General features: G+C 58.1%; 54 protein-coding genes and 1 riboswitch (1 of these 55 cut by a window edge). Of the genes, 32 read left to right on the top strand and 22 right to left on the bottom strand.

Annotated features, from left to right (window positions below; genetic code table 11):
* Positions 1–74 precede the first annotated feature (74 nt).
* The 4 genes from glnH (at position 75) to ybiO (ending at position 4684) form a co-directional block, all read left to right on the top strand.
* A complete protein-coding gene (gene glnH, locus ROR01S_RS18385; RefSeq protein WP_004859818.1) occupies positions 75–821 on the top strand; it encodes a glutamine ABC transporter substrate-binding protein GlnH in 747 nt (248 codons plus the stop codon).
* 150 nt (positions 822–971) lie between these two features.
* Positions 972–1631, top strand: a complete 660-nt coding sequence (glnP, locus tag ROR01S_RS18380; protein WP_004859816.1) for a glutamine ABC transporter permease GlnP — start codon at positions 972–974, stop codon at positions 1629–1631.
* Complete coding sequence (gene glnQ, locus ROR01S_RS18375) at positions 1628–2350, top strand: glutamine ABC transporter ATP-binding protein GlnQ (protein WP_004859814.1); 723 nt, start codon at positions 1628–1630, stop codon at positions 2348–2350. The genes glnP and glnQ overlap by 4 nt, the downstream gene beginning before the upstream one ends.
* A gap of 117 nt (positions 2351–2467) precedes the next feature.
* Positions 2468–4684 carry a mechanosensitive channel protein gene (gene ybiO / locus ROR01S_RS18370; protein WP_044023621.1) on the top strand — a complete coding sequence of 739 codons (2217 nt, stop codon included), beginning with the start codon at positions 2468–2470 and terminating at the stop codon, positions 4682–4684.
* A gap of 52 nt (positions 4685–4736) precedes the next feature.
* Here the strand turns inward: ybiO and rlmF are convergent, their stop codons facing one another.
* Entirely contained in the window at positions 4737–5657 is a 921-nt protein-coding gene (rlmF, locus tag ROR01S_RS18365) for a 23S rRNA (adenine(1618)-N(6))-methyltransferase RlmF (RefSeq protein WP_015584842.1), read from the bottom strand.
* Between the two features lie 95 nt (positions 5658–5752).
* Between rlmF and ROR01S_RS18360 the strand changes: the two genes are divergently transcribed.
* From ROR01S_RS18360 to ybiJ, 6 genes are all read left to right on the top strand, one after another.
* Entirely contained in the window at positions 5753–6367 is a 615-nt protein-coding gene (locus ROR01S_RS18360; protein WP_004859806.1) for a flavin reductase family protein, read from the top strand.
* Between the two features lie 155 nt (positions 6368–6522).
* Complete coding sequence (locus ROR01S_RS18355) at positions 6523–6789, top strand: YdgH/BhsA/McbA-like domain containing protein (RefSeq protein WP_004859805.1); 267 nt, start codon at positions 6523–6525, stop codon at positions 6787–6789.
* A 271-nt stretch (positions 6790–7060) separates the two neighbouring features.
* On the top strand, positions 7061–9349 hold the full coding sequence (locus ROR01S_RS18350) for a catecholate siderophore receptor Fiu (RefSeq protein WP_004859802.1): 2289 nt from the start codon (positions 7061–7063) through the stop codon (positions 9347–9349).
* Between the two features lie 45 nt (positions 9350–9394).
* Complete coding sequence (ybiX, locus tag ROR01S_RS18345) at positions 9395–10072, top strand: PKHD-type hydroxylase YbiX (protein WP_004859801.1); 678 nt, start codon at positions 9395–9397, stop codon at positions 10070–10072.
* A gap of 266 nt (positions 10073–10338) precedes the next feature.
* Positions 10339–10605 (top strand): DksA/TraR family C4-type zinc finger protein, encoded by a 267-nt coding sequence (locus tag ROR01S_RS18335; protein WP_004859799.1) that lies wholly within the window; start codon positions 10339–10341, stop codon positions 10603–10605.
* 285 nt (positions 10606–10890) lie between these two features.
* Positions 10891–11151 carry a DUF1471 family protein YbiJ gene (ybiJ, locus tag ROR01S_RS18330; RefSeq protein ID WP_004859796.1) on the top strand — a complete coding sequence of 87 codons (261 nt, stop codon included), beginning with the start codon at positions 10891–10893 and terminating at the stop codon, positions 11149–11151.
* 129 nt (positions 11152–11280) lie between these two features.
* Here the strand turns inward: ybiJ and ybiB are convergent, their stop codons facing one another.
* From ybiB to rhlE, 3 genes are all read right to left on the bottom strand, one after another.
* On the bottom strand, positions 11281–12249 hold the full coding sequence (gene ybiB / locus ROR01S_RS18325) for a DNA-binding protein YbiB (RefSeq protein WP_064359752.1): 969 nt from the start codon (positions 12247–12249) through the stop codon (positions 11281–11283).
* Positions 12250–12291: 42 nt separating this feature from the next.
* Positions 12292–14436, bottom strand: coding sequence for an ATP-dependent DNA helicase DinG (gene dinG, locus ROR01S_RS18320; RefSeq protein ID WP_064359751.1), 2145 nt, complete (start codon positions 14434–14436; stop codon positions 12292–12294).
* A gap of 233 nt (positions 14437–14669) precedes the next feature.
* Positions 14670–16070, bottom strand: a complete 1401-nt coding sequence (gene rhlE / locus ROR01S_RS18315) for an ATP-dependent RNA helicase RhlE (RefSeq protein WP_015584846.1) — start codon at positions 16068–16070, stop codon at positions 14670–14672.
* Positions 16071–16352: 282 nt separating this feature from the next.
* Here rhlE and cecR point away from each other — a divergent pair, with 282 nt between their 5' ends.
* The 5 genes from cecR to ROR01S_RS18290 all read left to right on the top strand — a co-directional run bounded on the left by cecR (position 16353) and on the right by ROR01S_RS18290 (position 22083).
* Positions 16353–17030, top strand: coding sequence for a transcriptional regulator CecR (gene cecR, locus ROR01S_RS18310; RefSeq protein ID WP_015584847.1), 678 nt, complete (start codon positions 16353–16355; stop codon positions 17028–17030).
* The gene (hlyD, locus tag ROR01S_RS18305; RefSeq protein ID WP_004859785.1) at positions 17027–18022 is read left to right on the top strand and encodes a secretion protein HlyD; all 996 of its coding nucleotides are present in this window, start codon (positions 17027–17029) and stop codon (positions 18020–18022) included. Before cecR ends, hlyD begins: the two co-directional genes overlap by 4 nt.
* Positions 18015–19754 carry an ATP-binding cassette domain-containing protein gene (locus tag ROR01S_RS18300; RefSeq protein ID WP_004859783.1) on the top strand — a complete coding sequence of 580 codons (1740 nt, stop codon included), beginning with the start codon at positions 18015–18017 and terminating at the stop codon, positions 19752–19754. The genes hlyD and ROR01S_RS18300 overlap by 8 nt, the downstream gene beginning before the upstream one ends.
* Positions 19744–20877, top strand: a complete 1134-nt coding sequence (locus tag ROR01S_RS18295; RefSeq protein WP_004859782.1) for an ABC transporter permease — start codon at positions 19744–19746, stop codon at positions 20875–20877. The genes ROR01S_RS18300 and ROR01S_RS18295 overlap by 11 nt, the downstream gene beginning before the upstream one ends.
* 99 nt (positions 20878–20976) lie before the next feature.
* Positions 20977–22083, top strand: a complete 1107-nt coding sequence (locus ROR01S_RS18290) for an ABC transporter permease (RefSeq protein WP_004859781.1) — start codon at positions 20977–20979, stop codon at positions 22081–22083.
* Positions 22084–22289: 206 nt separating this feature from the next.
* Here ROR01S_RS18290 and ROR01S_RS18285 read toward each other — a convergent pair whose 3' ends face one another.
* Entirely contained in the window at positions 22290–22727 is a 438-nt protein-coding gene (locus ROR01S_RS18285; protein WP_015584848.1) for a YbhQ family protein, read from the bottom strand.
* 131 nt (positions 22728–22858) lie between these two features.
* Here ROR01S_RS18285 and ROR01S_RS18280 point away from each other — a divergent pair, with 131 nt between their 5' ends.
* From ROR01S_RS18280 to ROR01S_RS18270, 3 genes are read left to right on the top strand one after another with little or no spacing between them, the layout of a single operon-like run.
* Positions 22859–23617 carry an endonuclease/exonuclease/phosphatase family protein gene (locus ROR01S_RS18280; RefSeq protein ID WP_004859779.1) on the top strand — a complete coding sequence of 253 codons (759 nt, stop codon included), beginning with the start codon at positions 22859–22861 and terminating at the stop codon, positions 23615–23617.
* Positions 23614–24858, top strand: coding sequence for a cardiolipin synthase ClsB (gene clsB, locus ROR01S_RS18275; RefSeq protein ID WP_004859778.1), 1245 nt, complete (start codon positions 23614–23616; stop codon positions 24856–24858). Before ROR01S_RS18280 ends, clsB begins: the two co-directional genes overlap by 4 nt.
* A complete protein-coding gene (locus ROR01S_RS18270) occupies positions 24858–25823 on the top strand; it encodes a lysylphosphatidylglycerol synthase domain-containing protein (protein WP_004859777.1) in 966 nt (321 codons plus the stop codon). Before clsB ends, ROR01S_RS18270 begins: the two co-directional genes overlap by 1 nt.
* A gap of 60 nt (positions 25824–25883) precedes the next feature.
* Here the strand turns inward: ROR01S_RS18270 and ROR01S_RS18265 are convergent, their stop codons facing one another.
* From ROR01S_RS18265 to moaA, 6 genes are all read right to left on the bottom strand, one after another.
* Positions 25884–26588, bottom strand: a complete 705-nt coding sequence (locus tag ROR01S_RS18265; RefSeq protein ID WP_004859776.1) for a Bax inhibitor-1/YccA family protein — start codon at positions 26586–26588, stop codon at positions 25884–25886.
* A gap of 45 nt (positions 26589–26633) precedes the next feature.
* Complete coding sequence (moaE, locus tag ROR01S_RS18260) at positions 26634–27086, bottom strand: molybdopterin synthase catalytic subunit MoaE (RefSeq protein ID WP_004859775.1); 453 nt, start codon at positions 27084–27086, stop codon at positions 26634–26636.
* Positions 27087–27335 (bottom strand): molybdopterin synthase sulfur carrier subunit, encoded by a 249-nt coding sequence (moaD, locus tag ROR01S_RS18255; RefSeq protein ID WP_004859774.1) that lies wholly within the window; start codon positions 27333–27335, stop codon positions 27087–27089.
* Complete coding sequence (gene moaC / locus ROR01S_RS18250) at positions 27328–27816, bottom strand: cyclic pyranopterin monophosphate synthase MoaC (RefSeq protein ID WP_015584850.1); 489 nt, start codon at positions 27814–27816, stop codon at positions 27328–27330. Before moaC ends, moaD begins: the two co-directional genes overlap by 8 nt.
* Positions 27817–27819: 3 nt before the next feature.
* The gene (moaB, locus tag ROR01S_RS18245; RefSeq protein WP_004859772.1) at positions 27820–28332 is read right to left on the bottom strand and encodes a molybdenum cofactor biosynthesis protein B; all 513 of its coding nucleotides are present in this window, start codon (positions 28330–28332) and stop codon (positions 27820–27822) included.
* Between the two features lie 22 nt (positions 28333–28354).
* Positions 28355–29344 carry a GTP 3',8-cyclase MoaA gene (gene moaA, locus ROR01S_RS18240; protein ID WP_004859771.1) on the bottom strand — a complete coding sequence of 330 codons (990 nt, stop codon included), beginning with the start codon at positions 29342–29344 and terminating at the stop codon, positions 28355–28357.
* Positions 29332–29470: riboswitch (molybdenum cofactor riboswitch) on the bottom strand. (Overlaps the previous gene by 13 nt.)
* 209 nt (positions 29471–29679) lie before the next feature.
* Here moaA and yvcK point away from each other — a divergent pair.
* The 4 genes from yvcK (at position 29680) to pmrB (ending at position 34114) form a co-directional block, all read left to right on the top strand.
* Complete coding sequence (yvcK, locus tag ROR01S_RS18235) at positions 29680–30585, top strand: uridine diphosphate-N-acetylglucosamine-binding protein YvcK (RefSeq protein ID WP_004859770.1); 906 nt, start codon at positions 29680–29682, stop codon at positions 30583–30585.
* A gap of 118 nt (positions 30586–30703) precedes the next feature.
* Positions 30704–32350 carry a phosphoethanolamine transferase EptA gene (gene eptA / locus ROR01S_RS18230; RefSeq protein ID WP_015584851.1) on the top strand — a complete coding sequence of 549 codons (1647 nt, stop codon included), beginning with the start codon at positions 30704–30706 and terminating at the stop codon, positions 32348–32350.
* Positions 32347–33018: a two-component system response regulator PmrA gene (gene pmrA / locus ROR01S_RS18225; protein WP_004859768.1), complete on the top strand. Its 672-nt coding sequence runs from the start codon at positions 32347–32349 to the stop codon at positions 33016–33018. Before eptA ends, pmrA begins: the two co-directional genes overlap by 4 nt.
* 4 nt (positions 33019–33022) lie before the next feature.
* Complete coding sequence (pmrB, locus tag ROR01S_RS18220; protein ID WP_004859767.1) at positions 33023–34114, top strand: two-component system sensor histidine kinase PmrB; 1092 nt, start codon at positions 33023–33025, stop codon at positions 34112–34114.
* A 235-nt stretch (positions 34115–34349) separates the two neighbouring features.
* Here pmrB and uvrB read toward each other — a convergent pair whose 3' ends face one another.
* The gene (gene uvrB / locus ROR01S_RS18215) at positions 34350–36371 is read right to left on the bottom strand and encodes an excinuclease ABC subunit UvrB (RefSeq protein ID WP_064359750.1); all 2022 of its coding nucleotides are present in this window, start codon (positions 36369–36371) and stop codon (positions 34350–34352) included.
* A gap of 737 nt (positions 36372–37108) precedes the next feature.
* Between uvrB and ROR01S_RS18210 the strand changes: the two genes are divergently transcribed.
* A complete protein-coding gene (locus ROR01S_RS18210) occupies positions 37109–37831 on the top strand; it encodes an ABC transporter ATP-binding protein (RefSeq protein WP_004859764.1) in 723 nt (240 codons plus the stop codon).
* On the opposite strand, the gene bioD is transcribed toward ROR01S_RS18210, so the two are convergent.
* From bioD to bioB, 4 genes are read right to left on the bottom strand one after another with little or no spacing between them, the layout of a single operon-like run.
* On the bottom strand, positions 37773–38495 hold the full coding sequence (gene bioD, locus ROR01S_RS18205; protein WP_004859763.1) for a dethiobiotin synthase: 723 nt from the start codon (positions 38493–38495) through the stop codon (positions 37773–37775). The two genes, ROR01S_RS18210 and bioD, sit on opposite strands and share 59 nt — an antisense overlap.
* On the bottom strand, positions 38488–39243 hold the full coding sequence (gene bioC / locus ROR01S_RS18200; RefSeq protein ID WP_004859762.1) for a malonyl-ACP O-methyltransferase BioC: 756 nt from the start codon (positions 39241–39243) through the stop codon (positions 38488–38490). Before bioC ends, bioD begins: the two co-directional genes overlap by 8 nt.
* The gene (bioF, locus tag ROR01S_RS18195; protein ID WP_015584852.1) at positions 39227–40384 is read right to left on the bottom strand and encodes an 8-amino-7-oxononanoate synthase; all 1158 of its coding nucleotides are present in this window, start codon (positions 40382–40384) and stop codon (positions 39227–39229) included. Before bioF ends, bioC begins: the two co-directional genes overlap by 17 nt.
* Positions 40381–41421, bottom strand: a complete 1041-nt coding sequence (gene bioB, locus ROR01S_RS18190) for a biotin synthase BioB (protein WP_004859760.1) — start codon at positions 41419–41421, stop codon at positions 40381–40383. The genes bioF and bioB overlap by 4 nt, the downstream gene beginning before the upstream one ends.
* An 85-nt stretch (positions 41422–41506) precedes the next feature.
* Between bioB and bioA the strand changes: the two genes are divergently transcribed.
* Positions 41507–42796, top strand: a complete 1290-nt coding sequence (bioA, locus tag ROR01S_RS18185) for an adenosylmethionine--8-amino-7-oxononanoate transaminase (protein WP_064359749.1) — start codon at positions 41507–41509, stop codon at positions 42794–42796.
* Positions 42797–42871: 75 nt separating this feature from the next.
* Positions 42872–43348: a kinase inhibitor gene (locus ROR01S_RS18180; protein WP_004859758.1), complete on the top strand. Its 477-nt coding sequence runs from the start codon at positions 42872–42874 to the stop codon at positions 43346–43348.
* A 165-nt stretch (positions 43349–43513) separates the two neighbouring features.
* Here the strand turns inward: ROR01S_RS18180 and ROR01S_RS18175 are convergent, their stop codons facing one another.
* From ROR01S_RS18175 to hutI, 6 genes are all read right to left on the bottom strand, one after another.
* On the bottom strand, positions 43514–44920 hold the full coding sequence (locus ROR01S_RS18175) for an amino acid permease (RefSeq protein WP_004859757.1): 1407 nt from the start codon (positions 44918–44920) through the stop codon (positions 43514–43516).
* Positions 44921–45019: 99 nt separating this feature from the next.
* Positions 45020–46552 (bottom strand): histidine ammonia-lyase, encoded by a 1533-nt coding sequence (hutH, locus tag ROR01S_RS18170; protein ID WP_004859756.1) that lies wholly within the window; start codon positions 46550–46552, stop codon positions 45020–45022.
* A 1-nt stretch (position 46553) separates the two neighbouring features.
* On the bottom strand, positions 46554–48239 hold the full coding sequence (hutU, locus tag ROR01S_RS18165) for a urocanate hydratase (protein ID WP_032716926.1): 1686 nt from the start codon (positions 48237–48239) through the stop codon (positions 46554–46556).
* 143 nt (positions 48240–48382) lie between these two features.
* Positions 48383–49108: a histidine utilization repressor gene (locus tag ROR01S_RS18160; RefSeq protein WP_004859754.1), complete on the bottom strand. Its 726-nt coding sequence runs from the start codon at positions 49106–49108 to the stop codon at positions 48383–48385.
* A gap of 56 nt (positions 49109–49164) precedes the next feature.
* Positions 49165–50121 carry a formimidoylglutamase gene (hutG, locus tag ROR01S_RS18155; RefSeq protein WP_064359748.1) on the bottom strand — a complete coding sequence of 319 codons (957 nt, stop codon included), beginning with the start codon at positions 50119–50121 and terminating at the stop codon, positions 49165–49167.
* Complete coding sequence (gene hutI / locus ROR01S_RS18150; RefSeq protein WP_162098162.1) at positions 50118–51452, bottom strand: imidazolonepropionase; 1335 nt, start codon at positions 51450–51452, stop codon at positions 50118–50120. The genes hutG and hutI overlap by 4 nt, the downstream gene beginning before the upstream one ends.
* Before the next feature lie 250 nt (positions 51453–51702).
* Between hutI and ROR01S_RS18145 the strand changes: the two genes are divergently transcribed.
* The 7 genes from ROR01S_RS18145 to ROR01S_RS18115 form a co-directional block, all read left to right on the top strand.
* A complete protein-coding gene (locus ROR01S_RS18145; RefSeq protein WP_004859750.1) occupies positions 51703–52986 on the top strand; it encodes a putative acyl-CoA thioester hydrolase in 1284 nt (427 codons plus the stop codon).
* Between the two features lie 293 nt (positions 52987–53279).
* Complete coding sequence (locus ROR01S_RS18140; RefSeq protein ID WP_004859748.1) at positions 53280–53831, top strand: tetratricopeptide repeat protein; 552 nt, start codon at positions 53280–53282, stop codon at positions 53829–53831.
* Positions 53818–54369 carry a sigma-70 family RNA polymerase sigma factor gene (locus ROR01S_RS18135; RefSeq protein ID WP_071824637.1) on the top strand — a complete coding sequence of 184 codons (552 nt, stop codon included), beginning with the start codon at positions 53818–53820 and terminating at the stop codon, positions 54367–54369. The genes ROR01S_RS18140 and ROR01S_RS18135 overlap by 14 nt, the downstream gene beginning before the upstream one ends.
* Complete coding sequence (locus tag ROR01S_RS18130; RefSeq protein WP_064359747.1) at positions 54366–55169, top strand: anti-sigma factor family protein; 804 nt, start codon at positions 54366–54368, stop codon at positions 55167–55169. The genes ROR01S_RS18135 and ROR01S_RS18130 overlap by 4 nt, the downstream gene beginning before the upstream one ends.
* 190 nt (positions 55170–55359) lie before the next feature.
* Positions 55360–55932, top strand: coding sequence for a peroxiredoxin (locus ROR01S_RS18125; protein ID WP_032716916.1), 573 nt, complete (start codon positions 55360–55362; stop codon positions 55930–55932).
* Between the two features lie 15 nt (positions 55933–55947).
* Positions 55948–57186 carry a protein-disulfide reductase DsbD family protein gene (locus tag ROR01S_RS18120; protein WP_064359746.1) on the top strand — a complete coding sequence of 413 codons (1239 nt, stop codon included), beginning with the start codon at positions 55948–55950 and terminating at the stop codon, positions 57184–57186.
* A gap of 17 nt (positions 57187–57203) precedes the next feature.
* Positions 57204–57671, top strand: partial view of a sigma-70 family RNA polymerase sigma factor gene (locus tag ROR01S_RS18115; RefSeq protein WP_064359745.1) — the 5' portion only. 84 nt of this gene lie beyond the right edge of the window; 468 of the gene's 552 nt are visible here — the first part of the coding sequence; it begins with the start codon at positions 57204–57206; its stop codon lies off the right edge, out of view.

Genomic DNA, 57671 nt, shown 5'->3' with positions numbered 1-57671 from the left:
AAAACTGGCACGATTTTTTCATATGGTTACGCGTTCTCGCAGGGGATCGTCCCGTGGATAAAAAAGGAAATGCTATGAAGTCTGTATTTAAAGTTTCACTGGCTGCACTGACCCTGGCTTTTGCGGTTTCTTCTCAGGCCGCTGAAAAACAACTGATTGTTGCGACCGATACGGCGTTTGTTCCGTTTGAATTTAAGCAAGGTGATAAGTATGTCGGTTTTGATGTCGACCTGTGGGACGCCATCGCGAAAGAGCTGAAACTGAACTATACCCTGAAGCCGATGGATTTCAGCGGCATCATTCCTGCGCTGCAAACCAAAAACATCGACCTCGCGCTGGCGGGGATTACCATTACTGAAGAACGCAAGAAAGCGATCGAGTTCTCCGATGGCTACTATAAGAGCGGTCTGCTGGTGATGGTGAAAGCCAATAACAACGACATCAAAGATGTGAAGGACCTGAACGGTAAAGTTGTGGCCGTGAAAGGCGGTACCGGCTCCGTTGACTACGCGAAAGCCAATATCAAAACCAAAGACCTGCGTCAGTTCCCGAATATCGATAACGCCTATATGGAGCTGGGTACCGGCCGCGCCGATGCCGTTCTGCATGACACGCCAAACATCCTGTACTTCATCAAAACGGCCGGCAACGGTCAGTTCAAAGCGGTAGGGGAATCGCTGGAAGCGCAAAACTACGGTATCGCCTTCCCGAAAGGCAGCGACGAGCTGCGCGAGAAAGTGAACGGCGCGCTGAAAACGCTGCGTGAAAACGGCACCTACAACGAAATTTATAAAAAATGGTTCGGTACTGAGCCAAAATAATAATCAGCATTGATCGCTTACAGGTCTGCTGAATTCCGATCACCCGGACAGGGCTACTGGCCACCGTCCGGGTATCGCTTTGCCGCAGGCCTGAGTCATTTTTTCTCAGAGGCACGCCTCTGTTTTTCGACACGGTAACAGGAACGAACTATGCAGTTTGACTGGAGTGCCATCTGGCCTGCCATTCCAATTTTGCTGGAAGGCGCCAAAATGACGCTGTGGATTTCCGTCCTCGGCCTGGCTGGCGGCCTGATAATCGGCCTCGTCGCCGGTTTCGCCCGCTGCTTTGGCGGCTGGATTGCTAACCACATTGCGTTAGTCTTTATCGAGATCATTCGCGGAACCCCGATTGTGGTTCAGGTCATGTTTATCTACTTCGCCCTACCGATGGCGTTCAATGATCTTCGCATTGACCCCTTCTCGGCGGCAGTCGTGACCATCATGATCAACTCCGGCGCCTATATCGCAGAAATTACCCGCGGGGCGGTACTCTCAATTCACAAGGGCTTCCGTGAAGCCGGCCTGGCGCTTGGCCTGTCCCGTCGCGAAACCATCCGCCACGTGATTCTGCCGCTGGCGCTGCGTCGCATGCTGCCGCCGCTGGGTAATCAGTGGATCATTAGCATCAAAGATACCTCGCTCTTTATCGTCATCGGCGTCGCCGAACTGACCCGTCAGGGTCAGGAGATTATTGCCGGTAACTTCCGCGCGCTGGAAATCTGGAGCGCCGTGGCCGTGATTTATCTGATCATCACCCTGGTGTTGAGCTTTGTTCTGCGTCGTCTTGAAAGAAGGATGAAAATCCTGTGATTGAATTTAAAAATGTTTCCAAGCACTTTGGCCCGACCAAGGTGCTGCACGATATCGATCTGAAGATCAATAAAGGCGAAGTTGTGGTGATTATCGGGCCGTCCGGCTCCGGGAAATCGACGTTGCTGCGCTGTATTAACAAACTGGAAGAGATCACCAGCGGCGAGCTGATCGTCGATGGCCTGAAGGTTAATGACCCGAAAGTCGACGAGCGCCTGATCCGTCAGGAAGCCGGGATGGTGTTCCAACAGTTCTATCTGTTCCCGCACCTGACGGCGCTGGAGAACGTCATGTTCGGGCCGCTACGCGTGCGTGGTGCTAAAAAAGAGGCTGCCGAAAAACTGGCTAAAGATCTGCTGGAAAAAGTGGGACTCGCCGAACGCGCGCACCACTACCCTTCCGAGCTCTCCGGCGGCCAGCAGCAGCGCGTCGCAATCGCTCGCGCCCTGGCGGTAAAACCCAAAATGATGCTGTTTGACGAACCGACCTCGGCACTGGATCCGGAACTGCGCCACGAAGTGCTGAAAGTGATGCAGGATCTGGCGGAAGAAGGGATGACGATGGTCATCGTTACTCACGAGATCGGCTTTGCTGAGAAAGTGGCATCGCGACTGATCTTTATCGATAAAGGGCGTATCGCCGAAGATGGCGATCCGCAGGTACTGGTGAAAAACCCACCGAGCCCGCGTCTGCGCGAATTCCTGCAGCACGTCGCCTGATATTCCCCTGGCTCCCCGTATGCGGGGAGCCGCTTTCGCTTTCCAGACACATCCCACGCCGCTTCTCCCGCTATCAACTTCTATACTTAATGGTTTTGGAATGAGATGGAGGCGCCCGTGCCGTGGATCCTGTTACTGCTTGCTACGCTGTTTACCGCCCCGCTTTCGGCAGCCACACTGCCCGGTGTCCCGGCCGCGAGCGCTGAACAACCCGCCAGCAGTGAACCAGACCTCGAGAAAAAAAAGGCCGCCTATGCGGCGCTGGCCGATGTGCTGGAAAACGATGCCGCCCGCAGAGAATTAATCGACCAGCTGCGCTCTGCCGCCGCCACGCCGCCGCCGGCCAGCACGCCAAAACTGACGCCGCCGGAAGAGAAAGATGAACGGACGGTACTGGAAAACGTCACCCAGGTGAGCCGCGAGTACGGTGAACGCTTTGCTTCACGTTTTTCTCAGCTGTGGCGCAATATCACTGCCTCTGCACATAAGCCGTTTCATGCCGAAACCTTTCGCAACGCCGCCGGCCATTTCCTGCTGCTGGCCGTGCTGGTATTCGCCTTCTGGTGGCTGGTCCGCCTCGCCGCGCTGCCGCTGTATCGCAAAATGGGTCAGTGGGGGCGACGCAAAAACCACGATCGCGGTAACTGGCTACAGCTCCCGGCCACCATCGCCGGCGCGTTTATCTTCGATCTCCTCCTGCTGGCGTTGACGCTGTTTGTTGGCCAGATGCTCAGCGATCGGTTTAATGGCGGCAACCGGACTATCGCCTTTCAGCAAAGCCTGTTTCTGAATGCCTTCGCCTTGATTGAGTTTTTTAAAGCGATTCTGCGGCTGATTTTCTGTCCGCGGGTGACGGAGCTGCGGCCGTTTAACCTAAGCGATGAGAGCGCGAAGTACTGGAACCTGCGCCTGAGCGCGCTGAGCAGCCTGATTGGCTACGGCCTGATCGTCGCGGTGCCGATTATCTCCAATCAGGTCAACGTTCAGGTCGGCGCGCTGGCGAATGTGGTCATTATGCTGTGTATCACCCTCTGGGCGCTGTATCTGATCTTCCGTAATAAAACGCGGATTACCCAGGGGCTGCTGCACCTGGCGGACCGCTCGCTGGCCTTCTTCAGTCTGTTTATCCGCGCCTTTGCGCTTATCTGGCACTGGCTGGCCTGCCTCTACTTTATCGTGCTGTTTTTCTTTTCACTTTTCGACCCCGGCAACAGCCTGAAATTTATGATGGGAGCCACGGTACGCAGCCTGGCGATTATCGGCGCCGCCGCGCTGCTCTCCGGCATCTTGTCACGCTGGATAGCGAAAACCATTACCCTGTCGCCGCAGACCCAGCGCAACTATCCCGAGCTGCAGAAGCGGCTGAACGGCTGGATCTCCGTCGCACTCAAAGTGGCGCGAATTTTAGTGGTCTGCGTGGCGATTATGCTGCTGCTAAGCGCCTGGGGACTGTTTGATTTCTGGAACTGGATGCAACACGGCGCCGGGCAAAAAGCGGTGGATGTGCTGATTCGCATCGCGCTGATTCTGTTCTTCTCCGCCATCGGCTGGACGCTGCTCGCCAGCCTGATAGAAAACCGCCTGGCCTCAGATATTCACGGCCGCCCGCTACCGGGCGCTCGTGCCCGTACGCTGCTGACGTTATTCCGTAACGCGCTGGCGGTCATTATCAGCACCATCACGGCGATGATCCTGCTCTCCGAAGTGGGGGTGAATATCGCGCCGCTGCTGGCCGGCGCCGGTGCGCTGGGGCTGGCCATTTCGTTCGGTGCCCAGACGCTGGTAAAAGATATTATCACCGGCATTTTTATCCAGTTTGAGAACGGGATGAATACCGGTGACCTGGTAACCATCGGGCCGTTAACCGGCACAGTGGAACGGATGTCGATCCGTTCCGTCGGCGTGCGCCAGGATACCGGCGCTTACCATATTATCCCGTGGTCCTCGATTACCACCTTCGCGAACTTCGTGCGCGGCATCGGTTCAGTGGTTGCCAACTACGATGTCGACAGACAGGAAGATCTGGATAAAGCCGGCCAGGCGCTGAAAAACGCGGTTGCAGACGTGATGGATCAGGAGGAGATTCGCGGGCTGGTGATTGGCGAGCCGTCATTTGCCGGGCTTGTCGGCCTGAGCAATACGGCATTTACCCTGCGGGTCACCTTCACCACTCTGCCGCTGAAGCAGTGGACGGTACGCTTTGCGCTCGATACGCAGGTGAAGAAACATTTCGATCTCGCCGGAGTCCGGGCGCCCGTGCAAACCTACCAGGTTCTGCCGGCACCTGCGCCCATCTCCGCGCCACCTGCGGCGCCCGCAGAGCCGACGCTCTAGCCACGGAGCAGAGCACATTCCGGGCGAACCTGGCCGCCCGGAGGCATCATCCTTAACGTGCCAGCGGACGGCGGCGTTTAGCCTCATCCATGAAGGTCCAGGCGATAAAGCGACTCTGCTTCTGCCCCTGAGCCATCTCTTTTTTCACCACCTTCACCGCGCCGGCTTCGGTCAACGCACGGTAAAGCGGCGGCAGATTATCGCCGCGCGACACCAGCGAGGTGAACCATTTCACCTGGCGACCAAACTGCTGGCTTTCGCGGATCATCTGCGTAATGAACGCCACTTCACCGCCTTCGCACCACAGCTCCTGCTGTTGGCCGCCGAAGTTCATCACGCTGTCCGCCCCCAGCCCCAGATTGCGACGCTTACGCTCGCCGCCTGCCTGCGCGCTGGCAGCAGAATCGTGGAACGGCGGATTGCACAACGTCGCATCAAAACACTCATTTTTATGAATAATGCCGCTAAAGATAGCCCCGCTCTCTTTCTGTCGACGCAGACGAATCTGGCGACTGAGTCCCGGGTTAGCATTGATAATCGCCTGCGCGCTGGCGATCGCTTCCGCGCTAATTTCGCTGCCGGTAAAACGCCAGCCGTACTCATGCGCACCAATCAGCGGATAGATTAAGTTTGCCCCTGTGCCGACATCGAGGATGCTGGCATTTTCAGGAATGGTGCCGGTATCCAGCGCCAGCAGGTCGGCCAGGTGGTGAATATAATCCGCTCTTCCCGGTACCGGCGGGCATAAGAAGCCGTCTGGAATATCCCAGTGTTTCACCGCGTAAAAATGCGCCAGCAGCGCCTTATTCAGCGCCTTCACCGCCAGCGGGTTAGCAAAATCGATGGTCTGCTCGCCCACCGGATTAAGGGTGATAAAGCCTTGCAGCTCAGGGTGAGCCTGGCATAGCGCGGGCAAATCATAACGTTGATGATGACGGTTACGCGGGTGTAACCCCGGTTTCTGGGCTTTCATGGCAATCTCCTTTGAACAGCCGCGTAAGATACCCGTTGACGGCGGCGCGGTAAATAAGGGAGTCTGGATATCTCTTATTCGGTTACGGGTGCTCTATGTATTTCTATCAACCTTCACAGGGACATGGCCTGCCGCACGACCCGCTTAACGCGATTATCGGCCCACGCCCTATCGGCTGGATCGCCTCTCTGGACGCCGCAGGTCATCGCAATCTTGCCCCCTACAGCTTCTTTAACTGTTTTAACTATCGGCCCCCGATTATCGGTTTTGCCAGCAGCGGCTGGAAAGACAGTGTACAGAATATTGTCGAAACCAAAGAGTTTGTCTGGAATCTGGCCACCCGCCCTCTGGCTGAAGCGATGAACGAAACCTCCGCCAGCATTCCCCGCAACGAAGATGAATTTGCCCGTGCCGGGCTGACTCCCGCCGCCAGCCGTCTCGTTGCGGCCCCTCGGGTCGCGGAAAGCCCGGTGAACTTCGAGTGTCGGCTCTCCCAATGTATTCGCCTGACCCGTGCCGATGGTGAGCCTGTCGATAGCTGGCTGGTGCTCGGCGAAGTCGTCGCGGTACATATCGATGAGTCGTTACTGGAAAATGGCGTCTATCAGACCGCTAAGGCCAGGCCGATTCTCCGTGCCGGCGGGCCGAGCGCCTATTACACTATCGATGAAAATCTGCGTTTCGACCTGATCCGCCCGGACGCCCGTTAAGCCGTTTGTTCTTCCGCCCGACCCACGGCGCGCGCCCGGTCGGGCCGCCGTTTATGCAAAAAAGATGTTGTTTGTCTTCAATTTTTTACCCTGTCTATCCTGCCGTAAAGGCCTAAACTTATAGTATGTCCCATGCAGTTAATGAGGATATGCTCATGAAAAGAAATCTGCTGTTACTCACCGCAATCGCGATTGCCCTCACCTCTTTTATTGCCCAGGCCGGGATCTCACCTCCTCCGTCTACCGCCGAGAGCGGTCCGCTACGCCCTGCTGGCACCGTTTCTGCCTCCGGCGCCAGCAATCTGGATGATCTGCAGGCGAAACTGGCGGAAAAAGCCCATCAAAAAGGGGCTATCGCCTGGCGAATCAACTCCGCCAGCAGCGCGAATAAAATGTCCGGTACCGCCATTATCTATAAATAATCCGCCGGTCTGAACGGGTCTGAACCCATCGCGGTCCCGCCTCGCGTGGCCCGACCGCTGCCGTTTATGTAGAAAAAATGCAGTTCACGTAAAGAAATGTATTTATTTTTTTATCAACGAGTGATAAAAATTCGCCGTCATTTGATAATAGTTATCAAAATCATTATCAAACGCATTGCTATTTTAACAAATCACCTGCAGCGGTCGGGGCCGGCATCGCTGTGCCTGCGGTTGTGATGGCTTTAATTAAAACTATAAGTTGCTTATTGAAATGGACAAAAAACAAAACTTACCGTTCAGCAGTTTTAGCTCGCTGACGATCTTTACCGGCATGTGTCTGAGTCTGTCACCGACAGGCCTGGCTCTGGCCGCAGACAACACCGAAAAAAATGGCGGTGAAACGCTGGTGGTGGAAGCGCAGGCTCCCTCTCTGTATGCCCCGACGCAATCCGCCGACCCCAAATTTTCCCGCCCGATTGCCGATACCACCCGTACGGTCACCGTGGTCTCCGAGCAGGTGATGAAAGATCAGGGCGTGACTAACCTGACCGATGCGCTGAAGAACGTTCCCGGCGTCGGAGCCTTCTACGCCGGTGAAAACGGCAGCTCGTCGACCGGCGACACCATTTATATGCGCGGAGCCGATACCTCTAACAGCATCTATGTCGATGGTGTCCGCGATATCGGTAGCGTGACCCGCGATACCTTTAACACCGAACAAGTGGAAGTGATTAAAGGCCCGTCGGGCTCTGACTACGGTCGTAGCGCTCCGACCGGCTCAATCAACATGATCAGCAAACAGCCGCGTCTGGATTCCGGTATCGATGCCTCCGTCAGTGCCGGCAGCGCCTGGTTCCGTCGCGGTACGCTCGATATCAATGAAGCCATCGGCGAAACCAGCGCCGTACGGCTGAACCTGATGGGCGAAAAAACCCATGATGCCGGCCGCGATAAGGTCAAAAATGAGCGTTACGGCATCGCGCCATCGGCCGCGTTTGGTCTCGGCACTGAGAACCGTCTGTACCTGAACTATCTGCATGTCACCCAGCACAACACGCCGGACGGCGGTATTCCGACCATCGGTCTGCCGGGGTACTCCGCGCCAACCCCAGGCACCGCGGCGCTCAATCACTCGGGTAGGGTGGCTACCAGCAACTTCTACGGGACGGATTCCGACTACGACGACTCCACCACCGATACGGTGACCATGCGCTTCGAGCATGACCTGAGCGATAACACCACCATTCGCAACACCACCCGCTGGTCGCGCGTAAAACAGGATTATCTGCTAACTGCAGTCATGGGCGGCGCGACCAACATCACCCAGCCGGATCCGAACGATGTCGGCACCTGGACCTGGTCGCGTCTGGCGAACACCAAAGACGTCAGCAATAAAATTTTGACCAACCAGACCAACCTGACCTCAAAGTTCTATACCGGTTCGATCGGGCATGATATCAGCGCCGGTTTCGAGCTGACCCGGGAAACACAGACCAACTACGGCGTTTATCCCATTACGCCTCCGGCGGTCAATATTTACCATCCCAATAGCAACATCTCTATTGGCGGTCTGGACCGCAGCGGCGCCAACGCCAACGGGCAGACGGATACCTTCGGCGTTTATGCCTTCGATACCCTGCAGATTACCCGTGATTTCGAGCTGAACGGCGGCATCCGTCTGGATAACTACCAGACCAAATATGACAGCGCCAGCCTGTGCGGCGGCACCGGCCGCGGTGCGGTTGCCTGTCCGGCCGGCGTGGCGAAAAACAGCCCGGTCACCACGGTTGATACCTCCACCAGCGGCAATCTGGTGAACTGGAAAGCCGGTGCGCTGTACCACCTGACCGACAGCGGCAACATTTACGTCAACTATGCGATCTCCCAGCAGCCTCCGGGCGGCAATAACTTTGCCCTGGCCCAGAGCGGCACCGGGAACAGCGCCAACCGTACCGATTTTAAACCGCAGAAAGCGAAAACCAGCGAAGTCGGTACCAAGTGGGAGCTGATGGATAAACGTCTGCTGCTGACGGCAGCGCTTTTCCGTACCGATATTGAGAACGAAGTCGAGCAAAACGACGACGGCACCTATTCGCAGTACGGTAAAAAACGCGTTGAAGGTTATGAGCTGTCGTTGGCCGGGAATATCACCCCGGAGTGGCAGGTTATCGGCGGATATACCCAGCAGCACGCCAGCGTTCGTGAAGGCAACAACATCGCCCAGGACGGCACCAGCGCGCTGCCGTACACGCCGGAGCACGCCTTTACCCTCTGGAGCCAGTACCAGGCAACCGATGCCATCGCCCTTGGCGCAGGCGCTCGCTATATCGGCAGCATGCACCGCGGCAGCGACGGCGCCGTCGGTACGCCGTCCTACACCGAAGGCTACTGGGTGGCTGATGCGAAAGTGGGCTATCGTATCAACCGTAACGTCGATCTACAGCTGAACGTCTATAACCTGTTCGATACCCATTACGTCGCCTCAATCAACAAGAGCGGCTACCGTTATCATCCAGGCGAACCGCGTACTTTCCTGCTGACCGCCAACGTGCATTTCTAATCCACGACGGGGCGGCGACGCCCCGTTTCTTGAGGAGAAACAACGATGATGTACCATATCCCCGCCGTTCTCAGCCCACAGGAAGTTGACGATTTTCGCGCGCAGCTGCAGCAGGCCGACTGGGTTGACGGGCGAGCCACGACCGGCGATCAGGGCGCGCTGGTGAAAAAAAATCAGCAGGTCGATACCCGCAGCCCGCTGTACGGCGAACTGCAGAACCGGGTCCTCGCGGCGCTCAACCGCAGTTCGCTGTTCTTCGCCGCCGCCCTGCCCAAAACTCTCTCCAGCCCGCTGTTTAACCGCTATCAGCAGAGTGAAACCTACGGTTTTCACGTTGACGGCGCGGTGCGCAGTCAGGCTCAGGGCGGCTGGATGCGTACCGATCTTTCCGCCACCCTGTTCCTCAGCGCGCCGGAGAGTTATGACGGCGGTGAGCTGGTGGTAAACGACACCTATGGTCAGCATACGGTCAAGCTGCCGGCGGGCGACCTGGTGCTCTACCCGTCAAGCAGCCTGCACTGCGTGATGCCGGTGACCCAGGGCGTGCGCGTGGCTTCTTTTCTGTGGATCCAGTCGATGATCCGCGATGATAAACGCCGCAGCATGCTGTTCGAGCTGGATCGGAATATTCAGACTCTGAAGAGCCGCCACGGCGAGAGTGACGAGGTGCTATCGCTGCTTAATCTGTACCATAACCTGCTACGGGAGTGGTCGGAAATCTGAGCCCTTGCCTGACGCATTTTTGCCCCCATCTTCACGCTACCCGTCATACTCAAGTTGCCTGCACGTTGGCTTGGCTACTCGACTCCCAATGAGGCCTCACCCATACGGGCCGCCGCCGCGCAGCGTTCAAATCTGTTGCGCACAGATTGGCCGCTCCCCCCAGCCACTTACCGGAGTAAGCGCCCGGGGGGCCGGCGTCGTCGCCTTTCTGCAACGCGAATAAGTCAGGGTATATAATGACAGTAACAACAGTGAGGAGGTGCATCATGGCATCAGGTTGGGCAAATGATGGCGCAGTTCAGGATCAGATCGACAGCACCGTTGATGATGCGGTCGCACGGGCGAGAAACGCCCTACCCAGCGGAGAGAGCCACAAATTTTGTGATGAATGCGGAGAGCCGATTCCCGAGGCCCGGAGGAAGGCGATCCCGGGGGTCAGATACTGCGTGAAGTGCCAGCAGGAGAAAGATTTACATAACAATACATTTTCAGGATATAATCGCCGTGGCTCCAAGGACAGCCAGCTACGCTGACCTTCCTTTACCGTTCATTACCGCAGAAAGCATTATCTTTTCGCGCACGTTTTTTGGCTAAAAAAGTGGCAAAATGTGCCCTCAATGCGTTCTTCATCCCGCCGACGTCTCTCCGGTCATCCCGCCACGAAATAATTTATTAATATTCAATAAATTAATAATCATTCAAAAAAATCGATGAAGACTGTTAATTTCCTTCGATTTTATCTCTCGCAAAAAAGCGTGATACTTATCACATCGACGGAACATCGTCCTCTTAACAAAATAACCTGCGAGAGATTAACTATGAAAACCATTAAATATGCTGCCGCTGCTATTGCCCTTACTACTCTGTCCTTTGGCGCTTTTGCCGCTCAGCCGGTTAGCCCGTCTCAGGCTGAAAGCATGAACAAAATTGGCGTAGTGTCTGCTGAAGGCGCAACGACTCTGGATGGTCTGGAAGCCAAACTGGCTGAAAAAGCGGAAGCCGCTGGCGCGACTGGTTACAGCATCACCTCCGCTAACACCAACAACAAAATTAGCGGTACCGCGGTTATCTATAAATAATCGCTGCCCGACCTGTATTAACCCTGAACGACCCTTTAATACCCTTGTTTTGCCCGTCCGTGCCACCGGACGGGCTTTTTTTTTATGCGTTGCTTTCTGACGTGAGCTTTTTTCAGGGGAAACCGGCGGCTACCACTGTTCCGCCACCCGGCTCAGTCCCTGCTCGAGGGTCGCAACCTCGCCGGCTGCCACCAGGCAGCAGGCCAGCTGAATTCTCAATGAGGTCGGCAGCGGCTCACTTCCCACTACGCAGCGCTCAATCCAGCGAGCGGTGACCTGAGGATCTTTTGACTCCGGCAGTACAGCCCCCGCCTCCGGCAGCTCGCTCTGGCGTTCATGCACAACCCGCGTCCCTGAAGCATCAATCAGGCTAATTTGCGGGCATCGCTGTGGATTGGCATACACTTCACCTTCCGTCCCGTGCATTAACAGCGCCCGTCCTCCGATCTCAACAAAGAATTTCGCAACCTTGCCCACATATTCGGGGTGAGAAACGCTCGATAAACGTAGCGCCGCATCTTCAGCAAATGGCGTCGCCAGCTTTGCCAGCGTATGTGCGCTGTTGCGTACGCCCATACGCCAGCGCAGGGCAAGCTGTTTCTCCAGTGGCGGGCAGAGTACGCCAACCGGTATGTACACCGGCTCGTGGCCGTCGAGTCGCGCCTGAGCCTGGCCCGCATGTCGGGTGGCGGGGATCCCCATCAGCTCAAAAATCGTTTCCGTCAGCACCCGGGTCGGATCGTGGCTGACGCCATGCACCACCACCGGAAAGCCGAGCTTATGCAGCAAAACGGCCAGCAGAGGAGTCAAATTAGCCTGCTTGCGCGCGCCATTATAGCTAGGGAGCACAATCGGCATTGGCCTGGCGACAGGCGGCGTCAGACGCAGGGTCTTCTGCTGCATGGCTTCATAGAAGCCTTTCATTTCCGCTTCACCTTCACCTTTAATACGCAGGGCAATTAAAATCCCGCCCAGCTCCAGCTCTGCCACCTCGCCGTCAAGCATCCGCGAGTAAAGCGCGCGGGCAGTATCCACATCCAGGTCACGCGCGTGATTTTTCCCGCGCCCGACTTCTTTAATGATCTTGCTGTAGTCCATCGAAGACTCCTGTTAGCTGCTCACATCGTCGACATTACACCGTTAACGCCGTTTGCGACGCGTCTGTTTTGCTTTTATTTTGACGATAACCTCTGGAACGGCAGGCTGTTCTATCGGAAAAACGGGCAATGCGTTCAGTAGACGCTTACCATAATTTTTGGTCAACAAACGCTTATCATAAATCACCACCTCGCCCCAGCAGCTGTGGCTGCGAATCAGGCGTCCGACCTGCTGAATCAGGTTAAAGGAGGCGCTTGGCAGACTCTGCACTTCAAACGGATAGCGGTTCAGGCTCTTCAGCCATTCGCCTTCGGTAATCACCACCGGACTGTCTATGGGTGGGAAGGCAATCTTATGAATATGTACCTGGCTGAGCAGCTCACCTTTGAGATCCAGCCCTTCGGCAAAGGACTGTAGCCCCACCAGCACGCTACGCTCCCCCCCTTCGACGCGCTTGCGGTGCAGTTCCACCAGCCGGTAGCGCGGCTTATCGCCCTGTACCAGCAAGAGCAGGCGCAGATCGGGGACATGTTCCAGGAAACGCTGCATCGCCCGCCCGCTGGCGAACAGCACCAGCATCCCGAGATGCTTTTTACTTTCAACCTGCTCGCGGAAATAAGCTGCCATTTCAGCAATATGCTGCTCTTCGTTATCGATCAGCGGTTCATAGCGCATCTGCGGAATAACGATTTTGCCCTGCTCAACATGGTTAAAAGGGGAATCCAGCGCCACAAAACGGTCGCCGGCCTTTTCTTTCAACCCGCTCATCTCCTGCAGGCGTGAGAAGCTGTTCAATGAGCGCAGGGTAGCGGAGGTGACAACAATATGCGGTACGCTGCGCCACAGCAGCCTTTCCAGCTGGTCGCTGACGCGAATGCCGACGCAGTGAAACCAGATATGCGTTTGACCGTCGCGCATATAGCGCGTCACCCATTTGGTGACCGGCGCGCCGGATGACTGCGCCAGCGACGCCAGCCGCCACAGCTTGCTCTGGCTTTCAAACATCCCCAGCGCACGGTTCATTTGCAGCAGAACCCGATGCAGGCGCACCACGTCGTGGCTACCGGTTTTTTCCCCGAGGTCGTTAAGAAAGAGTTCCGCCAGCCCGCGTAGCATCTCGGTCAGTTTCGCCAGACGCTGGCAGATATCCATCACCTCCTGCGGCAACTCGCCCATCGGGAAACGGTGCTCGGCTTCCTGCCCGGCCGGCATATAGAGATTAAGGATAGCGTTCAGCGAGGCGATCAGCTCATACAGCTCCTCACAGTGGCCGGTCAGGCGCTCGGGATTGGCCAGCGGCGGCGTGGTTTTCGGCCGAAACTGCTCCATACAGGTCGCCACCAGCTTACTGAACAGATCCAGCTGTAGCCGGTACCAGGGGGCGGTCATTTCCGCGCTCATTTCCAGCGCATCGCGAGCTACGTCCGGCAGATGATGGCCTTCATCGAGCACCAGCAGCAGGTTTTTCGGCTCCGGCAACACGGCTTCGCTCTCCATCGCCGCCATCACCAGCGCATGGTTCGCCACCACCACTTCCGCCTCCTGAATTTCTCGCCGGGCAACGAAGAACGGACATTCGCGATAGTAGTGGCAGTTGCGGTTGAGGCAGCTGGCTTTGTCGGTGCTCAGGCGACTCCATAGCGCATCATCGACAGGTTTATCGGTGTGATCGCGCAGACCGTCCCAGCGGTAGCTGTCGAGATCGGTTTTCAGCGTCGCACACAGCTTCTGTTCAGCCTGATTATTCGGCGTGAGATCGTCATCGAGAAACGCCAGCAGGTCCTGCTGCGTCGGTTCGGTGCTGGCCAGCGCCGTAAGATTGCGTGGGCAAACGTAACGTCCGCGACCAAACGCGGCGGTAAAACGCAGATCGGGAATAATTTTGCGCAGCAGCGGCAGATCTTTGCTGTAAATCTGATCCTGTAGCGCAACGTTGGCGGTACTCACCACCAGGGTTTTCTGCTGCTCACGGGCGATAGCGATGCCGGGAATCAGATATGACAGCGTCTTGCCGACGCCAGTGGGTGCTTCAATAGCCAGGTGTCGGCCTTCTTCCCCGGCCAGCGTTTTTGCCACGTCGGCAATCATCTGCCGCTGTGGCGGACGGGGAATAAAATCCGGGATCTGTTCCTGAAGCGCCTTATACCAGGCGGCGATTTGCGCTTTTAGCGCAGCGGTCAAAGCCATGAGAAAACCTGAATACTGTATAAACAGCCACTATTGTGACACTTTTTACCTGGCAGGAGGAATTTCTTTCTGAGCAATGTGGAATGATGCTCGGGATTTGTCAATGCACCGACCGGGAATCACAGGGCACGCGAGGGAAGAACCCGGAGACAGCATGCGCGCTGCTTCCGGGTGTCGTTGCGTTATCCGGGTAAAACCTGTTGCCCGGATAGCGACGATCTGGCGGGAGGCGGTTACTCAGCTGCCGCTGGTTTACGCGGGCGACGACGGCGCTGTTGCTCGCCGGCCGGTTTCGCCTCGCCGATACGACGTGAAGGTTTTGCCCCGGCTTTCGGCGCTTCGCCATCGTTACGCCGCGGCGCAGACTGCTGGCTGCGACCCTGCCCCTGGGCGTTACGTCCTTGTCCCTGACCGCTGCGGCCCTGGCTCTGGCCGCGACCGCCGCCACCGCTACGCTGCTGGCGACCGTTTTGAATCGGCTCCGCTCTGATAGACGGATCCGGCGCATAGCCATCAATAGCGATGCGGGGAATCTCTTTTTTCAGCAGGCGTTCGATATCATGCAGCAGTTTATGCTCGTCCACGCAGACCAGCGACAGCGCTTCGCCGGTGGCGGCTGCGCGACCGGTACGGCCGATACGGTGAACGTAATCTTCCGGCACGTTAGGCAGCTCGTAGTTGACGACGTGCGGCAGCTCTTCGATATCCAGCCCACGCGCCGCGATATCCGTCGCCACCAGCACGCGAATACCACCGGATTTGAAGTCGGCTAATGCCCGGGTACGCGCCCCCTGGCTCTTGTTGCCATGAATAGCGGCGCTGCGGATGCCGTCTTTATTCAGCTGCTCGGCCAGGTGGTTGGCGCCATGTTTGGTGCGGGTAAAGACCAGCACCTGCTGCCAGTTACCTTCACCGATCATCTGCGACAGCAGTTCCCGCTTACGTTTCTTATCAACGAAATGGACGTGCTGCGTCACCTGCTCGGAAGCGGTATTACGGCGAGCCACTTCGATTTCCAGCGGGTTATGCAGCAGCTTTTCCGCCAGCGCCTTGATGTCGTCCGAGAAGGTCGCGGAGAACAGCAGGTTCTGGCGTTTCGCCGGGAGCTTCGCCAGCACGCGGCGAATATCATGAATAAAGCCCATATCCAGCATACGGTCGGCTTCATCAAGCACCAGGATTTCAACCTTGTCCAGGCTGACGGCATTCTGATGTTCAAGATCCAGCAGGCGCCCAGGGGTGGCCACCAGAACATCGACGCCGCTGCGCAGCTTCATCATCTGCGGGTTAATACTCACCCCGCCAAAAACCACCAGCGAGCGAATATTCAGGTATTTGCTGTAATCGCGAACGTTTTCACCGATCTGTGCCGCCAGTTCACGCGTTGGCGTGAGGATCAGCGCGCGCACCGGGCGACGGCCTTTAGCATGCGGCTCTTTCTGAATCAGATGCTGCAGGAGCGGCAGGGTAAAGCCCGCCGTTTTGCCGGTGCCGGTCTGGGCGCTGGCCATCAGATCGCGTCCCTGCAACACCGCAGGGATAGCCTGCTGCTGAATTGGGGTTGGCTCAAGGTAACCCTGCTCGGCGACAGCGCGCAGGATATCAGGGTTCAGGCCAAGGGAATCAAAAGACATAACAACTCCAAACCACCCCGGCCCGTAACAGGCGTAGTTTTCGGGGAGATTATTGCGAATAGAGATGGCAAAAACCACAATGCCATAAAGGGGCGCAGTCTAGCAGGTTTTGTGACGCAGCGCATAAATATCCCCTCGGGGCCGCTGCGCCGGATAATCCTCGTCACCCGCCGCTTGCAAAGAGTGATGCGAAATACGCAAAAGAGAGTATCCACTATTCTGGACAGTGACGCGAATTGGTCATACTCTTAATCAATCGATTGATTAATTTTTTATAGTGCGATGACGACGACTCCTGTGACAACCAAAGGTGAACAAGCCAAAAGCCAGCTCATTGCCGCAGCCATCGCCCAGTTCGGCGAATACGGCCTGCACGCAACCACCCGCGATATTGCCGCGCAGGCCGGGCAAAATATCGCGGCGATCCCCTACTATTTTGGTTCCAAGGACGATCTCTATCTCGCCTGTGCCCAGTGGATTGCCGATTTTATCAGCCATAATTTTCGTCCGCATGCCGAAGCGGCGGAAACGCTGCTGATGACACCTTCGCCGGATAAGGCGGAGATTCGGGTACTGATTCTGCGCGCCTGTCAGAATATGATTTTGCTGCTGACCCAGGATGACACGGTCAATTTGAGCAAATTCATCTCCCGCGAGCAGCTTTCCCCTACCCCAGCCTACCAGCTCATCCACGGTCAGGTAATTGCGCCGCTCCATCGCTACCTGACCCGTTTGATCGCCGCATTTACCGGCCTTGATGCCGATGACACGGCAATGATTCTGCACACCCACGCGCTGCTGGGAGAGATTCTCGCCTTCCGCCTTGGGCGGGAAACCATTTTGCTGCGCACCGGATGGACGCAGTTCGACGAAGAAAAAACTGAGCAAATTTATCAGGTTATCGCCTGCCATATTGATTTCGTTCTGCAAGGGTTATCGCAAAGGAGCCTGGGATCATGAAAAAACCCGTCATCATCGTTCTGTTCATACTGCTGCTGATTGCCGCATTCGGCGGCGGCTGGTGGTGGTATCAAAGCAGCCAGCAAAGGGAGCTGACCCTGTATGGCAACGTCGATATTCGCACCGTGAACATGAGCTTCCGCGTCGGCGGACGACTGGCCTCACTGAACGTTGATGAGGGCGATAAGATTCAGGCCGGGCAAATACTAGGCCAGCTGGATCGCGCCCCGTATGAGAACGCCTTACAACAGGCCCAGGCGAATGTCTCCACGGCTCAGGCGCAGTATGACCTGATGATGGCCGGCTACCGGGCGGAAGAGATAGCCCAGGCCGCCGCCGCCGTCAAACAGGCGCAGGCCGCGTACGATTACGCGCAGAACTTTTACCAGCGTCAGCTGGGGCTGCGTCAGAACAGCGCCATCTCGGTTAACGATTTGGAAAACGCGCGCTCCTCCCGCGACCAGGCTCAGGCGACGCTGAAGTCCGCGCAGGACAAGTTGCGCCAGTATCGCGCCGGCAACCGCCCGCAGGAAATCGCCCAGGCCAAAGCCAGCCTTGAACAGGCGCAGGCGGCCCTGGCGCAGGCTAAACTCGACCTGCACGATACCACGCTGATCGCCCCGTCCGACGGCACGCTGATGACCCGCGCCGTCGAACCGGGCAGCATGCTCAGCGCCGGCGGCACGGTTATGACGCTGTCGCTGACTCACCCGGTATGGGTCCGTGCCTACATTGATGAAAAAAATCTCGGCCAGGCGGTACCCGGACGCGAAGTGCTGCTCTATACCGATAGTCGCCCGAATCAACCCTGGCACGGCAAGATTGGCTTTGTGTCGCCGAGCGCCGAATTCACGCCGAAGACCGTAGAGACGCCAGATTTACGGACTGACCTCGTCTATCGCCTGCGTATTGTCGTCACCGATGCGGATGATTCGCTGCGCCAGGGGATGCCGGTAACCGTCACCTTCAGCAGCGGGAACGGACATGAGTGAGGACGTTATCACGCTCAACGGGCTCACCCGCCGCTTCGCCGGCATGGATCGGCCCGCCGTTGCGCCGCTCAACTGCACCATCCGCGCCGGCTATGTCACCGGTCTGGTCGGCCCTGACGGCGCCGGGAAAACCACCTTGATGCGCATGCTCGCCGGGCTACTGAAGGCCGATGACGGCACCGCCAGGGTGATCGGTTTCGACCCGATTACCGACGATAGCGCGCTGCACGCGGTGCTCGGCTATATGCCGCAAAAATTCGGCCTGTACGAAGACCTGACGGTCATGGAAAACCTTACGCTGTATGCCGACCTGCGCAGCGTTACCGGCGAGACGCGCAGGAAAACCTTCGCTCGTCTGCTGGAATTTACCTCCCTCGGCCCCTTTACCGAACGCCTGGCGGGGAAACTTTCCGGTGGGATGAAGCAGAAACTGGGCCTCGCCTGCACCCTGGTGGGCGAGCCAAAAGTCCTGCTGCTCGATGAGCCGGGGGTCGGGGTTGACCCTATATCCCGCCGTGAACTGTGGCAAATGGTGCACGAACTGGCCGGCGACGGGATGCTGATCCTCTGGAGCACCTCCTACCTTGATGAAGCCGAACAGTGCCGCGACGTCCTGCTGATGAATGAAGGCCAGCTGCTTTATCAGGGTGAGCCAAAAGCGTTGACCCAAACCATGGCCGGCCGCAGTTTCCTCGTCTCCAGCCGCGAGGAAAATAACCGTCGCCTCCTGCAACGAGCGCTGAAGCTGCCGCAGATCAGCGATGGCGTCATTCAGGGGAAATCGGTACGCCTGATCCTGAAAAAAGAGGCCACCATTGCGGAGGTGCAGCGCAGCGCTAACATGCCGACGCTGGAGATTGCCGAAACCGCACCGCGTTTTGAAGATGCATTCATCGATCTGCTGGGCGGCGCCGCGACCGCGGAATCGCCGCTCGGCGAAATTATCCACCGCGTAGAGGGCACGGCCGACGAAACGGTGATTGAAGCGCAGAGTCTGACCAAAAAATTCGGCGACTTCGCCGCCACCGACCACGTTGATTTTCGCGTCAAACGCGGGGAAATTTTCGGCCTGCTTGGCCCCAACGGCGCCGGTAAATCCACCACCTTTAAAATGATGTGCGGCCTGCTGGTGCCGACCTCCGGCAAGGCGCTGGTTCTGGGAATGGACCTGAAAGTCAGTTCCGGGAAAGCACGCCAGCATCTCGGCTACATGGCGCAGAAGTTTTCGCTGTACGGCAACCTGACCGTTGAACAAAACCTGCGCTTCTTCTCGGGCGTTTATGGCCTGCGTGGTCGGGTCCAGAACGAGAAAATCGCCCGGATGAGCGATGCTTTTGGTCTGAAAAGCATCGCCAGCCATGCGGCCGATGAGCTGCCGCTGGGGTACAAGCAGCGTCTGGCGCTGGCCTGCTCGCTGATGCATGAACCCGATATTCTGTTTCTCGATGAGCCGACATCCGGCGTCGACCCGATTACCCGCCGCGAGTTCTGGCTGCATATTAATAGCATGGTGGATAAAGGGGTGACGGTGATGGTGACGACCCACTTTATGGATGAGGCGGAATATTGCGATCGTATTGGTCTGGTGTATCACGGCAAGCTGATCGCCAGCGGCACGCCGGATGCGCTCAAAGCGCTGGCGGCAAATGATCAACAGCCCGATCCGACGATGGAGCAGGCCTTTATCACCCTGATTCACGACTGGGATAAGGAGAATGCCGGTGAGCGCTAAAATTCTCTCATGGCGTCGCGTGCGCGCCCTGTGCGTCAAAGAGACGCGGCAGATCGTCCGCGACCCCAGCAGCTGGCTGATTGCGGTGGTCATTCCGCTGCTGCTGCTGTTTATCTTCGGCTACGGGATCAATCTCGACTCCAGCAAGCTCAAAGTCGGCGTACTGCTGGAGCAACAAAGCGAAGAGGCGCTGGATTTCGTCCACGCCATGACCGGCTCACCCTATATTGACGCCACCGTCAGCGACAATCGCCAGCAGCTGATTGAGATGATGCAGGCCGGGCGCATTCGTGGGCTGGTGGTCATCCCGGTGGATTTCGACCAGAAGATGGCGCGCCCCGGCGATGATGCTCCCATCCAGCTGATTACCGACGGTAGCGAACCCAATACCGCCAACTTTGCCCAGGGCTACGTAGAGGGCATCTGGCAAATCTGGCAGCAGCAGCGCGCGGAAGATCGCGGGGAAACCTTCGAACCGCTGATTGATGTACAGATGCGCTACTGGTTTAACCCCGCGGCCATCAGCCAGCACTTTATTATTCCCGGCGCCATTACCATCATTATGACGGTGGTCGGCGCGATTCTGACCTCGCTGGTGGTGGCCCGCGAATGGGAGCGCGGGACCATGGAGGCGCTGCTGTCGACGGAAATCACCCGTGCGGAGCTGCTGCTGTGTAAGCTGATTCCCTACTATTTCCTCGGCATGCTGGCGATGCTGCTGTGCATGCTGGTGGCGGTGTTCATCCTCGGCGTGCCGTTTCGCGGTTCGCTGGTGGTTCTGTTCTTGATAACCAGCCTGTTTTTGCTCAGCACCCTCGGGATGGGGCTGCTCATTTCGACCATCACCCGCAATCAGTTTAACGCCGCGCAGGTCGCTCTGAACGCCGCCTTTCTGCCCTCCATTATGCTCTCCGGGTTTATTTTCCAGATCGACAGTATGCCGGCGGTGATCCGCGCGGTGACCTACGTCATCCCGGCGCGCTATTTCGTCAGCACGCTGCAAAGCCTGTTTCTCGCCGGTAATATTCCGGTGGTACTGCTGGTGAACACGCTGTTTTTAATTGCCTCGGCGGTGATGTTTATCGGCCTGACCTGGCTGAAAACCAAACGTCGGTTGGATTAAGCCTGGCGCTCGTATTTTGCCCGGTGGCGCTATGCTTACCGCGCCTGCGGACCCTGTTGGTCGGGTAAGCGCCGCGCCACCTGACATGAGGAAAGTACTATGTTTCATCGCTTATGGACCTTGATTCGTAAAGAGCTGCAATCGCTGCTGCGCGAACCGCAAACGCGCGCCATTTTGATTATGCCGGTTCTGATTCAGGTGCTGCTGTTTCCCTTCGCCGCAACGCTGGAAGTGACCAACGCGACCATCGCCATCTACAACGAAGACAATGGCCGTCACGCGGTAGAACTGACCCAGCGTTTCGCCCGGGCTAAGGCCTTCACTCATGTGATGCTCCTCAAGAGCCCGCAGGAGATCCGCCCGACGATTGATGAACAAAAAGCGCTGTTGCTGATCCGCTTCCCGGCGGACTTCTCGCGCAATCTCGACACCAACCAGCCCGCGCCGCTCCAGCTCTTACTGGACGGACGCAACTCGAACAGCGCGCAAATCGCCGCCAACTACCTCCAGCAGATCGTCAAAAACTATCAGCAGGAGCTGCTGGAAGGGAAAGCGAAGCCGAACAACAGCGAGCTGATCGTGCGCAACTGGTATAACCCGAATCTCGATTACAAGTGGTTTGTGGTTCCATCGCTGATCGCGATGATCACCACCATCGGGGTGATGATCGTCACCTCTCTCTCGGTGGCCCGCGAGCGGGAGCAAGGCACGCTCGATCAGCTGCTGGTTTCGCCGCTGGCCACCTGGCAAATTTTCGTCGGCAAAGCGGTCCCGGCGCTGATTGTCGCCACGCTGCAGGCGAGCATCGTGCTGGCTATTGGCATCTGGGCGTATCAAATCCCCTTCGCCGGTTCGCTGCTGCTGTTTTACTTTACGATGGTCATTTACGGTCTGTCGCTGGTGGGATTTGGTCTGCTGATTTCGTCTTTATGCTCAACCCAGCAGCAGGCTTTCATCGGCGTTTTCGTCTTTATGATGCCGGCGATCCTGCTCTCCGGCTACGTCTCGCCGGTTGAGAATATGCCGCAGTGGCTGCAGGATGTGACATGGATAAACCCGATTCGTCACTTTACTGACATCACCAAGCAGATTTATTTGAAGGATGCGAGTCTGGAGATTGTTTGGGGAAGTTTGTGGCCGCTACTGGTCATAGCGGCCACAACGGGTTCAGCGGCATATGCGATGTTCCGCAGAAAGATCGCCTGATCCCCGTCATCGTTCAGGCTGCCTCGGCGTTGGCTTCCTTACTCACCCCGGTCACATAGCTATCTATGCTCCCGGGGATTCGTCGCGTCGCCGCCTTGATGCAGTCCGAACGCTTTAGGGGATCCTTGCTATCGTTCAGCCTGCCTCGGCGTTGACCTGATTACCCGGTCCGTCCTGGGCCTCGCCCCGTCGGCCCGTTCGCACAGCTATCTGTGCTTCTGGGGATTGGCAGCGTTACCGCCTTGCTGCAACCCGAAGGCTTTCGGGTAACGGTTCTTATCTTTCGCCAGCAGTGACACCACTGCCGGACCCGCCAGAATCGCCACCCCGGCGACGGCCAGCAGCAGATTGTTATGCAGCACGCGTGACAGCAGCCACAGCACGATAACCGCTACGCCAAAATACCAGGTGGTGGTGAGTTCCTCAAGGAAATCACCGACATCGCGCCAGCGTGCTTCGTGGTGACGCTGTAAAAACAGCATCGACAGTAACGTAACGCCGTACAGTACGCACAGCCCTAATCCGACGCGAACCAGCGCGCCACTCATCCAACCCATCACCAGTACTGCCACGACCAGTAGATGCAACATAATCTGCCAGCAACTGAGGCCAGTTGCGACGCGTACACGTTGTTGCCACTTCATGGCTTCTCTCCTGAAGGATCTTTATCTGTAACTCAGAGTACCGCACTTTACGGAAAATTCCGGAACACCGCATCTTTTTGTGACACCTACTACACTATTTCATTCAGGAAAGTGACATTGACCGGGGAAATATGTCTGAGCAAACGTGCAGATTTTCGTTAAACGTGCTGACAATTAACATCCATAAAGGCTTTACGACGTTTAATCGACGCTTCATGTTGCCGGCACTGCGCGACGCCATTCGCAGCGTCAGCGCCGACATCGTCTGTCTGCAGGAGGTCACCGGGGCGCATGAGATTCATTCGCTGCAGATCGAAAACTGGCCGGACCGCAGCCATTATGAGTTTCTTGCCGATACCCTGTGGAGCGAATACGCCTATGGACGCAACGCAGTCTACCCGGAAGGCCATCACGGCAACGCCGTACTCTCTCGCTTTCCTATTGAATATAATGAAAATATCGATATCTCCGTTGGCAACAGCGAAAAGCGCGGTCTGCTCTACTGCCGAATCGTTCCGCCGCAAAGCGCGGCGCTACATCTGATTTGTGTGCACCTCGGCCTGAGCGCGCGGCAGCGATCGGCCCAGCTGGCGATGCTCGCCAGGCGGGTCAACGACCTGCCCGCCCAGCAGCCGGTGGTGGTGGCCGGCGATTTTAATGACTGGCGCCAGCAGGCCAACCGGGTGCTAAAGGCGCAGGCCGGGCTGGAGGAGATCTTTACCCGCGCCCATGGCCGCCCGGCGAGAACCTTTCCTGCGCGTCTTCCGCTCCTGCGCCTTGATCGGATCTACGTGAAAAATGCGCATGCCAGCCACCCAACGGCGTTGCCACTTCGACCCTGGCGTCACCTCTCTGATCATGCCCCGCTGAGCGTGGAGATTCATCTATGAAATGCAGCTGGCAGGAAGGAAACCGCATCCAGCTCCTGGAGAACGGCGATAACTACTATCCGGCACTGTTTGCCGCCATCGCCCGCGCGCAGCGGAAAGTGATCCTCGAAACGTTTATCTGGTTTGAAGATGACGTGGGCTGGCAGCTGCACGCCGTGCTGTTAAAAGCCGCACGCCGCGGGATACGGGTCGAAGTGCTGCTCGACGGCTACGGTTCCCCCGACCTGAGTGAGCGTTTCGTGAATGAGCTGAGTGCCGCCGGCGTGATTTTTCGCTACTACGATCCGCGCCCGCGTCTGTTCGGCATGCGAACCAATCTGTTTCGCCGCATGCACCGCAAAATTGTGGTGATCGATGAGACGACGGCCTTCGTCGGGGGCATCAATTACTCCGCCGAGCACATGACCGACTATGGCCCGGAGGCAAAACAGGATTATGCCGTTCAGGTGGAGGGGCCGGTGGTGCAGGATATCCTGCAGTTTGAGCTGGAAAATCTCCCGGCCAGCGAAGAGACGCGCCGCTGGTGGCTCAGGCGTCGCCACCAGCCGGCGATCAACCGCAACCCCGGGGAGGCGCAGGCGCTGTTTGTCTGGCGGGATAATCAAGAACATCGCGATGATATTGAACGCCATTATCTCAAGATGCTGGCTAACGCCCGCCGGGAAGTGATCATTGCCAACGCCTACTTTTTCCCCGGCTACCGGCTGCTGCATGCGATGCGTAACGCCGCCCGCCGCGGCGTGCGGGTTAAGCTGATCGTGCAGGGCGAGCCGGATATTCCTATTGTTAAAGTCGGCGCCCGCCTGCTGTATCGCTATCTGGTCAACGGCGGCGTACAGATTTTTGAGTATCGCCGCCGACCGCTGCACGGCAAAGTTGCTCTCGCCGACGACCATTGGGCCACCGTCGGATCGAGCAATCTTGACCCGCTGAGCCTGTCATTAAATCTGGAAGCTAACCTGATTATCCACGATCGCCAGTTTAATCAGACCTTGCGCGACAACCTTAACGGACTGATCGCCGAGGACTGTAAGCAAGTGGACAAGTCGATGCTGCCAAAGCGCAGCTGGTGGAATGTGGGTACCAGCGTGCTGGCCTTCCACTTTCTCCGTCACTTCCCGGCGTGGATAGGCTGGCTGCCTGCCCATACGCCGCATCTGGCGCGGGTCCGCCCGCCGGTGCAGCCAGAAATTGAAACTCAGGATCGGCTGGATGCGACGAATCAGGAGGTGAAACCCTGATGGCAAAATCACACCCTCGCAGGCGGATGGCGAAAAAGATCTTTACCGTCATTTTCTTCCTCGCCGTAACGGCCCTGCTGGTGGTTTATGCGCAAAAAGTGGACTGGCCGGCGGTGTGGAAGGTGATTCGCCACTATGATCGCACCGCCCTGCTCGGCGCGGTGGGGCTGACGATAGCGAGCTACCTGATTTATGGCTGCTACGATCTGCTGGGGCGCGCATGGTGCGGACATAAACTGGCTAAACGGCAGGTGATGCTGGTGTCGTTTATCTGCTACGCCTTTAATCTGACCCTCAGCACCTGGGTTGGCGGTATCGGTATGCGCTACCGCCTCTATTCGCGCCTCGGTTTGAGCGGCGGGACCATTACCCGTATTTTCTCGTTGAGCATCACCACCAACTGGCTGGGGTTTATTCTGCTGGGCGGCGTGATTTTCACCGCAAATCTGGTGGCGCTACCGGCGCACTGGTATATCAGTCAGGACACGCTGCGGCTCATCGGGGGCGGACTGCTGGCGATGAGCGCGCTTTATCTGTGGGCCTGCGCCTTTGCCCGTCGGCGCCATCTGACGATTAAAGGCCAACGGCTGGTGCTGCCTTCATGGCGGTTCGCTCTGCTGCAGATGGCGCTTTCGGTGGCAAACTGGATGGTGATGGGCGCGATTATCTGGCTGCTGATGGCGCAGCAGGTCGATTATTTCCTCGTCCTGGGCGTGCTGCTGGTCAGCAGTATTGCCGGCGTCATTGTGCATATTCCAGCCGGGATCGGCGTGCTGGAAGCCGTTTTTATCGCCATGCTTTCCGCCGAGTCGATTAGCCGCGGGGCGATTATTGCCGCCCTGCTGGCCTGGCGCGCGCTGTATTACTTTTTGCCGCTGCTTATCGCCACCGTCGGCTATCTGCTGCTGGAGAGTCGGGCGAAAACATTACGCGAAAGGAATCAGCGTAAGCTGGCGGACGGATAGGTGAGATGGCGGGGATAATCGGCGCTCCCCGGGCCAGGCGCAGCCCGGGGAGCAAAGGCGTTAACGACGGTTGCCGAAAATACGCAGCAGCATCAGGAACAGGTTGATAAAGTCCAGATACAGCGTCAGCGCGCCAAGAATGGAGTACTTACGCAGCGTGGAGGTGTCTCGCGTATCGATCTGCTCGCCGATGTTTTTCAGTTTCTGCGTGTCATAAGCGGTCAGGCCGACGAACACGATCACCCCGATATAGGTAATCGCCCACATCAGCGCTTCACTCTTCAGCCAGAAGTTGACCAGCGAAGCCAGGACAATACCAATTAAGGCCATAAACAGCATGTTGCCGAAACCGCTGAGATCGCGCTTAGTGGTATAGCCATAAAGGCTCATTATCCCAAACATCCCGCCGCTGACCACAAAGGTACTGGCAATCGACGAATAGGTATAGACGAGGAAGATGCTGGATAGCGTCAGTCCGGTCAGCGCCGAATAGAGCATAAACAGCGTGGTCGCCATCCCTGCGCTCAGGCGCTGCACCATCCCGGAAAGCACGAATACCAGCGCCAGCTGGGCGATAATCAAACCAAAAAAGGTTATTTTGCTGGAAAAGACGAACATCATGACCGCCGGCGTATTGGCGGCAAACCAGGCAATGAATGCCGTCAACAGCAGCCCGACCGTCATCCAGCCGTAAACCTGGGCCATATAGGTTTGCAGGCCGCTGCGTGCCTGAATAATGGAATCTGAACGAGGGAATCTGTCCATGACTGTCTCCTGATTAACACGTTTTCTCTTACTAAGCGTACCACACTACCAGCGCTCTGCCGCCTGGCGATCGCTATCGCGTGCATCCACCCAACGTTCGCCTTCCGGTGTCGCTTCCCGCTTCCAGAACGGTGCGCGGGTTTTCAGGTAATCCATAATGAACTCCCCGGCGGCAAAAGCGCTGCTGCGGTGCGCGCTGGTCACGCCAACGAATACAATCTCTTCGCCTGGCCACATTTCGCCGATGCGGTGAATCACCGTCACCCGGCCGAGCGGCCAGCGTTCCCGCGCCAGCTCAACGATTTCCGCCAGCGATTTTTCCGTCATTCCCGGGTAGTGTTCGAGGGTCAGCGCCTTCACGCTATCCCCGAGATTATGATTACGTACTTTTCCGGTAAAAGTGACCACCGCGCCGTCTTCATCGCGCTCGGCCAACCACGGATATTCGTCGCCGACGCAAAAACGATCGTGGCTGACGATAATACGAGTCTGCGTCATTTAACCTCCCGTAACCGGCGGAAAGAACGCCACTTCGTCGCCGGCCATCAGCGGATGGTCAAAGGGGGCCAGCGTCTGGTTTACCGCCGCCAGCAGCTTGCCCTCTTCCAGCGCCAGCGCCCAACGTTCGCTGCGGCCGGCGAGCTGACGCCGTACGGTTTCGACCGTCGACTGCGCATCGACCTCAAGGGTCAGGGATTCAGTGCCAACCAGTTCGCGCACCTGGGCAAAAAACAGAACCTTAATCATGAGTCTCGTCCGCCTTGAAATCCCCGGATTTGCCGCCGCTTTTCGCCAGCAGACGCAGCGGACCAATCACCATATCTTTTTGCACCGCTTTGCACATATCGTAAATCGTCAGCGCCGCCACGGAAGCAGCGGTCAGCGCTTCCATCTCCACGCCGGTTTTGCCGGTCAGACGACACAGCGACTCGATGCGCACCCGGTTGTGTTCCGGCTGGGCCTGCAAATTGACCTCGACTTTACTCAGCATCAGCGGATGACACAGCGGGATCAGCTCCCAGGTGCGTTTTGCCGCCTGGATACCGGCAATGCGGGCGGTGGCGAAGACATCGCCTTTATGGTGGCTGCCGTCGATGATCATCGCCAGCGTCTCCGGCCGCATTTCAACATAGGCTTCAGCCCGGGCTTCGCGTACCGTCTCGGCCTTGGCAGAAACGTCTACCATGTGCGCCTCGCCGGCGGCGTTAATATGGGTGAGTTGTGACATCGTTTATTTCTTAAGATGAGAGATAAAGTTACATGGGCGCGTACGGGCATCCAGCTGCGGAGCAATGATATTTTCCCACGCGGTGCGGCAGGCTTTGGTTGAGCCCGGCATGGCAAAAATCAGCGTGCGATTCGCCATGCCGGCAATGGCGCGGGATTGCAGCGTCGATGTGCCGATTTCTTCGAAGGAAAGCATGCGGAAAACTTCACCAAACCCTTCGACTTCACGGTCAAACAGCGGTCGCAGCGCCTCCGGCGCCTGATCCCCGTCGGTAAACCCGGTTCCACCGGTGATGAGCACCACCTGCACATCATCGCTGGCTATCCACGCCGAGACCCGGGCGCGGATGTCATAGCGGTTCTCTTTAACAATCGCCTTATCGACAATACGGTGGCCCGCCTCCTGCGCCGCGTCACGCAGCCAGTGGCCGGAGGTATCATCCTCTTCGCCACGTCGGCTGGAAACGGTGAGAATAGCAATACGGGTCGGGTTAAACTCAGCGCTGGCCTGACTCATCTGTTCGCTCCTTTAGAATGAATTATCCGCCAATATACGACAGGTTTTGCGTAATACCGGTGTTGCCCTGATGCAGGAAATGGGTTTGCTTTTTATGGGTTAATGCTTCGGAGATGCGCGCTTCCAGCGCCGCCTGCTGCTGGTCCTCGACAAGCAGGTCGCGCAGATCCACGCCGCCGTCGCCGAACAGACACAGATGCAGCTTGCCTACGGAGGAGACGCGGAGACGGTTGCAGCTGGCGCAGAAATCTTTCTCGTACGGCATGATTAAGCCAATTTCCCCGGCGTAATCCGGGTGACAAAAGACCTGGGCCGGGCCGTCGCTGCGTTGGCTGATTTGGTGAATCCAGCCGCGACGCAGCAGCTCATCGCGCAGCACCATGCCGGAAATATGGTGACGTCGGAACAGGTCGCTGCCCTCGCCGGTCTCCATCAGCTCGATGAAGCGCAGCTGAATGCGTCGGGGTTGGATCCACGCGAGGAAGGTGTCGAGCTGATGATGGTTCACATCGCGCATCAGCACGGTATTGACCTTGACCTTCTCAAAACCGGCGGCAAAGGCGGCATCAATGCCGTCCATGACCTGGTGAAATTTATCCTGCCCGGTAATGGCATGAAACTGGCGCGCGTCGAGGCTGTCAACGCTGACGTTAATCGCCGTCAGTCCGGCATCACGCCACCGGCTGACGTCGCGCGCCAGACGATAGCCATTGGTGGTGACCGCAATCTGGCGAATCGCGCTGTTTTCACGTACGGCGGCGATGATATCGGCAAAATCGCGGCGCAAAGAGGGTTCGCCGCCGGTCAGCCGCACCTTCTCGGTGCCGAGCGCAGAGAAAGCGCGCGTGACGCGACGTACTTCATCAACGCTGAGAAAGCCTTTGTTGGTGACCGCGCCGGGTTTGTAACCATCCGGCAGGCAGTAGGTGCAACGAAAGTTACACACATCGGTAATTGACAGGCGCAAGTAATAAAACTTACGCGCAAATGCATCGGTAAGCTGTGAAGCCATATACACCTTTCCAAGTACGGGAGACGCGGTCATTTCTTCCCACGCCCTGGTGACAAGCGAGGCTGTCACGGCCAAAGCACCATATCTTGCGACACAGGCACAGAGGCTAGAGTGTTAACTGGTTTATGCCGATAGTAGCGCGGAAACGGCAGTTTCGCCATTCTCACTTTCGTTATATAATTATGTATATATCGACACGATCGTGCATTTTCGATACAGAATAGCTAAAAACCAGGCTTTTGCATTGATATCGGTCATTTTGTCAGGATCCGGGCATCGTCTTTTAGGGGTAGATCGGTTACTGTGAGCCCGTTTAATTGAGATAAGGAATGTGTATGCGCACTCGTACGTTCGCCGATCTGGATCGCGTCGTGGCACTTGGCGGAGGGCACGGTCTGGGCCGGGTGATGTCATCACTCTCATCGCTCGGATCACGTCTTACCGGGATCGTCACGACTACCGATAACGGCGGCTCCACGGGGCGGATTCGCCGTTCCGAAGGCGGCATTGCCTGGGGCGATATGCGCAACTGTCTTAACCAGCTGATCGCTGAACCCAGCATTGCTTCGGCGATGTTTGAGTACCGTTTCTCCGGTAATGGCGAACTTTCCGGGCATAACCTCGGAAATCTGATGTTAAAGGCCCTGGATCACCTGAGCGTGCGGCCTTTAGAGGCGATCAATTTAATCAGAAATCTGCTAAAAGTGGACGCATTCCTGATCCCGATGTCGGAACAACCGGTAGATCTGATGGCCATTGACCATGAAGGCCATGAAGTCTACGGCGAAGTCAATATCGACCAGCTGCCCCGCGTGCCGAAGGAGCTGATGCTCTCCCCGCCGGTGCCGGCGACCCGCGAAGCGGTAGAGGCTATCGCAGAAGCCGATTTAATCCTGATTGGCCCCGGAAGTTTCTATACCAGCCTGCTGCCGATTCTGCTGCTCGATGAGATGGCGCAGGCGCTGCGCCGAACGCCGGCGACAATGGTTTTTATCGACAATCTCGGCAAAGAACACAGCCCGGCGGCGAATCTGACGCTGGCGGACAGGGTCGGGATTATGGAGCACTATATTGGTAAGCGGGTGATCGATGCCATCGTTGTTGGGCCGAAAACCGATACGACCGGTCTGGAAAACCGGGCGATCGTGCAGACGCCGCTGGATGCCGCGGATGTTCCCTATCGCCACGACCGGGTGCTGTTACGTAACGCGCTGGAAAAAGCGATCCAGACCTTAGGTTAGCCCGCTGGAGGCGAGAAGGCGCGGGTAACGACGCGCCAGACCTTTATATTAAAATATTAAGGTTGTCTTAAAATAAAGGTGGCACCATGGCAACTATCTTAGTCCCAGGATTGTTGCTATGTCGTTATTCACTTTACGTCGGCCGGTCATGAGCCGTACGGTTTATCTGATTATTTTTGCCCTCTATGTCGGGCTGCTGCTCAATCTCGCGTTCTATCGTCAGGTGTTCACTCTGCTGCCGGTAAACAGCCTGCACAACTGGCTGGTGTTCCTCAGCATGCCGGTGGTTGCCTTCAGCGTGATGAATATTCTCACCACGCTCGCCTCCTTCCTCAAGCTCGACCGCCTCGTTATTAGCCTGTTTATTCTGCTGAGCGCCTCGGCCCAGTATTTTATCTGGACCTTCGGCGTCGTCATTGACCGCGCCATGATTACCAACATTCTGGATACCACACCGGCGGAAAGCTTCGCCCTGATGTCCGGTAAGATGGTGCTGACGCTGGGACTGTCCGGTGTTCTGATGGTCGCCCTCGCCTGGTGGATAAAAATCAGTAAAGCCAAAACAGTGTGGCGCAGCATCGCGGTACGTCTGCTGAATATCCTCGTATCGGCCCTGCTGATCGTTCTGGTCGCTGCGCTGTTTTATAAAGATTACGCCTCGGTCTTTCGCAACAATAAAGAGCTGGTGAAATCCCTGAGTCCCTCCAATAGCATCGTTGCCATCAACTCGTGGTATGCGCACAACAAGATGGACAACCTGCCGCTGGTAAACATTGGCGAAGATGCCGTGCAAAAACCCGAAATGCACAGCGGCCCGCGCAAAAACCTGACCATTCTGGTGCTGGGAGAGACGTCGCGCGCGCAGAATTTCTCACTGGGCGGCTACGAACGCGAGACCAACCCGCGACTCAAACAAGACGATGTCATCTACTTTGCGAATACCACCTCCTGCGGCACGGCGACCGCGGTGTCGGTACCCTGCATGTTCTCCAATATGCCGCGGGCGCATTACGATGAAGAGCTGGCCCACCATCAGGAAGGCGTTCTCGACATCCTGCAACGCGCCGGCATTCGGGTGCTGTGGAACGACAACGACGGCGGCTGTAAGGGCGCCTGCGATCGCGTCCCGCATCAGAACGTGACCGACCTGAACCTGACCGGCCAGTGCATCGATGGCGAATGTTACGATGAAGTGTTGTTCCATAATCTGGAGAGCTACATCGATAATCTGCAGCAGGACGGGATTATCGTGCTGCACACCATCGGTAGCCACGGTCCGACGTATTACAATCGCTACCCTGCTGAATTCAAAAAATTCACCCCAACCTGCGATACCAACGAAATCCAGAGCTGCACCCAGCAGCAGCTGACGAATACCTACGATAATACAATTCTGTATATCGACTATATAGTTGATAAAGCGATAAAATTATTGCAGTCAAAGCAGGATAAATTCACCACCAGCCTCGTTTACCTCTCCGATCACGGTGAGTCGCTGGGGGAAAATGGCGTCTATTTACACGGCCTGCCGTGGTCAATCGCCCCGGAAACGCAAAAACATGTGCCGATGCTGCTCTGGTTGTCCGAGGATTACCAACAGCGCTATGGCGTTTCCAGCCAGTGTCTGCAACAAAGAGCTAAAACAGACCCTTATTCTCAGGATAATCTGTTTTCTACCCTGCTCGGACTCCTTGGGGTCGATACCCACGAGTACCAGGCAACCGATGATATTTTAACGCCGTGCAGAAGCGAGACCGCCAGATGAAAATCTTAGTCATTGAAGACGACGCACTCCTGTTACAAGGCCTGATCCTGGCAATGCAAAGCGAGGGATACGTCTGTGATGGCGTCGCCACTGCTCACGAGGCCGCCCTGTCCCTCGCCAGCAACCATTACAGCCTGATCGTACTCGATCTCGGCCTGCCGGATGAAGATGGCCTGCACTTCCTGATGCGCATGCGTCGGGAAAAATTCAGCCAGCCGGTGCTGATCCTGACCGCCCGCGATACCGTTGAAGATCGCATCAGCGGTCTCGACACCGGCGCAGATGACTATCTGGTGAAACCTTTCGCCCTGGAAGAGCTGAACGCCCGCATCCGCGCGCTGCTCCGCCGCCATAATAACCAGGGCGACAACGAAATGGCCGTGGGCAACCTGCGGCTGAACATGACTCGTCGCCTGGTGTGGCTGGGCGGCGAGGCGCTGGACCTGACGCCGAAAGAGTACGCCCTGCTCTCTCGCCTGATGATGAAAGCGGGCAGCCCGGTACACCGTGAAATTCTCTACAACGATATCTACAGCTGGGACAATGAACCCGCCACCAATACGCTGGAGGTTCATATCCATAACCTGCGCGAAAAAGTGGGTAAAGCCCGTATTCGTACCGTCAGGGGGTTTGGCTATATGCTGGTGAACAATTCAGGAACGGAATAACGCCATGGCACTGTTCGCAAGTGAAACCTGGACCATGCGTCACCGTCTGCTGCTGACGATCGGCACTATTCTGGTGGTCTGTCAGCTGATCAGCGTTTTCTGGTTATGGCACGAAAGCAAAGAGCAGATTCAGCTGCTGGTGGCGAGCGCCATCGAAGGGCATAACAACCAAAAGCACGTTGAACACGAAGTGCGCGAGGCGGTCGCGAGTCTGTTAATACCCAGCCTGCTGATCGTCGGCCTGGCGCTGTATATCAGTCTGGTGGCGGTGAGAAAAATCACCCGACCGCTGTCGAATCTGCAAACTGAGCTGGAGAGCCGTACGCCGGATAACCTGCAGCCGATTACGCTGACGGAGTCGGTTCCGGAAGTGACGGCGGTGACGACAGCGATTAACCAGCTGGTTTCTCGCCTTAACTTAACCCTCGATCGCGAACGTCTGTTCACCGCTGACGTCGCGCACGAGCTGCGTACCCCGCTGGCGGGACTGCGTCTGCATCTCGAACTGATGGCGAAAGTACACCACGTGGAGGTGGGTCAGCTGATCCAGCGTCTGGATCAGATGACCAACAGCATCTCACAGCTGCTGCAGCTGGCGCGCGTCGGGCAGTCATTTTCCGCCGGGAGCTACCAGCGCGTGCTGCTGAAAGAGGATGTGGTCGAACCGATTCGCGGTGAGCTGGAGAGCATGCTGGAACAGCGCCAGCAGACGCTGGCGCTCGCCCTCCCCGAGGGGGATGATGCCAAAGATGTTGTTGTCTCCGGTGATGCCACGCTGCTGCGCGTTGTGCTGCGCAATCTGGTGGAGAATGCGCATCGCTATAGCCCGGCAGGGTCGAAGATAAAAATCGCCATACAGGCCGGTACAACGCCGGTTATGGCCGTGGAAGATGAAGGTCCGGGGATTGATGAAGCGAAAAGCGGCGAGCTGAGTAAAGCATTTGTCCGTATGGACAGCCGCTACGGGGGAATTGGCCTGGGATTAAGTATTGTGACGCGCATCGTTCAGCTGCACGATGCCCAGTTTTTCTTACATAACCGCCAGCCTGGCCCCGGCGTTCGAGGCTGGATTCAGTTTCCTAAGCCTTCGCGTTAGAACGTCAGCACCCACTGATGGACAAAAGCGACAACCACAACAAACGCACAGGTAAGGGCCAGAGACTCACGGAAGGTTAATTTTTGCATGACACTATCCTCATCAGAATGAGGATAGTGTCGCCTGGCAAGATTAAGCAGACATTAAGCCAGCCAGAAAACGCCGCGGAATAGCAAAAAATCGGCGTCCCGTCACACTGCCTGGCTCCACGCGCAGCGCATCGCGTCCTGCGGGATCAGGACGCCGCAATAAACAGCTCGCGGAGCTGATGCAGCTGGTCACGAATTTGCGCGGCTTCTTCGAACTCCAGATTCTGCGCATGTTGCATCATCTGCCCTTCCAGCTCGTGAATTCTCTGCTGCAGCGCTTTTGGCGTCAGCAGCACCTCAGGCGTATCCGCCTCAACCGGCGAACGTGATTTTCCGCGGCCCTTGGCTTTCGTCTTCGCCAGATTGCTGCCCAGTTGCAGAATATCGACCACTTTTTTATTCAGCCCCTGCGGGGTGATACCGTGCTCTTCGTTATAGCGCTGCTGCTTCTCACGGCGACGCTCGGTCTCGCTGATGGCTTTGGCCATCGAAGCGGTAATTTTATCGCCATACAGAATCGCTTTACCGTTGATATTACGCGCGGCGCGACCGATGGTCTGAATCAGCGAGCGTTCCGAACGCAGGAAGCCCTCTTTATCGGCATCCAGAATTGCCACCAGCGACACTTCCGGCATATCCAGCCCCTCACGCAGCAGGTTGATACCCACCAGAACATCGAACTCGCCCAGCCGCAGGTCGCGGATGATCTCCATACGCTCCACGGTATCGATATCGGAGTGCAGGTAGCGCACGCGCTCGCCGTGCTCTTCGAGATACTCCGTTAAATCTTCCGCCATCCGTTTGGTCAAAGTGGTGACCAGCACGCGCTCGTTGATGGCGACGCGGATGCGAATCTCCGACAGCAGGTCATCGACCTGAGTCGCCACCGGCCGCACTTCAATCAGCGGGTCAAGCAGCCCGGTCGGACGTACCACCTGATCGACCACCTCATCGCCAGATTTATCCAGCTCATAAGGCCCCGGCGTCGCCGAGACGTAAATGGTCTGCGGCGCCAGCGCCTCAAACTCTTCGAACTTCAGCGGACGGTTATCCAGCGCCGACGGCAGACGGAAGCCGTACTCCACCAGCGTCTCTTTGCGCGCCCGATCGCCGCGGTACATGCCGCCGATTTGCGGAATAGTGACGTGGGATTCGTCAATCACCAGCAAACCGTCTGCCGGCAGGTAATCAAACAGCGTCGGCGGCGGTTCGCCCGGCCCGCGCCCGGAAAGATAGCGCGAGTAGTTTTCGATGCCCGAGCAGTAGCCCAGCTCGTTCATCATTTCGAGGTCGAACTGGGTACGCTGGCTCAGGCGCTGCTCTTCCAGCAGCTTGTTGTTTTCCAGCAGCACTTTACGCCGCGCCGCCAGCTCGACTTTTATCTCTTCCATCGCCTGAACGATTCGCTCGCGTGGCGTTACGTAGTGCGTTTTCGGGTAGATGGTATAGCGTGGAATCGTCGATTCCACCTGACCGGTGAGCGGATCGAACAGCGACAGCCGCTCAACCTCTTCATCGAACAGCTCGATACGCAGCGCAATATCGTCGGATTCCGCCGGGAAGACGTCGATCACTTCGCCGCGCACGCGGAAGGTGCCGCGCTGGAAGGCCTGATCGTTACGGGTATACTGCAGCTCCGCCAGGCGGCGCAAAATCGCCCGCTGGTCGATCAGCATGCCGGTGGTCAGGTGCAGCATCATCTTCAGGTAGAGATCCGGGTCGCCCAGACCGTAGATAGCCGATACCGAAGCCACTACCACCACATCGCGCCGCTCAAGCAGCGCTTTGGTCGCCGACAGACGCATCTGCTCGATATGCTCGTTCACCGACGCGTCTTTCTCGATGAAGGTATCCGAGCTCGGCACGTAGGCTTCAGGCTGATAGTAATCGTAGTAGGAGACGAAATATTCCACCGCATTGTCCGGGAAGAACTCTTTCATTTCGCCGTACAGCTGCGCTGCCAGGGTCTTATTCGGCGCCAGCACCATCGTCGGACGCTGAAGATCGGCGATAACGTTAGCAATGGTGAACGTCTTGCCCGACCCGGTCACCCCCAGCAGCGTTTGGTGCGCCAGGCCATCTTCCAGCCCCTCTTCCAGGCGGCGGATAGCCTCCGGCTGGTCGCCAGAAGGACGGAATGCGGAATGCAGCGTGAACGTTTTACTCATATGTCTGGCCCTGAAGAAGGATGAAGCGCCTGGTGATATACGGCAGGTGTTTAATTCTACCCTTCACGCTCACTTTTGCCAATAAATAATACTGGATATAAAAACAGTATTCTATTATTGTTTGTGCCTGAAATCGCCCGCGCGCGCGTCGTTTTGGGGTAAAAAAAGACCATCCTGCAGAATAATCCGCCAGAGAGTAGGGTTATCCCCAAAAAAATTTATCATTTAACATTTGTCAAGCAAGGTGGTGAATCTTTTGTGGCATCAGGTGACACTTTCCTTACAGCCATTGCTTTTATTCAACTAATTGATATTTAATGATATTAAACAAAAGATGGGTTTCGCGCCAATTCAGCCGCAGGCCGCGTAATCTCTAGCTTACCGCAAGTTCTCTAACTCTAATACACAAGGTTATCCACAGGAATAGTGGATAAGTGTCTGCAGGCCATGCCTTCTGCCACCCCGCAGAAATCGACCGCCGGCGAAAATCGACCGCCTAAAAAAAATTATCGAATTATTTTTGATATTTATCAGCTAAGGGTGCCTGCTTTTTTGTTGCTTTCTGCACCATTTTTCATACCCCTTAGCACCGGGAGAGTGCAACCGCCTCGCTGACTCGCCTTCGCCCCGCCCCGCGGCAGCTGCCCGTACGGGAAAAAACCGAAACATCTTTTTCCTGGCAAGAGATTTGCAGAATCTTCATGTCGCCCGCTATCCCCAAACAGGAGAAAACGTCTATGTTGAGTCTACGCGCAGTCAATCAGTACTACGGAAATCAGCACACGCTATGGAATGTCGACCTTGAACTTCAGCCGGGGGAGTGCACCTGTGTGATGGGACTCCAGGGAATGGGGAAAACCACGCTGGTGAACTGCATTACCGGACATCTTCCGGTCGCCAGCGGCAGTATGACCTGGCATGACATCGGCTCGCCGCCCTGCGATATCACGCCGCTCTCCGCCCATTCCCGCTCGATTATTGGCATCGGCTATGTCCCGCAGGACAGGCGGATCTTTTCTCAGCTGAGCGTGGAGGAGAATCTGCATATTGCGCTGGCCGCCGGAGGGAACCCGGGCGGCGCCGTAAAGGGGGAGATTTACGATTTTTTCCCGGAGCTCTACGCACGACGTCAGCATAAAGCCGCGATGTTGTCAGAAGATGACCAGTACCAGCTGGCGCTGGCGAGAGCGCTGGTTGTCCGGCCGCGTCTGCTGATTCTTGATGAACCTTCGCGTGGCAGCGGACAACACTTCGTGCATAAGCTGGGTGACCTGCTGGTGCGCCTGAACCGCGACATCGGTTTAACGGTGCTGCTGGCGGAACAGCACCTGCCGTTTATTCGCCGGGTGGCGGACCGTTTTTGCCTGCTGCATCGCGGGCGTAACGTGGCGCAAGGCCGCGTTATCCAGCTGGATGAACCGCTGCTGGCACAGTGGATGACGCCCGATCCAGCGCGCTGAGATCCAGATACTGGCCGAGATCCTCACGTCGCGACGCGTCCGCCAGCCATGGGATCTCGCCCAGCAACGGGGCCGCAAGTCGATCGTTGAGAGTCGCCAGATATTCCGCATGGCGTTTACCCGGCGGCTGGATGTCGTTTGCAATCCAGCCCACCAGCGGCAGCCCGGCCTGACGTACCGCCTGGGCCGTCAGCAGCGCGTGGTTGATGCAGCCGAGTTTAATGCCGACCACCAGAATGACCGGCAGCCGTTCGTCGCGTACCCAGTCGGCAAAACTCAGCGTCGCGGATAGCGGCGTAAACCAGCCTCCCGCTCCCTCCACCAGCACCCATTCCGCCAGCGTCTCCAGTTCACGCAGCCCGGCAGAAAGCGCATCGCCGGTAATCGGCCGCCCCTCTTCCGCGCTCACGATATGCGGTGAGGTCGGTTCGGCAAAGGTAAAGGGGTTGACCTGCGCATAGTTCAGCGCCACACCGCTATTGCGCTGGAGTGCCAGCGCATCATCGTTACGCAGCCCGTGTGCCGTCAACTCACTCCCGGAGGCGACCGGTTTATAGCCCGCGCACTTCAGACCTGACAGCTTCGCCGCCTGCAACAGGGCGCAGCTGGTGACCGTTTTACCGACTTCTGTGTCGGTTCCGGTGACGAAAAAACGTTTAGTCACGTTCAATGACTCCTGTAAAAAGATGGTACGTCAGCGGGCACTGGCCCTGCTGTTTTGGCCAGGCCAGCTGCAGCTGACGCAGTTTTCCCCGGCTCAACGGCGCCGCGCTGCGCCCCTGATGCAAGTGTGTTGCCCCAATCCCTTTGAGCGAACGCATCGCGCTCAGAGCATCGGCAAACGGCAGGCTGACGGCGTGAACCTCGCCAACGGCTCGCCGCCCGGCCAGCGCCTCGCGCACCGCCCGTTCGCTGAGAAAGCGGTTGGCATGGGGATGGGTGTCAATGGCGCGCCAGGCCTGATTCAGCTCGGGAAGAGAATCGGCCAGCAAGGTGGTGAACGCGACCCGACCGCCGGGGCGCACCACCCGGCACAGCTCATCGAGCGCGCCGGACAGACTCTCGCACCACTGAACCGCCAGATTGCTCCACGCCAGATCGACGCAGGCATCGGCCAGCGGCAGCGACTCAATATCCCCGGCAAGATAACGATGCGCGCACGCGTTGCGCTGGGCCTGCGCCAGCATCTCAACCGAGAGATCGAGCGCCGTCACATGACTGCCGACCTCGCGCCAGTAGCGACTCATGCTGCCGGGGCCGCAGCCGGCGTCGAGGACCGCTGAAAAGGGGCGGCCATGAAGCTGACGCAGCAGCAGTTCAGCGCTGTAACGCTGCAGCGCGTCATGTTGCGAATAGTGGGTGGCCGCCCGGCCAAAGGCCGCAGCCACCGCCCGTTTATTCACCGCCGCCATGCAGCACCTCCAGCAGACGGGTAATATCAGTCGGCTCATGGGCCGCGGTCAGCGTCAGGCGCAGCCGCGCGCTGCCTGCCGGCACCGTCGGCGGACGAATGGCCGTCGCCCAGCAGCCCTGCTCACGCAGGCGCGCCGCCAGCTGCAACGCCCGCGTATTGTCACCCACGATCAGCGGCTGAATCGCGCTGGTCGAGGCGCTCAGCTCCCCCGGAAAATCCGCCATACCGTCGCGAAATTGCGCCACGCGGCTGGCCAGTTTTTCCCGCCGCTGCCGGCCATCATCGCTGCGGATCACCGCCAGCGCGGCGCTCAGCGCAACCGCCTGGGCCGGCGGCATGGCGGTGCTGTAAATCAGATGTCGGGCAAACTGCAGCAGATAGTCCGCCAGCGCCTCGTCGCACAGGATCGCCGCGCCGCTGACGCCAAAGGCTTTACCGAAGGTCACGACCAGCAGTTCCGGGCGGACGTTTTGCGCATGGCAGCTGCCGCGCCCTTCATCGCCCACGACGCCAATACCGTGCGCATCGTCCACCAGCAGCCAGCCGCCGGCCGCCCGGGTCGTTGGGGCAATATCGCGAAGCGGTGCACTATCGCCATCCATGCTGAACACCCCTTCCGTCACCACCAGCTGTTGCCCCGTCAGCGGCTTACCGAGAAGTTCACTCAACTGCTGCACGTCGTTGTGCGCAAAGCGTCTGAGCTGCGCCGGGCTCAGGCTGGCCGCTTCGAGTAAAGAGGCGTGGCTCAGGCGATCCGCAACGATGCGATCGTCCCTGGCGAGCAGCGCGGTAATCAGCGCCTGGTTGGCGGCAAACCCGGAAATAAACAGCAGCGCGCGCGGATATCCCAGCCAGTCCGCCAGGCTCTCTTCCAGTTCACGATGCGCCTCGCTGTAACCGCTGACGTGGCCGGATCCGCCGGAACCCACGCCATAACGCGCCGCCCCCTGCTGCCAGGCGGCGATAATCTGCGGATGCTGGCTCAGTCCGAGATAATCATTGCTGGAGAAATTCAGCCAGCGCCGATCTTCACGGATAAGCCAACGCCCGGCACCCTGCGCCACCGGCTGGCGGCGACGGAATGCATCCGCCTGCCGCCGCTCGCTCAGCGCCTGGTCGATGCGTTGCTGCCAGCTCATAGCACCGCCGCGTTGTAGTATTCCTCGGTATCGGGGTTATTCAGCGCATGTTCCAGACGCTGCTGTTGCTCGTTATCGCCTTCCAGCACCGCCGTCTGCTGCGGGTTAAGCCCCAGTTTGCGGAACAGCTGCAGGTCTTTGTCCTCTTCCGGGTTCGGCGTGGTCAGCAGCTTGCAGCCGTAGAAAATCGAGTTCGCCCCGGCCATAAAGCACATCGCCTGGGTCTGTTCGTTCATCTGCTCGCGGCCGGCGGAAAGACGCACGTACGAGGTCGGCATCATGATGCGCGCCACCGCAATGGTGCGGATAAAATCGAAAGCATCGACATCGTCGTTATCGGCCAGCGGCGTGCCCTTCACCTTAACCAGCATGTTGATCGGTACGCTTTCCGGCGGCGTTGGCAGGTTAGCCAGCTGTAACAGCAGGCCGGCGCGATCTTTCTCGGTTTCGCCTAAGCCGACGATCCCGCCGGAACACACCTTAATCCCGGCGTCACGCACTTTGTCGAGGGTGTCCAGGCGCTCCTGATAGGTGCGGGTGGTAATGATGTTGCCGTAAAATTCCGGCGAGGTATCGAGGTTGTGATTGTAGTAGTCCAGCCCGGCTCCCGCGAGGCGCTGCGCCTGGGTGTCGGTCAAGGTGCCGAGCGTCATGCAGGATTCGAGCCCCAACGCTTTGACGCCTTTGACCATTTGCTCCAGATACGGCATATCGCGATCGTTGGGGTTCTTCCAGGCGGCCCCCATGCAGAAGCGCGTTGATCCGGCATTTTTTGCCTGGCGCGCGGACTCCAGCACCTGCTCAACTTCCATCAGACGCTCCGATTCGAGACCGGTTTTGTAGCGCGCGCTTTGCGGGCAATATTTACAATCTTCCGGACAGGCGCCGGTTTTGATCGACAGCAGCGTGCTGACCTGGACCTGACGCGGATCGAAGTGCTGGCGGTGGGTCTGCTGCGCTTCAAACAGCAGATCTAACAATGGTTTATTAAACAACTCAGTAACTTGCGACATTGTCCAGCGTGCGTGGTGAGCCATTGGCCTCTCCAAAGGGTTTTGTTAATTGTCGGTTCGGTTTATACTCGTAAACCTAAATGTTTTCAAAATGGTTTACAAGTCACTTATGACAACGGACGATCTCGCCTTCGATCGGCGCCACATTTGGCACCCCTACACCTCCATGACTTCTCCTCTGCCGGTCTATCCGGTGGTTTCCGCCCACGGCTGCGAGCTGTCCCTCGCCGGCGGAGAGCAGCTGATTGACGGAATGTCATCCTGGTGGGCGGCAATCCACGGCTACAATCACCCTCGTTTAAACGCCGCGATGAAAGCGCAGATTGACCAGATGTCACACGTGATGTTTGGCGGTATCACCCACCCTTCGGCGGTGGCGCTGTGCCGCCAGCTGGTGGCGATGACTCCGGAGTCGCTGGAGTGCGTATTCCTCGCCGACTCCGGCTCGGTCGCGGTGGAAGTGGCCATGAAGATGGCCCTGCAGTACTGGCAGGCAAAAGGCGCAGCGCGGCGGCGCTTTCTCACCTTCCGCAACGGCTACCACGGCGATACCTTTGGCGCGATGTCGGTCTGCGATCCGGATAACTCCATGCACAGTTTGTGGCAGGGCTATTTGCCGGATAACCTGTTCGCCCCGGCGCCGCAAAGCCGCTTTGGCGGCGAGTGGGATGAACGGGATATGGTGCCGTTTGCCCGCCTGATGGCGGCCCATCGGGATGAGATCGCGGCGGTCATTCTCGAACCGGTCGTACAGGGTGCCGGCGGCATGAGGATGTATCATCCTGAGTGGCTGAAGCGCATCCGCAAGATGTGCGATCGTGAGGGCATTCTGCTGATTGCCGATGAGATTGCCACCGGATTTGGCCGGACCGGCAAGCTGTTTGCCTGCGAACACGCGGATATCGCCCCGGATATTCTGTGTCTCGGCAAAGCGCTGACCGGCGGAACCATGACGCTGTCGGCTACCCTCACCACCCGTTCGGTGGCCGAGACCATCAGCGACGGCGAAGCCGGCTGCTTTATGCACGGCCCGACCTTTATGGGCAATCCGCTGGCCTGCGCGGTGGCGACAGAAAGTTTGCGTCTGCTGGAAAGCGGCGAATGGCAAGGCCAGGTCGCCGCGATTGAAGCGCAGCTTAATGTCGAGCTGGCTCCGGCACGGGAATCCCCGCTGGTCGCCGATGTCCGCGTGCTGGGCGCCATCGGCGTGGTGGAAACTTGCCGCCCGGTCAATATGGCCGCGATGCAGCGCTTCTTCGTCGAACAAGGCGTATGGATTCGCCCGTTCGGCCGCCTGATTTACCTGATGCCGCCGTACGTGATTACCCCGCGGCAGCTGACGCGCCTGACCCAGGCGGTTAACGCGGCGGTGCTCAACGAAACATTTTTTCGCGATTAAGTAGCAGAAACTGGCCGTCAACAGGACTACACTTCTTTGTTAATCAGTTGATTATCCCAGAGGAGACGAGACGGCATGAACCTAATCAGTCACGATCTGCAGGATGGCGGGAAATTGCCCCACCGCCATGTATTTAACGGCATGGGCTACGATGGCGATAATATCTCGCCGCATCTGGCGTGGGACGAGGTGCCTGACGGAACTAAAAGCTTTGTGGTGACCTGTTACGATCCCGATGCGCCCACCGGCTCCGGCTGGTGGCACTGGCTGGTCGCCAATCTACCGGCGGAAACGCGCGAACTACCGCAGGGAGCCGGCTCCGGTCTGGCCCCGCTGCCGGCCAGCGCAATCCAGACCCGCACCGATTTCGGCCTCCCCGGCTACGGCGGCGCGGCGCCGCCAAAAGGGGAAAGCCATCGCTACATCTTTACGGTGCATGCGCTGGATGTCGAGAAGATCGAGGTCGATGAAGGGGCAAGCGGTGCGATGGTAGGCTTTAACGTCCATTTTCATTCGTTGGGCAGCGCATCCATCACCGCCCTGTTTATCTGACTTTCTCCCGTCAGTTCCTCCCCGGATAGCGGCTTACGCCTTATCCGGGCGACCTGACACCCCCTTTGTGGCCCGGTAAACCTGGCCCGGGGCGCGAATTACGCCACCCGCGATACCTGACAACCCCTTGTAGCCCCGGTAAGCGCAGCGCCACCGGGGACTCATTCAGCTCGAAGATGACTGCTCAGCCACCGGCATCCGCACGGTTTTTTTGACTTTCGCATACCAGATAATCGTCAGCAGCCCAAGCCAGACCAGACCGGCGATCAGCGCAATCCGCGTCTCCTCCACCATCCCGAGCACCGCAATCACCAGTCCCATAAACAGCAGGGTCAGCAGCGGCGCAACCGGCCAGAACGGCACCGGGAACGCAATCTGGCGACGTTCTTCTGCCGACAAACCGCGACGCATGGCGAAATGAGCCAGCAGGATCATCAGCCAGACCCATACCGTTGCAAATGCCGCCAGGGAGGCAATCAGCACAAAGACCTGTTCCGGCATCAGATAGTTCAGCACTACCGCCACCAGCAGCGCCACGCCCATCACCACTACCGTCATCCACGGCACGCCGTTGCTGGCGATTCGCTGGAAGCTTTTCGGCGCCATCCCCTCTTTTGCCATGCCGTACATCATGCGACCGGCGCCAAAAATATCGCTATTGATGGCTGAAATACTGGCGCTGATCACGATGATATTGAGGATTGTCGCCGCCGCCGGAATCCCCAGGCCGCTAAAAATAAGCACGAACGGGCTGCCCTGCTCGCCAAAGCTGTTCCACGGGAAAATGGCCATCAGGATCGCCAGCGTGCAGACATAGAACAGCACGATACGCAGCGGGATGGTATTAATTGCCTGCGGAATCACTTTCTTCGGGTTCTGCGCTTCCGCCGCGGTCACGCCGATAATTTCGACGCCGCCAAAGGCAAACATCACAATACCCAGCGACGCAACAATTCCCTGCCAGCCGTTCGGCGCGAACCCGCCGTGGCTCCACAGGTTTTCCAGCCCCGTCGCCGGGAAGGCATGACCAAAGCCGAAGAAAATAATGCTGCCGCCGGCGACGATCATCGCAATAATCGCCACCACTTTAATCAGCGACAGCCAGAACTCCATCTCGCCGAAAATGCGCACGTGGCACAAGTTCATCGCGCCGATGAAGAAGATAATACTCAGTACCCAAATCCAGCGCGGCACATCCGGGTACCAGAGCCCCATATAGATACCAAACGCGGTGACATCCGCCAGGGCGACAATCACCATCTCAAAGGTATAGGTCCAGCCGGTAATAAACCCGGCCAGCGGCCCGAGATACTGGCGGGCATAGCTGCCGAAGGAGCCGGAAACGGGGTTGCGTACCGCCATTTCGCCCAGCGCACGCATGACGATAAATACCGCCGCGCCGCCGATCAGATAGGCCAGCAGAACCGCCGGTCCCGCGGCCTTAATGGCGGCGGCAGAACCATAAAACAGCCCGGTACCAATGGCGGAACCGAGCGCGATGAAGCGAATATGTCGGGCATTCAGCCCGCGCAGCAGGTGGGGCTTTTGTGGCGATTGTGGTTGTTGTTGCATATGCAAGTGTCCTGATAATTTTTGTATGACGACAAATATGCGTGTAGGACGGCCGGGGGGAGCTTATCCCCCCGACACGGGTACAGAAAACAACGAGGGTCAGATCTGACCAGGCAAGACGGCAGGGAGCAGTCGCGTCAGGTGGCGCGCAGCCAGAAGCTCAATAGCGTTATCGATATCCGGGGCGAAGAAGCGATCCTGGGTGTAATGCGAAACCCGCTCGCGCAGCAGATGACGCGCCTCTTCCAGCAGCGGACTGCTGGCCAGCCCTTCGCGCATATCCAGCCCCTGGACGGCGGCCAGCCACTCCACGGCCAGCACGCCGCGGGTGTTTTCCGCCATCGCCCACAGACGACGACCGGCAGCCGGCGCCATCGAGACGTGATCTTCCTGGTTTGCCGACGTCGGCAGGCTATCAACGCTGTGCGGGTGCGCCAGCGCTTTGTTCTCACTGGCTAACGCCGCAGCGGTCACCTGCGCAATCATAAAGCCGGAGTTGACGCCGCCATTTTTCACAAGGAAAGGCGGCAGCTGCGACATATGACTGTCCATCATCAGCGCAATACGACGCTCGGACAGCGAACCGATTTCGGCAATCGCCAGCGCAATGTTATCCGCCGCCATCGCTACCGGTTCGGCGTGGAAGTTACCGCCGGAGATCACTTCATTCTCGGCGGCGAAGACCAGCGGGTTATCCGACACCGCATTGGCCTCAATCAGCAGGACTTCCGCGGCCTGGCGAATCTGGGTCAGACAGGCGCCCATCACCTGCGGCTGACAGCGCAGAGAGTACGGGTCCTGCACTTTGCTACAGTTGTGATGCGACTGCGAAATCTCGCTGCTGTCGGTCAGCACATGGCGATACAGCGCCGCAGCGTCAATCTGCCCGCGCTGGCCGCGCGCTTCGTGAATACGCGAATCAAACGGACGACGCGATCCCAGCGCCGCTTCGGTGGTGAGCGCGCCGCATACCACCGCGGAAGCAAACAGATCTTCCGCGTCAAACAGGCCGCGCAGCGCAAACGCCGTCGATGCCTGAGTACCGTTCAGCAGCGCCAGCCCCTCTTTCGCCGCCAGGGTAATCGGCTCGAGACCCACTTTTTTCAACGCCTGCAGCGCCGGCATCCACTCGCCGTCGACGCGGGCTTTCCCCTCACCCAGCAACGTCAGGGACATGTGCGCCAGCGGCGCCAGGTCACCGGATGCGCCGACGGAACCTTTAGCCGGGATCCACGGCGTGACGCCTTTATTCACCAGTTGAATCAGCGCCTGAATGACGCTCAGACGAATCCCGGAGAAGCCGCGGGAAAGGCTGTTAATCTTCAGCACCATAATCAGACGTGCCATGGCATCATCCAGCGGCTCACCAATGCCCGCCGCATGAGACAGCACCAGAGAACGCTGCAGGTTTTCCAGATCGTCCGTGGAGATCCGCGTTGACGCCAGCAGGCCAAAACCGGTGTTAATGCCGTAAGCGGTGCGTCCTTCGGCCAGAATGGCGTTGACGCAGGCGACGCTCTCGTTAATAGCGGCAAAAGCCTGCTCGTCGAGAGTGATGGTCAGCGGATGCTGGAACACCTCGCGTAGCTGCGCCAGACTCAGTTGACCTGGAATCAGAGTTAAGTTTTTCATCTCAGCGTTGCCCCTGCGTTGCTGCCACCATAGGAAGATTCAGTCCTTGTTCCGCCGCGCACTCAATCGCGATGTCGTAACCCGCATCGGCGTGACGCATCACCCCGGTCGCCGGATCGTTATGCAGCACGCGGGCAATACGCGCGGCCGCTTCGTCGGTACCGTCACAGACGATAACCATCCCGGAGTGCTGCGAGAAGCCCATCCCGACGCCACCACCGTGATGCAGCGACACCCAGGTCGCGCCGCTGGCGGTATTGAGTAAGGCGTTCAGCAGCGGCCAGTCGGAGACGGCATCGGAGCCATCACGCATGGATTCAGTTTCGCGGTTCGGGCTGGCAACCGAGCCAGAGTCAAGGTGGTCACGACCAATGACGATCGGCGCAGACACTTCACCGCTGCGGACCATTTCGTTAAAGGCCAGCCCCAGCTTCTGGCGCCACTCCAGCCCCACCCAGCAAATACGCGCCGGCAGTCCCTGGAAGCTAATACGCTCACGCGCCATATCCAGCCAGTGGTGCAGATGCTGATCATCTTTGATGATCTCTTTCACTTTGGCGTCGGTTTTGTAGATATCCTGCGGATCGCCGGAGAGGGCCACCCAGCGGAACGGACCGATGCCGCGGCAGAACAGCGGGCGAATATAGGCCGGGACAAAACCCGGGAAGTCGAACGCATTGTCGACGCCCATCTCCTGCGCCATCTGGCGGATATTGTTGCCGTAGTCGAAGGTCGGTACGCCCATTTCGTTGAAGGCCAGCATCGCCTGAACGTGGTCGGCCATCGAACGCTTGGCCGCCAGAATCGTCCCCTGCGGGTCGGATTCAGCTTTCGCCTGATACTCTTCCCAGGTCCAGCCTTTCGGCAGATAGCCATGCAGCGGATCGTGGGCGCTGGTCTGGTCGGTGACCATATCCGGGCGCACGCCGCGCTTTACCATCTCCGGCACGATATCGGCGGCATTGCCGCACAGGGCGATAGAGATAGCCCGGCCTTCGGCGGTGTATTTCTTGATGCGGGCCAGCGCGTCATCCAGCGAGGTGGCCTGCTCGTCAACGTAGCGGGTACGCAGACGGAAATCGATCCGGCTCTGCTGACATTCGATATTCAGCGAGCAGGCGCCTGCCAGCGTCGCCGCCAGCGGCTGTGCGCCGCCCATACCGCCCAGACCGGCGGTGAGGACCCAGCGCCCCTTCAGGCTGCCCTGATAGTGCTGACGTCCGGCTTCGACGAACGTTTCGTAGGTGCCCTGCACGATGCCCTGGCTACCAATATAGATCCAGCTGCCCGCGGTCATCTGGCCGTACATCGCCAGACCTTTTGCATCCAGCTCATTGAAATGTTCCCAGGTCGCCCAGTGCGGGACCAGGTTGGAGTTGGCAATCAGTACGCGCGGTGAATTTTCATGGGTTTTAAATACGCCGACCGGCTTACCGGACTGCACCAGCAGCGTCTCATCGCTTTCCAGGTTTTTCAGCGCCTTCACGATAGCGTCATAGCATTCCCAGTTACGCGCCGCGCGACCAATACCGCCGTAGACCACCAGCTCATGTGGGTTCTCGGCAACATCGGGATCGAGGTTGTTCATTAACATACGCAGCGGTGCTTCGGTCAACCAGCTCCTGGCATTCAACGTCGTGCCTCGCGGTGCACGTACGTCTTGCTGGCGATATTTGCTTTGCGACATCGGGGTTTCTCCTGACAATTAACGTTGTTTACGTAGATACATATACTTGTCTATACAACTCTACGCAAGCCAGGATTTAACAGAAATGATACAATTTTGTTATATTGCGTCAGCAATCACGCTTTTGCCGACGCAGACGATTGTCAGGAAGTGAAGTGGCCCTGCAGCCGGTAGCGGCTACCCGGGAACAGAAGACGGGCGTGGGAAACAATATGCGTGGTAGACCAGGTACGGCGCCGGATCAGCAGGCAAGGATCGTGGGCATGGATATGCAGCAGTTCGCACTCTTTGGCGCTGGCCTGTACCGCTTCGACGATGTGCTCGCCTTCGGTTAACGGCGCAATCAGCGACAGGTAATCATGCGGTGTGGTGACGGTATAGTCCTGATGTAAATACGCCGGCACCACCGCCGCATTGACGCAGCGGTCTTCAATCTGTACCGGAATGTCGTTTTCAAAATGCACCATCAGAGAGTGAAAAATCCGCGTCCCTTCGGCGACATTCAGCGCAGCCGACTGGATAAGATCGGCTTCGGTCTCTTCCAGCAGCAGCACCTCGCAGCGGTGCTGATGGCGACGGGAGATAATCTCGTCGGCGATGCTCCGCACTTCAAACAGCGCCGACTGCCCTTTCGGCTCCGCGACAAAAGTACCGACACCCTGCAAACGTACCAGTAAACCTTCATCCGTGAGTTCACGCAGCGCCCGATTGATCGTCATGCGACTGAAACCAAACTGGGCCACCAGTTCCGCCTCGGAAGGAATGCGGTCGTGGGGACGCCAGACGCCGCGCTGAATCTTTTCGCTGATCGCCTGCTTCACCTTTTCATAAAACGGGGCAGGCGCGGTTCGAGGTTGCTGTGAAAACATAGCCTGACTTTCCTTATACTCAATGGGCGGCGAAACGGTCAGAATATACTGAATCGTCAGCGCCACCAATGGGCGATTTGCCATGCCAGCCGGGCCGCCGAACGGGCCCCCTGGCTGTCAATGTCAAACTGCGGATTAAACTCCACCAGATCCACCGCCTGCAGTTTTCCGCTGCGGCATAACGGTTCAACGATGCGCAGCAGGATCGCCAGCGGAATGCCCAGCGCCGCAGGCGCCGAGACCGCCGGCATTTCGCGCGCCGGCAGCACATCCAGATCGATGGTCAAATAGAGCCTGTCGTAGAGGGCAATATTACGCGCGATTTCCGGCGCAACCTGCTGATCATAGGCCTGCAGAACGTCCAAATCCTCCACGACCCGCACCTCGCGACGCGCCGCTTCATCCCACAGCGCCTGGGTGTTCGCCGCACGGCTGGCGCCGATACAGGTATAGTGAAACCCGCGCTGCTGCGCGTCGCACTCCAGCGCCAGCTGGCGGAACGGCGTACCGGAGCTGGCCTGCTCAGCGATGCGCAAATCCAGGTGCGCATCGAGGTTAATGATCCCGACCTTCTCTCCGGGGAAAGCGTCGAGCACTCCCGCGCCATGACCGAATGCCGTCTCATGCCCGCCGCCGAGAACCAGCGTGCGTTTGCCTGCGCGCAGGCAGGCGGCCACCGCTTCGCGCAGCGCCTGCTGGGCGGTCTCCAGCCCTTCACCGGCGACGCCGATGGTGCCCATATCGACACAGCGCTCGTGGCCGCTGTGGCTGGCCATATTCGCCAGCGCCCGGCGTAGCGTTTCCGGCCCCTTTTCGGCCCCGGTACGTCCGCGGTTACGGCGAACGCCTTCATCGCAGGCAAACCCCAGCAGGGCAATATCCCCCGGTAACGTCTGTGGTGCAAAACGTTCGGCCCGCACGATAGTCTGAAACAGGCGCAGCGCATTGGCGGCTTCCGCGCTGTCGTCACGCCCTTGCCAGATATCGGCGGGGGTCGGTTGCCACAATGTCATTGCATTTCTCCTCGCACAACGCGATGCCAGAGCGGGCTCCGCCCCGGTTCATAGACCATTTCAACCGGATGTTCAGCATCCCAGATAGCAAAATCGGCAACAAACCCCGCCGCCAGCTGGCCGTGGCTATTCTGGCGCCCCAGCGCCTGCGCGGCATGACGCGTCACGCCCGCCCACGCCTCTTGCGGAGTTAAGCCAAATTTGACGCAGGCCATGTTCATCGCCAGATGCAGGCTGGCAAAGGGGCTGGTACCCGGATTGTAATCCGTCGCCACCGCCATCGGCACCTGATACTGACGCAGCAGCTCGACCGGGGGTTTGCGGGTTTCATTGAGGAAATAGAACGCGCCGGGCAGCAGCACCGCCACCGTCGCGCTGCGGCTCATCGCCGCAACCCCCTCTTCCGTTAAATATTCGATATGATCGGCCGAGAGCCCCTGATAACGGCTCACCAGCTGCGCGCCGCCCAGCGAAGAGAGCTGTTCAACATGCCCTCTGACCGGAATACCGCGGGCCTGCGCAGCCTGGAATACGCGTTCGGTCTGCTGCGGGCTGAAGCCGACGTTTTCGCAGAAAACATCAACGCTTTCAAACAGCCCCTCCTCCCACAGCGTCGGCAGCAGGGTTTCACACACCAGCGTAATATAGGCGTCCGGGCGGTCTTTATATTCCGGTGGCGTGGCGTGAGCGGAGAGCAGCGTCGGCGACAGCTCGACCGCATTGTTCTGCGCAAGCTGGCGCGCCACGCGCAGCATTTTGCGCTCGTTTTCCAGATCCAGCCCATAGCCGGATTTAATTTCAAGCGTGGTCACCCCCTCGCGAAGCAGTCGCTCCAGCCGCTGCTGAGCCAGCGCTAACAGCTGCGCTTCGCTGCTTTCACGGGTGGCGCGCACCGTTGAGTTAATGCCGCCGCCATTGGCACTGATCGTCTGGTAGGAGACGCCGTTCAGACGCTGCTCCCACTCCTGCGCCCGACTACCGCCGAAGACCAGATGGGTGTGGCAATCAATCAGCCCCGGCGTCAGCAGCCTGCCGCCAAGATCAATACTCGGCCCGGCCGGGGCATCATTTTCAGGCACAATGGCTTCAATCCGGCCATTGCGCACCAGCAGCGCATGACCATCCCGCAGGCCGTAAGGCTGCGAATCATCAGGGTTGAGAGTGGCGAGGCGGGCATTTCGCCAGATAACGCGATCGGAGGTGGCTTCAGTCATACCAGTCAGCTTGTCATGGGTTGTATAGACATTTATTTTCATTCCACGCGGAATGTCAATAAAAGCAGAGGGAATTGTTATTTTTTTGTGACCGGACGCGGGCGAAGCTCCGGCCATCTGCCCGGTTCAGGCGAACTTTTTCGCGCAGCGTCTTCCCGTTTCGCTCGACTTAGTATAAAAAGCAGGTTTTAAAGGACGTTATACGCGTAATTCATTCCTTGCCGGCCTGACGCCGCTTGCATGTTTTTTGTATAATGCCCTCCCCAAATCATTCGGGTTGCTTTGCGGCGGAAATCAACAAATACGCCAACAGAGAGGCAGCCTGAAGAATGACAGGTCTTGTTAATTGATTCTTGCCCGGAGCAACATGAACACATTCTCAGTTTCCCGCCTGACGCTGGCACTGGCTTTTGGCGTGACGTTATCCGCCTGTAGCTCAACCCCTGCCGATCAACAGCCCTCGACGCAGACTGCGCCGGGCACCGTCTCTCGCCCTGTGTTGACCGCTGATGAAGCGAAAAACTTCACGCCGGCAAGCTATTTCCAGTCCCTGGATCCAAACGCCGCGGCGTGGACCCCGGCAGCCATCAGCATACCGTCTCAGCCTGACTTCGTCGTCGGCCCGGCGGGCGCTCAGGGCGTGACCCATACCACCATTCAGGCTGCGGTTGATGCGGCTATCGCCCGCCACTCCGATCGTCGTCAGTTTATTGCGATTATGCCGGGTGAATATACGGGTACCGTTTATGTCCCTGCGGCACCCGGTGCGCTGACGCTGTACGGTACCGGCGAGAAGCCGCTGGATGTGAAAATCAGCCAGGCTATTGACTCGGAGATGGACGTGAACACCTGGCGCCACCTGGTCAATCCGGCCGGTAAATATATGCCAGGTAAACCGGCGTGGTATATGTTTGACAGCTGTCAGAGCAAACGCGCCGCCACCGTCGGCGTGATGTGTTCAGCGGTATTCTGGTCGCAGAACAATGGTCTGCAGTTGCAAAACCTGACCATCGCCAACAACCTCGGCGACAGCGTGGATGCCGGGACTCACCAGGCCGTTGCGCTGCGCAGCGATGGCGACCAGGTTCAGATTAACAACGTCAACATTCTGGGTCGCCAGAACACCTTCTTCGTCACCAACAGCGGCGTGCAGAACCGTCTGCAAAACGATCGCCAGACCCGTACCCTGGTGAGCAACAGCTACATTGAAGGCGATGTTGATATCGTTTCCGGCCGCGGTGCCGTCGTGTTTGATAACACCGATTTCCGCGTCGTGAATTCACGCACCCAGAAAGAAGCCTACGTCTTTGCACCGGCAACGCTGAAAAGCGTCACCTACGGCTTCCTGGCCGTGAACAGCCGCTTTACCGCCTCCGGCGACGGCGTGGCGCAACTGGGACGCTCTCTCGATGTCGACAGCGCCACCAGTGGCCAGGTGGTGATCCGCGACAGCGCCATCAATGAAGGCTTTAACGTGGCGAAACCGTGGGCCGACGCGGCAATCTCCAACCGCCCGTTCAGCGGTAACACCGGCGCCGTAGATGCGAAGGGCGTGCCGCAGCGTAATCTCAACGACAGCAGCTTCAACCGCATGTGGGAATACAATAACCGCGGCGTGGGCAGCGTGGTTGTCGCCGAACCGAAGCAGTAAATCTTCACGAGGGGGAGCGCGTCTCCCCCTTTTTTACTCTCTTTTTCCCTCTCTTTTTCTGAGCGACGTTCTCTTTCGCGACTTACCCCTCTGCATTTTTCCTCCGCTCCGCCTCCTCAATTCATCACTAGCGCAGCCGCTTCTCTTGCGCGTGCAAAAAATAGCGTTTTCTGGCGAATAAATATCCCCGCTGATGCGTTTACTCTCTGTAAGAACACAACGGCCATCCGGCACGGTTCCCCCCGACAGGGAGGCCGCCGGGTTACCCGCATCGTTGCTCCTGGAGACGAAAAATGAACACCCTTATCTCATCAATTCTGCCGGCTTCGCGCCGCTTAATGGTCCCGGCACTGCTATGTTTGTTCTATGCATCGCCGTCATTCGCCATGGGCGATAACAGCACCCAGAGCAAAACGCCGGACTGCCCCAGCGGGCAGGTATATGACAGCGTCAGCAAGCAGTGCGTCCCGGATAAAACCAGCAGTCTTAGCGATCAGGATAAAACCAACTACGCCTATCATCTGGCGAAAAAAGGGCAATATCAGGCGGCACTGAACCTGCTGGATTCGCTGAAAAACGGCAATACCGCCGAAGCCTGGAACTACCGCGGCTATGCCACCCGTAAGCTCGGACGGACGGATGAAGGGATTGGCTATTATCAGCGCGCGCTGGCGCTTGAGCCCAACTACGCCAAAGCACGTGAATATCTTGGCGAAGCGTGGATGGTAAAAGGCCGCCGGGATCTGGCGCAGGAACAGCTGAAAGTGATTTCCGGAATTTGCGGTCAAAGCTGCGAGGAGTATCGCGATTTGCAGGCCGCCATTAACGGACATCCGGAATCCTGAAGCCCACCGCGAGGGTAAAAAAATTACTACCAGCGACGTTCGCTCACAGCTTGCCGCACATCTGGCCCGTCTTTGGCGCTACGGGCTGATTCTGTCGCACAATCGCGATATTGCCGAAGAGCTAGTTCAGTCAACCTGTGTTCGCGCGCTCGAACGGAGCGCGCAGTTTACGCCGGGCACCCGCATCGACCGGTGGCTGTTCACCATTCTCCACTCCATCTGGATTTCCGAGCTGCGGGCGCGTCACGTCCGAATGGGGCAAGGCTTCGTCGAAAATGACCCGCAGCTTGCCACCGACGACCGCGAAATGAATGAAGATCATCGCCAGTATCAGCAACTTATGCGCCGAGTCAGCGCCCTGCCGGAAGCCCAGCGCAACGCGGTGTTTTTAGTTTATGTTGAAGGTTTTACCTATCAGGAGGCGGCCGATACGCTATCGGTCCCCATCGGTACGGTGATGAGCCGGCTGGCGGCGGCGCGATCGACGCTGGCAAAAACGCCCGCTACCGCCGCTGCAGCCAGGGAGAAACGCCTGTGAAATCATCCTTTTTTACTCCGCCCTATGGCGATGAGGCCATTATTGCCTGGCTGGATGGCGAAATGAGCGCTCCCGATGCTCTCCGTTTTGAAGCCGCCTTCAGAGAGGATCGGCAGCTGGCCGCGCGCACCGCCGAACTGAAGAGCATCCCGCGGAATTATCAGCAGGCGTTTGCCCCGCTGCTGGAACAGGCCCCCGTCGCGCGCATGCAGAGCCGACTTGATGCCCATCTGGCGGCAATGCCCGCGCCGGACAGCGCTGCACCTCCCCCGGCCTTTAGCCGCCGCGCTATGATTGCCGCCTCGCTCGCGTTTTTACTGATCGGCAGCGGCTTAGGCTATCTGGCTCGTCCCGCTCCCGGCGAACCTGATGAGAGCGAAAACATTCGCGATCTCGAGGCCCGTTACATGTCGCTGTATAGCGCGGAAACCCTGCTCGATATAGACAGTTCACCGGCGATATTACAGCGCGGCCTGACGCGCACCGCCGAAGATATCGGTTTAGCGCTCAACCCGCAGCAGCTTGCGCTGCCGGGCGCCGAGCTAAAAATGGTGCGCATTCTGCGTTACGAGCGCACCACCATTGCGCAGATCGCCTGGATTCACGCGGCGTATGGGCCGATGGCGCTGTGCATCTCTGCGGCCAGCCCGCAAAACGAGACCAGGATAGTCGCGGAACGGCGGCACGACATGAACCTCGCCTGGTGGCGCGCTAACGGATATCAGTTCGTGCTGATTGGCCGCAATCCTCGCGCACAATTGCACGATAACGCCCGCAAACTGCAGGACTTACTGTCATAGGCAACGTCGCCCTTCGGGGCGATGACCGGCGATAGCGGGCGATGATTCGCTCAACATCGCTGAGAACTGCCGTCGGCCATCGCATCCGGCCGCTAAATATTTTTCACCCGGCGAAACTTTCTTTCTCACTCCGGCGAACTGTATAGCAGAGTCACCTGACCAGAACGCCCTGACATCGCTGGAGCTAATAATGAAACTGATGAAAAACCTTGCTCGTTCTTTGACCCTGACCGTCGCGCTTGGCCTGTCCGCCACCGCGTTTAACGCCGGCGCGGCGCTGCCCGTCGGCGCAAAAGCCCCTGCTTTCGAACTGCAGGGCGCCTTAGCCGGTAAACCGATCGCCTTCTCCCTGCAGCAGGCTTTGCAAAAGGGGCCGGTGGTGCTCTATTTCTTCCCGGCGGCATTTACCGCCGGCTGCACCATTGAGGCCCACGCTTTCGCCGAAGCCACCGATGAATTTAACAAAATGGGCGCTACCGTCATCGGCGTCACCGCCGGTAACACCGATCAGGTCAGCGATTTCTCTAAACTGGAGTGCCGCGATAAGTTCGCCGTCGCCGCGGATCCGGGGGCAAAAGTCGCCGCGCAGTATCAAACGCTGATGGAGATGAAAGGTAAGACCGTTTCTGACCGGACTTCATTTGTCATTGCGCCGGACAACACGATTCTGCTCAGCTACACCGATCGAAATCCGGATGCTCATATTGAGAAGACCCTGGCCGCGGTCAAGCAGTACGACGCCGCCCACCCGCAAACCCACTAAGCGAAGAGGCCAGCGATGCTCACCGCCATGCTGGCCGCCTTTATTGGCGGCATCATACTCAACTTTATGCCCTGCGTTTTTCCGGTCATCTCCCTGAAAGCGCTCGGGCTTCTGCGCCATGCGGATAACGCCGTGGGCGCTCGTCGCGAAGGGCTGGCTTTTTTACTTGGTGTGATGGTCACCATGATGCTGTTGGCCGGTGTTCTGCTGGCTGCCCGCGCCGGCGGCGTCGCTGTCGGCTGGGGGTTCCAGCTGCAATCGCCGCTGGTGATTGCCCTGCTTTCGCTGGTGATCCTCGCCGCAGCGCTGAACCTGCTGGGGGTGTTCGAGGTCGGGCTATCGGCGCAGCGTGTCGGCGCTCTGGATATTGGCCGCGGCGCCTTTTTACGCTCGGCGATGACCGGCGCGCTGGCAATCGTCGTTGCAACCCCGTGCGCGGCGCCGTTTATGGCCAGTGCGATTGGCTATGCGCTGGTGCAGCCGCCGGCCACCGCGCTGGCCGTGTTTTTTGCCCTCGCGCTCGGCTTTTCCGCTCCGTTCACCCTCGTCTCACTGTTTCCGGCGCTGGCTTCTCTCCTCCCCCGTCCTGGCGGGTGGATGGATATTCTTAAACGTGCGCTGGCCTTTCCGATGTTCGGCGCTTACGCCTGGCTGGTTTGGGTGCTGACGCAGCAGGCCGGTAGCAGCGCGCTGGCGACGCTACTGGCGGCCTCCGTGGTGCTGAGCTTTGCTGCCTGGCTCTATGGTATCGCCCAGCAGCGCCGCTTTCAGGGCAAAGGGCATAAGCGCCTGTTCGCCGTCACCGGCCTGCTCGCCGTCGCGGTTATTGCCCCGCTGGTCGGTCTGATTCAGGCTGATTCCGTGTCGCCCGGCGCACAGACTGTCGCGACCGCCGAAACCGCTGCGGAAAAATGGACGCCGCAGGCTGTCGAGGCGCAGCGCGGCCACGGCAAAGCGATCTTTGTTAACTTCACCGCCTCCTGGTGTATCACCTGCCAGGTTAACGAAAAGACATCGCTTTCAACCCAGGCCGTAAAAGAGGCGCTGGCAAAAACCGGGACGCTGTATATGGTGGCAGACTCGACTAAATTTAATCCGGACGTCGATGATGCGCTGAATCAATTTGGTCAGGGCGGTCTGCCGCTGTACGTGGTCTATCCTGCCGATGGCGGGCCGCCGAAAGTACTGCCGCAGCTCCTGACTCCGGGCATCGTCGTGAACGCCCTGAACCAGGCAACCGGCAAAAAAGCATAAACGCAACAAGGCGGATTATGGAAATAAACGACAGCGCGCGTGAAAGCTGGCCCGCGCTAATGGAGCAGGCGCAGGCGGGCGATCAGCTCGCCTACACCCGGCTGTTAAAAGCGCTGGTTCCGGTCATTCGTTCGCAGATACGTAAGCGAATCGCCGACGACGCGTTAGTCGAAGATGTGATTCAGGATGTGCTGCTGACGGTGCATCGGGTACGCCATACCTACGATCCGAGCTACCCTTTTTTGCCCTGGCTGATGGCGATTATTTCGGCGCGGGCCGTTGATGCGCTGCGCCGTCGCGGCCGCTATCAGCAGTGGGAGATCCCCAAAGAGACGCTGCCGGAACCGGCAACGTCAGCAGATCCGCAAAAGCGGGATAGTCGGGAGGAGCTGGCGGGCTATTTGCGCCAGCTCCCCTCCCGCCAACGAGCCATTGTGGAGCATGTCCATCTGCGCGAAATGAGCCTGACGGAAGCCGCTGCACAT

Source organism: Klebsiella ornithinolytica NBRC 105727 = ATCC 31898 (genome assembly GCF_001598295.1).
Taxonomy (GTDB): Bacteria; Pseudomonadota; Gammaproteobacteria; order Enterobacterales; family Enterobacteriaceae; genus Klebsiella; species Klebsiella ornithinolytica.
The sequence above is the reverse complement of the archived record's forward strand: the minus strand, read 5'-3'. Positions and strand labels throughout refer to the sequence as shown.

Coding starts and splice junctions, on each gene's coding strand:
- bioB (WP_004859760.1), bottom strand. CDS start 41,421: ATGGCTCACCACGCACGCTGGACAATGTCGCAAGTTACTGAGTTGTTT.
- ROR01S_RS18290 (WP_004859781.1), top strand. CDS start 20,977: ATGTTTCATCGCTTATGGACCTTGATTCGTAAAGAGCTGCAATCGCTG.
- glnP (WP_004859816.1), top strand. CDS start 972: ATGCAGTTTGACTGGAGTGCCATCTGGCCTGCCATTCCAATTTTGCTG.
- ROR01S_RS18300 (WP_004859783.1), top strand. CDS start 18,015: ATGAGTGAGGACGTTATCACGCTCAACGGGCTCACCCGCCGCTTCGCC.
- uvrB (WP_064359750.1), bottom strand. CDS start 36,371: ATGAGTAAAACGTTCACGCTGCATTCCGCATTCCGTCCTTCTGGCGAC.
- dinG (WP_064359751.1), bottom strand. CDS start 14,436: ATGGCTTTGACCGCTGCGCTAAAAGCGCAAATCGCCGCCTGGTATAAG.
- ROR01S_RS18360 (WP_004859806.1), top strand. CDS start 5,753: ATGTATTTCTATCAACCTTCACAGGGACATGGCCTGCCGCACGACCCG.
- cecR (WP_015584847.1), top strand. CDS start 16,353: ATGACGACGACTCCTGTGACAACCAAAGGTGAACAAGCCAAAAGCCAG.
- ROR01S_RS18175 (WP_004859757.1), bottom strand. CDS start 44,920: ATGCAACAACAACCACAATCGCCACAAAAGCCCCACCTGCTGCGCGGG.
- ROR01S_RS18210 (WP_004859764.1), top strand. CDS start 37,109: ATGTTGAGTCTACGCGCAGTCAATCAGTACTACGGAAATCAGCACACG.
- ROR01S_RS18120 (WP_064359746.1), top strand. CDS start 55,948: ATGCTCACCGCCATGCTGGCCGCCTTTATTGGCGGCATCATACTCAAC.
- ROR01S_RS18145 (WP_004859750.1), top strand. CDS start 51,703: ATGAACACATTCTCAGTTTCCCGCCTGACGCTGGCACTGGCTTTTGGC.
- hutU (WP_032716926.1), bottom strand. CDS start 48,239: ATGTCGCAAAGCAAATATCGCCAGCAAGACGTACGTGCACCGCGAGGC.
- glnH (WP_004859818.1), top strand. CDS start 75: ATGAAGTCTGTATTTAAAGTTTCACTGGCTGCACTGACCCTGGCTTTT.
- hutI (WP_162098162.1), bottom strand. CDS start 51,452: ATGGCCGGAGCTTCGCCCGCGTCCGGTCACAAAAAAATAACAATTCCC.
- bioA (WP_064359749.1), top strand. CDS start 41,507: ATGACAACGGACGATCTCGCCTTCGATCGGCGCCACATTTGGCACCCC.
- ROR01S_RS18180 (WP_004859758.1), top strand. CDS start 42,872: ATGAACCTAATCAGTCACGATCTGCAGGATGGCGGGAAATTGCCCCAC.
- ROR01S_RS18355 (WP_004859805.1), top strand. CDS start 6,523: ATGAAAAGAAATCTGCTGTTACTCACCGCAATCGCGATTGCCCTCACC.
- rhlE (WP_015584846.1), bottom strand. CDS start 16,070: ATGTCTTTTGATTCCCTTGGCCTGAACCCTGATATCCTGCGCGCTGTC.
- ybiB (WP_064359752.1), bottom strand. CDS start 12,249: ATGGACTACAGCAAGATCATTAAAGAAGTCGGGCGCGGGAAAAATCAC.
- hutG (WP_064359748.1), bottom strand. CDS start 50,121: ATGACATTGTGGCAACCGACCCCCGCCGATATCTGGCAAGGGCGTGAC.
- ROR01S_RS18160 (WP_004859754.1), bottom strand. CDS start 49,108: ATGTTTTCACAGCAACCTCGAACCGCGCCTGCCCCGTTTTATGAAAAG.
- moaC (WP_015584850.1), bottom strand. CDS start 27,816: ATGTCACAACTCACCCATATTAACGCCGCCGGCGAGGCGCACATGGTA.
- pmrA (WP_004859768.1), top strand. CDS start 32,347: ATGAAAATCTTAGTCATTGAAGACGACGCACTCCTGTTACAAGGCCTG.
- ybiX (WP_004859801.1), top strand. CDS start 9,395: ATGATGTACCATATCCCCGCCGTTCTCAGCCCACAGGAAGTTGACGAT.
- moaB (WP_004859772.1), bottom strand. CDS start 28,332: ATGAGTCAGGCCAGCGCTGAGTTTAACCCGACCCGTATTGCTATTCTC.
- yvcK (WP_004859770.1), top strand. CDS start 29,680: ATGCGCACTCGTACGTTCGCCGATCTGGATCGCGTCGTGGCACTTGGC.
- ROR01S_RS18140 (WP_004859748.1), top strand. CDS start 53,280: ATGAACACCCTTATCTCATCAATTCTGCCGGCTTCGCGCCGCTTAATG.
- ROR01S_RS18125 (WP_032716916.1), top strand. CDS start 55,360: ATGAAACTGATGAAAAACCTTGCTCGTTCTTTGACCCTGACCGTCGCG.
- hlyD (WP_004859785.1), top strand. CDS start 17,027: ATGAAAAAACCCGTCATCATCGTTCTGTTCATACTGCTGCTGATTGCC.
- moaE (WP_004859775.1), bottom strand. CDS start 27,086: ATGACGCAGACTCGTATTATCGTCAGCCACGATCGTTTTTGCGTCGGC.
- moaA (WP_004859771.1), bottom strand. CDS start 29,344: ATGGCTTCACAGCTTACCGATGCATTTGCGCGTAAGTTTTATTACTTG.
- ROR01S_RS18270 (WP_004859777.1), top strand. CDS start 24,858: ATGGCAAAATCACACCCTCGCAGGCGGATGGCGAAAAAGATCTTTACC.
- moaD (WP_004859774.1), bottom strand. CDS start 27,335: ATGATTAAGGTTCTGTTTTTTGCCCAGGTGCGCGAACTGGTTGGCACT.
- hutH (WP_004859756.1), bottom strand. CDS start 46,552: ATGAAAAACTTAACTCTGATTCCAGGTCAACTGAGTCTGGCGCAGCTA.
- ROR01S_RS18285 (WP_015584848.1), bottom strand. CDS start 22,727: ATGAAGTGGCAACAACGTGTACGCGTCGCAACTGGCCTCAGTTGCTGG.
- pmrB (WP_004859767.1), top strand. CDS start 33,023: ATGGCACTGTTCGCAAGTGAAACCTGGACCATGCGTCACCGTCTGCTG.
- rlmF (WP_015584842.1), bottom strand. CDS start 5,657: ATGAAAGCCCAGAAACCGGGGTTACACCCGCGTAACCGTCATCATCAA.
- clsB (WP_004859778.1), top strand. CDS start 23,614: ATGAAATGCAGCTGGCAGGAAGGAAACCGCATCCAGCTCCTGGAGAAC.
- ybiJ (WP_004859796.1), top strand. CDS start 10,891: ATGAAAACCATTAAATATGCTGCCGCTGCTATTGCCCTTACTACTCTG.
- bioC (WP_004859762.1), bottom strand. CDS start 39,243: ATGGCGGCGGTGAATAAACGGGCGGTGGCTGCGGCCTTTGGCCGGGCG.
- ROR01S_RS18350 (WP_004859802.1), top strand. CDS start 7,061: ATGGACAAAAAACAAAACTTACCGTTCAGCAGTTTTAGCTCGCTGACG.
- ROR01S_RS18335 (WP_004859799.1), top strand. CDS start 10,339: ATGGCATCAGGTTGGGCAAATGATGGCGCAGTTCAGGATCAGATCGAC.
- ROR01S_RS18280 (WP_004859779.1), top strand. CDS start 22,859: ATGTCTGAGCAAACGTGCAGATTTTCGTTAAACGTGCTGACAATTAAC.
- bioF (WP_015584852.1), bottom strand. CDS start 40,384: ATGAGCTGGCAGCAACGCATCGACCAGGCGCTGAGCGAGCGGCGGCAG.
- ROR01S_RS18265 (WP_004859776.1), bottom strand. CDS start 26,588: ATGGACAGATTCCCTCGTTCAGATTCCATTATTCAGGCACGCAGCGGC.
- eptA (WP_015584851.1), top strand. CDS start 30,704: ATGTCGTTATTCACTTTACGTCGGCCGGTCATGAGCCGTACGGTTTAT.